This is a genomic window from Blautia sp. TF10-30, assembly GCF_003481245.1.
Classification (GTDB): domain Bacteria; phylum Bacillota; class Clostridia; order Lachnospirales; family Lachnospiraceae; genus Fusicatenibacter; species Fusicatenibacter saccharivorans.
Window position 1 is genome coordinate 1 of sequence record NZ_QUKM01000020.1, and the last position, 47,914, is coordinate 47,914.

Annotated in this window: 41 protein-coding genes and 1 pseudogene; 38 read left to right on the forward strand and 4 right to left on the reverse strand. The window is 46.3% G+C overall.

Going from position 1 to position 47,914, the window contains the following annotated elements:
• Window positions 1–109 precede the first annotated feature (109 nt).
• On the reverse strand, window positions 110–1,471 hold the full coding sequence (locus DXD02_RS14055; RefSeq protein WP_117805277.1) for an MATE family efflux transporter: 1,362 nt from the start codon (window positions 1,469–1,471) through the stop codon (window positions 110–112).
• A 299-nt stretch (window positions 1,472–1,770) separates the two neighbouring features.
• On the opposite strand from DXD02_RS14055, the gene DXD02_RS14060 reads away from it, so the two are divergent.
• The 9 genes from DXD02_RS14060 (at window position 1,771) to pulA (ending at window position 18,773) form a co-directional block, all read left to right on the forward strand.
• Entirely contained in the window at window positions 1,771–3,345 is a 1,575-nt protein-coding gene (locus tag DXD02_RS14060) for a carboxylesterase/lipase family protein (protein ID WP_117805276.1), read from the forward strand.
• A 148-nt stretch (window positions 3,346–3,493) separates the two neighbouring features.
• Window positions 3,494–5,065 carry an AAA family ATPase gene (locus tag DXD02_RS14065; protein ID WP_117805275.1) on the forward strand — a complete coding sequence of 524 codons (1,572 nt, stop codon included), beginning with the start codon at window positions 3,494–3,496 and terminating at the stop codon, window positions 5,063–5,065.
• Window positions 5,066–5,285: 220 nt separating this feature from the next.
• Window positions 5,286–6,809, forward strand: coding sequence for a response regulator (locus DXD02_RS15965; protein WP_117805274.1), 1,524 nt, complete (start codon window positions 5,286–5,288; stop codon window positions 6,807–6,809).
• A 1-nt stretch (window position 6,810) separates the two neighbouring features.
• Entirely contained in the window at window positions 6,811–8,541 is a 1,731-nt protein-coding gene (locus DXD02_RS14075) for a sensor histidine kinase (RefSeq protein ID WP_158568333.1), read from the forward strand.
• Complete coding sequence (locus DXD02_RS14080) at window positions 8,538–10,271, forward strand: extracellular solute-binding protein (protein ID WP_117805272.1); 1,734 nt, start codon at window positions 8,538–8,540, stop codon at window positions 10,269–10,271. Before DXD02_RS14075 ends, DXD02_RS14080 begins: the two co-directional genes overlap by 4 nt.
• 277 nt (window positions 10,272–10,548) lie before the next feature.
• Entirely contained in the window at window positions 10,549–11,862 is a 1,314-nt protein-coding gene (locus tag DXD02_RS14085; RefSeq protein ID WP_117805271.1) for an extracellular solute-binding protein, read from the forward strand.
• Between the two features lie 101 nt (window positions 11,863–11,963).
• Complete coding sequence (locus DXD02_RS14090; protein WP_117805270.1) at window positions 11,964–13,337, forward strand: carbohydrate ABC transporter permease; 1,374 nt, start codon at window positions 11,964–11,966, stop codon at window positions 13,335–13,337.
• Window positions 13,337–14,215: a sugar ABC transporter permease gene (locus tag DXD02_RS14095; protein ID WP_227094136.1), complete on the forward strand. Its 879-nt coding sequence runs from the start codon at window positions 13,337–13,339 to the stop codon at window positions 14,213–14,215. Before DXD02_RS14090 ends, DXD02_RS14095 begins: the two co-directional genes overlap by 1 nt.
• Window positions 14,216–14,807: 592 nt before the next feature.
• Window positions 14,808–18,773, forward strand: a complete 3,966-nt coding sequence (gene pulA, locus DXD02_RS15495; RefSeq protein WP_117805268.1) for a type I pullulanase — start codon at window positions 14,808–14,810, stop codon at window positions 18,771–18,773.
• A gap of 221 nt (window positions 18,774–18,994) precedes the next feature.
• On the opposite strand, the gene DXD02_RS14110 is transcribed toward pulA, so the two are convergent.
• Window positions 18,995–19,375, reverse strand: coding sequence for a 4Fe-4S binding protein (locus tag DXD02_RS14110; protein ID WP_117805267.1), 381 nt, complete (start codon window positions 19,373–19,375; stop codon window positions 18,995–18,997).
• A gap of 314 nt (window positions 19,376–19,689) precedes the next feature.
• Here DXD02_RS14110 and DXD02_RS14120 point away from each other — a divergent pair, with 314 nt between their 5' ends.
• From DXD02_RS14120 to DXD02_RS14145, 6 genes are all read left to right on the forward strand, one after another.
• Complete coding sequence (locus tag DXD02_RS14120) at window positions 19,690–20,529, forward strand: C39 family peptidase (RefSeq protein WP_117805266.1); 840 nt, start codon at window positions 19,690–19,692, stop codon at window positions 20,527–20,529.
• 68 nt (window positions 20,530–20,597) lie between these two features.
• Entirely contained in the window at window positions 20,598–20,855 is a 258-nt protein-coding gene (gene spoIIID / locus DXD02_RS14125) for a sporulation transcriptional regulator SpoIIID (protein WP_055220903.1), read from the forward strand.
• A gap of 87 nt (window positions 20,856–20,942) precedes the next feature.
• Window positions 20,943–21,689: a copper homeostasis protein CutC gene (locus DXD02_RS14130; protein WP_117805265.1), complete on the forward strand. Its 747-nt coding sequence runs from the start codon at window positions 20,943–20,945 to the stop codon at window positions 21,687–21,689.
• A 38-nt stretch (window positions 21,690–21,727) separates the two neighbouring features.
• Complete coding sequence (locus DXD02_RS14135) at window positions 21,728–22,987, forward strand: M20/M25/M40 family metallo-hydrolase (RefSeq protein WP_117805264.1); 1,260 nt, start codon at window positions 21,728–21,730, stop codon at window positions 22,985–22,987.
• A 15-nt stretch (window positions 22,988–23,002) separates the two neighbouring features.
• Window positions 23,003–23,932 carry a nucleotidyltransferase family protein gene (locus tag DXD02_RS14140; RefSeq protein ID WP_117805263.1) on the forward strand — a complete coding sequence of 310 codons (930 nt, stop codon included), beginning with the start codon at window positions 23,003–23,005 and terminating at the stop codon, window positions 23,930–23,932.
• A gap of 98 nt (window positions 23,933–24,030) precedes the next feature.
• The gene (locus tag DXD02_RS14145) at window positions 24,031–24,756 is read left to right on the forward strand and encodes a glycosyltransferase family 2 protein (protein WP_118667013.1); all 726 of its coding nucleotides are present in this window, start codon (window positions 24,031–24,033) and stop codon (window positions 24,754–24,756) included.
• Window positions 24,757–24,845: 89 nt separating this feature from the next.
• Here DXD02_RS14145 and DXD02_RS14150 read toward each other — a convergent pair whose 3' ends face one another.
• Window positions 24,846–25,973, reverse strand: a complete 1,128-nt coding sequence (locus DXD02_RS14150) for a hypothetical protein (RefSeq protein ID WP_118667014.1) — start codon at window positions 25,971–25,973, stop codon at window positions 24,846–24,848.
• A gap of 562 nt (window positions 25,974–26,535) precedes the next feature.
• Between DXD02_RS14150 and DXD02_RS14155 the strand changes: the two genes are divergently transcribed.
• The 22 genes and pseudogenes from DXD02_RS14155 to DXD02_RS14265 all read left to right on the forward strand — a co-directional run bounded on the left by DXD02_RS14155 (window position 26,536) and on the right by DXD02_RS14265 (window position 46,125).
• Window positions 26,536–27,510 carry a cell wall hydrolase gene (locus DXD02_RS14155; RefSeq protein ID WP_118667015.1) on the forward strand — a complete coding sequence of 325 codons (975 nt, stop codon included), beginning with the start codon at window positions 26,536–26,538 and terminating at the stop codon, window positions 27,508–27,510.
• Between the two features lie 819 nt (window positions 27,511–28,329).
• Window positions 28,330–28,797, forward strand: a complete 468-nt coding sequence (locus DXD02_RS14165) for an NfeD family protein (RefSeq protein ID WP_118667016.1) — start codon at window positions 28,330–28,332, stop codon at window positions 28,795–28,797.
• Window positions 28,794–29,762: an SPFH domain-containing protein gene (locus DXD02_RS14170; RefSeq protein WP_117510131.1), complete on the forward strand. Its 969-nt coding sequence runs from the start codon at window positions 28,794–28,796 to the stop codon at window positions 29,760–29,762. The genes DXD02_RS14165 and DXD02_RS14170 overlap by 4 nt, the downstream gene beginning before the upstream one ends.
• Before the next feature lie 355 nt (window positions 29,763–30,117).
• Window positions 30,118–31,107, forward strand: a complete 990-nt coding sequence (gene argF / locus DXD02_RS14175) for an ornithine carbamoyltransferase (protein ID WP_118667017.1) — start codon at window positions 30,118–30,120, stop codon at window positions 31,105–31,107.
• Window positions 31,108–31,274: 167 nt separating this feature from the next.
• Window positions 31,275–32,267: a biotin--[acetyl-CoA-carboxylase] ligase gene (locus DXD02_RS14180; RefSeq protein WP_118667018.1), complete on the forward strand. Its 993-nt coding sequence runs from the start codon at window positions 31,275–31,277 to the stop codon at window positions 32,265–32,267.
• Between the two features lie 32 nt (window positions 32,268–32,299).
• Window positions 32,300–32,683 (forward strand): DUF6145 family protein, encoded by a 384-nt coding sequence (locus DXD02_RS14185; RefSeq protein WP_117510128.1) that lies wholly within the window; start codon window positions 32,300–32,302, stop codon window positions 32,681–32,683.
• Window positions 32,673–33,671 (forward strand): tRNA dihydrouridine synthase DusB, encoded by a 999-nt coding sequence (dusB, locus tag DXD02_RS14190; protein WP_242991169.1) that lies wholly within the window; start codon window positions 32,673–32,675, stop codon window positions 33,669–33,671. The genes DXD02_RS14185 and dusB overlap by 11 nt, the downstream gene beginning before the upstream one ends.
• Before the next feature lie 119 nt (window positions 33,672–33,790).
• Complete coding sequence (locus DXD02_RS14195; protein ID WP_117805257.1) at window positions 33,791–35,185, forward strand: MATE family efflux transporter; 1,395 nt, start codon at window positions 33,791–33,793, stop codon at window positions 35,183–35,185.
• Between the two features lie 232 nt (window positions 35,186–35,417).
• Window positions 35,418–35,900 (forward strand): transcription elongation factor GreA, encoded by a 483-nt coding sequence (gene greA, locus DXD02_RS14200; RefSeq protein WP_022461080.1) that lies wholly within the window; start codon window positions 35,418–35,420, stop codon window positions 35,898–35,900.
• Between the two features lie 29 nt (window positions 35,901–35,929).
• The gene (gene lysS / locus DXD02_RS14205) at window positions 35,930–37,975 is read left to right on the forward strand and encodes a lysine--tRNA ligase (protein WP_118667019.1); all 2,046 of its coding nucleotides are present in this window, start codon (window positions 35,930–35,932) and stop codon (window positions 37,973–37,975) included.
• 226 nt (window positions 37,976–38,201) lie between these two features.
• On the forward strand, window positions 38,202–38,705 hold the full coding sequence (locus tag DXD02_RS14210) for a GNAT family N-acetyltransferase (RefSeq protein WP_022461045.1): 504 nt from the start codon (window positions 38,202–38,204) through the stop codon (window positions 38,703–38,705).
• Window positions 38,706–38,740: 35 nt separating this feature from the next.
• Window positions 38,741–39,469, forward strand: a complete 729-nt coding sequence (locus tag DXD02_RS14215) for a class I SAM-dependent methyltransferase (RefSeq protein ID WP_118667020.1) — start codon at window positions 38,741–38,743, stop codon at window positions 39,467–39,469.
• A gap of 99 nt (window positions 39,470–39,568) precedes the next feature.
• Window positions 39,569–40,171 carry a Type 1 glutamine amidotransferase-like domain-containing protein gene (locus DXD02_RS14220; RefSeq protein ID WP_118667021.1) on the forward strand — a complete coding sequence of 201 codons (603 nt, stop codon included), beginning with the start codon at window positions 39,569–39,571 and terminating at the stop codon, window positions 40,169–40,171.
• A 270-nt stretch (window positions 40,172–40,441) separates the two neighbouring features.
• Window positions 40,442–40,630, forward strand: coding sequence for a hypothetical protein (locus DXD02_RS14230; protein ID WP_055040005.1), 189 nt, complete (start codon window positions 40,442–40,444; stop codon window positions 40,628–40,630).
• A gap of 104 nt (window positions 40,631–40,734) precedes the next feature.
• On the forward strand, window positions 40,735–41,448 hold the full coding sequence (locus DXD02_RS14235; protein ID WP_055225704.1) for a lantibiotic protection ABC transporter ATP-binding protein: 714 nt from the start codon (window positions 40,735–40,737) through the stop codon (window positions 41,446–41,448).
• Window positions 41,441–42,172: a lantibiotic immunity ABC transporter MutE/EpiE family permease subunit gene (locus DXD02_RS14240; RefSeq protein ID WP_004853398.1), complete on the forward strand. Its 732-nt coding sequence runs from the start codon at window positions 41,441–41,443 to the stop codon at window positions 42,170–42,172. The genes DXD02_RS14235 and DXD02_RS14240 overlap by 8 nt, the downstream gene beginning before the upstream one ends.
• 1 nt (window position 42,173) lies before the next feature.
• The gene (locus DXD02_RS14245) at window positions 42,174–42,914 is read left to right on the forward strand and encodes a lantibiotic immunity ABC transporter MutG family permease subunit (protein WP_117510124.1); all 741 of its coding nucleotides are present in this window, start codon (window positions 42,174–42,176) and stop codon (window positions 42,912–42,914) included.
• A gap of 14 nt (window positions 42,915–42,928) precedes the next feature.
• Complete coding sequence (locus DXD02_RS14250) at window positions 42,929–43,591, forward strand: response regulator transcription factor (RefSeq protein WP_055195474.1); 663 nt, start codon at window positions 42,929–42,931, stop codon at window positions 43,589–43,591.
• Window positions 43,579–44,955: a sensor histidine kinase gene (locus DXD02_RS14255; protein ID WP_117510123.1), complete on the forward strand. Its 1,377-nt coding sequence runs from the start codon at window positions 43,579–43,581 to the stop codon at window positions 44,953–44,955. Before DXD02_RS14250 ends, DXD02_RS14255 begins: the two co-directional genes overlap by 13 nt.
• A 111-nt stretch (window positions 44,956–45,066) precedes the next feature.
• Window positions 45,067–45,162: pseudogene (locus tag DXD02_RS15875) on the forward strand (DUF6462 family protein); the annotation flags it as partial.
• A 308-nt stretch (window positions 45,163–45,470) separates the two neighbouring features.
• Window positions 45,471–45,686 carry a hypothetical protein gene (locus tag DXD02_RS14260; RefSeq protein ID WP_055221652.1) on the forward strand — a complete coding sequence of 72 codons (216 nt, stop codon included), beginning with the start codon at window positions 45,471–45,473 and terminating at the stop codon, window positions 45,684–45,686.
• 22 nt (window positions 45,687–45,708) lie between these two features.
• On the forward strand, window positions 45,709–46,125 hold the full coding sequence (locus DXD02_RS14265) for a hypothetical protein (RefSeq protein ID WP_055225697.1): 417 nt from the start codon (window positions 45,709–45,711) through the stop codon (window positions 46,123–46,125).
• A 51-nt stretch (window positions 46,126–46,176) separates the two neighbouring features.
• Here DXD02_RS14265 and DXD02_RS14270 read toward each other — a convergent pair whose 3' ends face one another.
• On the reverse strand, window positions 46,177–46,692 hold the full coding sequence (locus DXD02_RS14270) for a helix-turn-helix domain-containing protein (RefSeq protein WP_055182202.1): 516 nt from the start codon (window positions 46,690–46,692) through the stop codon (window positions 46,177–46,179).
• 192 nt (window positions 46,693–46,884) lie between these two features.
• Here DXD02_RS14270 and DXD02_RS14275 point away from each other — a divergent pair, with 192 nt between their 5' ends.
• On the forward strand, window positions 46,885–47,541 hold the full coding sequence (locus DXD02_RS14275; protein ID WP_199596441.1) for a hypothetical protein: 657 nt from the start codon (window positions 46,885–46,887) through the stop codon (window positions 47,539–47,541).
• The last annotated feature ends 373 nt before the right edge of the window (window positions 47,542–47,914 follow it).

Below are 47,914 nucleotides of genomic sequence, written 5' to 3' on the forward strand. Positions count from 1 at the left end.
CTAAGTGACAAGTTTTTATTATTTCACTTGTCTACCTAGAAGGGAGCATATCATACGTTCATTTTCTTAGTGCGACAGCCCCTTTTGCTTATGTCCGGAAAGGAATCCTTCAGTTTTTCCGCATTCCTTTATCCCATCGGAATTTCCGATAGCAGGCATAAATCAGAACACTGCATACCAGCCATCCCGCCGGATAACCAAGTGCAATCGGAATGATGGAATCAAATATATGAGACATCACAAACAGGTAAATCTGGCGGAACACGACGAAGCTTCCGAGCATTACGATCATTGGTGTTCTGGTGTCTCCTGCGCCACGCAGGACGTTAGAATAAACCTGGTTGACGCAGCAGAGAATGTAGAACGGGGAGAGGAGATACAGGAACAGGGTTCCGTAACGAATCACAGCTGCCTCCTGGTTAAACAGATAGACCATTTGCGGAGCGAAAATCAGCAGAGGAATCATCATCACAATGGTTACAAGCTCAGCAAGCAGGAATGCGGTTGTAGCACCCTTCTTTGCACGGTCAATGTAGCTGGCACCGACGTTCTGTCCGGTGAAGGTGGTCGAAGCAAGACCAACACTCATCATCGGCAGCATCATAAACTGGTCGATTTTCATGCAGGCACTCCAGCCTGCCATAACATCCGAGCCGAATACATTGATATAGGACTGCACGAAAACGTTGGAAACGGAAGTCACCATCTGCTGGATCGCTGCCGGCAGTCCGACGCAGACGATGCGGTACAGCAAAGACCAGTCCATGCAGAGCTTTTTCCAACAGATGCGGTATGGGCCGTCTGTTGTGGTCAGCACATACAGCGTCAGAACCGCCGAAAGGCACTGTGCAATAACGGTTGCAAGCGCCACACCCTCGATTCCCATGCCGAAGGAAACGACAAACAAAAGATCGAGCACGGTATTGACAACAGCGGAAAAAATCAGGAAATACAGCGGATGACGGGAATCGCCGACAGCGCGGAGAACGCCGGAGCCCATGTTGTAGAACATCAGACCGGCAACACCGCCAAAGTAAATTTTAAGATACGTTGCTGACTCGCGGATGACGTCGTTCGGCGTACTCATCATGCGGAGCATGTACGGTGTAATGAAGATGCCGAGAATAGTAAAGACAATAGAGAGAAAAAATGTCATCACCAGTGTCGTGCTGACGGTGCGGCTGACCTTTTCATCCGCCTTTGCGCCATAATACTGAGAGATAATGACACCGGCACCGGTGGAAAGTCCCATGAAAAAGCCGATCAGAGAATTGATGATCGGACCGACGGAGCCGACGGCGGCGAGTGCTTCCTTGCCGACAAAGTTGCCGACAACGATGCTGTCAACGGTGTTGTAAAGCTGCTGGAAGAGATTTCCGGCCATCAGCGGAAGCGAGAAGAGAAGAAGCTGTTTCCAGATGGAGCCCTGGGTCATATCGCGGGCTTTGCTCTTTTGTACTGTTTTCGTCATAGTAGTCCCCTTTTTTACGTTGATTTTACCTTCTTTTTTATTGTAGCACTTTGAAGTTGTGATGGAAATATCAGTTTTTGACGCGATTTTCGGACTTTATTGATATAAACAGCCGAAAATAAAAGTGAAAAGAATTGTTTCTGAAAAAATTGTCTGGTATAATAAGGAGCAGATGCGTAAATGCAAAAACAACAGATGCTTCAAAGACCGGTGCAAAAACGGAAAGATCAGGGGGATTTTGCGGTGGTTTTTTGGAAACTGCGCGTCACAGAACAGGATAGAAAGAAGGTAACTGAAATATGGGAGATTATTTTGTATGCAGTAAAACAGATCCGGTAGTAGAGACAAAGGCGGGAAAGGTACGCGGCTTCCGCCTGAATACGACATACGCGTTTCATGGAATCCATTACGCTGAGGCGGACCGTTTCCAGATGCCACAGCCGGTGAAACCATGGAAAGGAATCAAAAATGCACTGGCGTACGGCTATGTATGTCCGCTTTTAAAGCAGGATGAGCCGAACATGGAGGTGCTGGTACCGCATCGTTACTGGCCGCAGGACGAGCATTGCCAGAACCTGAATGTCTGGACACAGAGTCTTGATCCGGGTGCGAAAAAGCCGGTCATGGTATGGCTCCACGGCGGCGGCTTCAGCGCCGGTTCTGCGATTGAGCATGTGGCATATGAGGGGGATCACTTAAGCGAGTTCGGTGATGTCGTTGTTGTTTCCGTGAACCATCGGCTGAATATCCTCGGTTATCTCGATCTTTCGCCGTTTGGCGAAAAATACAAAAATTCTGCGAATGCAGGAAACGCAGATATGGTAGCTGCATTGCAGTGGGTACATGACAATATCGCGGCATTCGGCGGAGACCCGGAGAATGTTACGATTTTCGGTCAGTCCGGCGGCGGTATGAAGGTGGCAACGCTGATGAATACGCCGGCAGCAGACGGCCTGTTCCAGAAGGGTATCATCGAGAGCGGTGTTTATGAGGCAAAGGTTTATCAGAAAGAGGACGGAGACGGCACCGCGATTGTGAAGGCTCTGTTAAAAGAACTGAATCTGGACGAGTCCGAGGTGGAGAAGCTTGAGACGATCCCGTATTATGAGCTGTCAAATGCGTACAATAAAGTTGAGGCAGAGGTTGCTGCGAAAGGCTGCTATATCGGACAGGGACCGATGGAGAATGGCTGGTTCCGCGGAAATCCGATCAAGTGCGGATTTACGGATCACGCTAAAACGATTCCTGTGCTGGCAGGAACCAACATCGGTGAGTTTGATTTTGGACCGGTTGTGCCGGGAAAACATGAGATGAACCGTGAGGAACAGATTGCGTTCCTGACGAGAAAATATGGTGATGCAACGCCGGAGCTGATTTCTCTTTTTGAAAAAGCATATCCGGACAAAACAATTGTGGATCTGTGGTCTGTGGATACGTTCTTCCGTCCGGACACGATCGAATTCATTCGTCAGAAATCGGAGTTTACAGAAGCGCCGACTTATTCCTATCAGTTTACCTATGAATTCCCGATCGATGGCGGAAAAGCCGCATGGCATTGTGCCGAGATTCCGTTCGTATTCCATAACATCGACCGCATCGCCGTATGCAATGTCCCGGGCGAAACAGACCGTCTGCAGGAGCGTATGGCCACCGCCTGGATCAACTTTGCCCGCTACGGAAGTCCGGAAACCCCATCCCTCCCGAACTGGCCGGCATGCACCCCAGGGGATGAAGCAACCATGATTTTCGACAGAACCTGTGAAATCCGCCGCAACTTCGATCACGAGCTGGTGAAAAAATTGGTGGAAACCGAGTATAACCCGATGACACCGGTTGTGGAAGACGAGGAAGAGGACGCGTTCTTTATTCATTAATTAATTGACTCATAGCAATCCCAGAAAAAACAGCCAGAATGTTTTGCCTCAGTTAAAAACATTCTGGCATTTTTCAACTTATGCTAAATTGAACTTAAGGCAAGAATATCGTATGATAGAGGTAGAAAGAGAAAGGCGCAGGTGGAATATGGGAGTTTATCTGAATCCGGGAAATGAAAAATTTGCAAAAGCGGTTCAGTCCGAAATTTATGTGGATAAAACAGGGCTGATCGAGTATACCAATCAGGTGATTAATACTGTGCAGAGATATGTCTGTGTCAGCCGTCCGCGGCGCTTTGGAAAATCTATGACGGCGGATATGCTGACGGCTTATTATGGGAAGGAATGCGATTCCAGAGAACTTTTTTCTGGATTGAAAATTTCTCAAAATGCTGTATTTGGACAGCACTTAAATCAATATCCTACGATTTTTTTGAATATGCAGGAATTTCTGAGCCGGAGCAAGGAAATTGGCCAGGTGATTGACCGTGTTCGAAGAATGCTGCTGCGGGAACTGAAAAACAGTTATCCGGACGTGGACTACTTTGACGATACGGATCTGGTAGAATCGCTGCAGGATATTTATGCGGCAACAAAACAGTCGTTTGTCATTATCATTGATGAATGGGACTGTGTTTTCCGGGAATATCAGCAGGATAAAAAAGCACAGGAAGAGTATCTTGATTTCCTGCGGGATTTTCTGAAAGATAAGGTTTACGTAGCACTTGCCTATCTGACGGGTATTCTGCCGATCAAAAAATATGGAACCCATTCTGCACTGAATATGTTTGATGAATTTACAATGCTTGATCCAGGGCCGCTCGCAGAATATGTAGGATTTACGGAGCAGGAAGTAGAAGAACTCTGCGGCCGGTATCAGATGGATCTGGCAGAAATTAAAAACTGGTATGACGGCTATTCGTTCCCGGGAGAAAGTTCGGTTTACAGCCCGCGTTCGGTTGTCAATGCCATGCGATTCCGGAAAATCGGCAATTACTGGAATCAGACAGAAACATTTGAAGCACTACAGTGGTATATTGATCTGAATTTTGACGGCCTGCGGGATGACGTACTGCAGATGATGGCAGGGAAAAAGATTCCGGTGAACACGGGCAGTTTTACGAATGATATGACAACTTTCCGGACAGAGGATGATGTGCTGACACTGCTGATTCATCTTGGATATCTTGGTTATGAGGAACAGAATAAATATGTTTTTATTCCGAATGCCGAGGTACAGTCAGAATATGCCAGTGCGGTAACCGTTTCCCAATGGGGAGATATTTCAAAGGCACTGAAAAATTCCGCAGATCTTCTGCAGGCTGTGTGGGAAAAACAGGAAACACAGGTAGCAGAGGGAATTCGGCTGGCACATTTTGAAACGTCACAGCTTCAGTACAATGATGAAAATGCGTTGAGCTATACGATTTCACTGGCGCTGTATGCAGCACGGAATTTTTACACGGTTTACCGTGAACTGCCTGGGGGAAAAGGGTTTGCGGATCTTGTTTTCGTACCAAGAAAAAGATACCAGGACAAACCGGCGCTGGTTGTAGAACTGAAATGGGACAAAACAGCAGAGGGTGCGCTTGCGCAGATTAAGGACAAAGAATATTGCAGAAGTCTGGAAGAATATCAGGGAAACTTGCTTCTGGTAGGAATTAATTATAATAAAAAGACAAAAGAACATGTTTGCAGAATTGAGGAATATCAGAAGTAAAAGGGAGAGGACGAAGGCCTGATTCGGGACAGGATGAGTGGTGTCCTGAAATCATGTAATAGAAAAACCAGAGTCGGATGAGAATGTTTTCACCGGCTCTGGTTTTGCGTTTCCGGTAACGGTTTTGAGCGGTAAATGCTATGCAATTCTGCCGCGGGAATGGTATAATAAAACCAGTATGCGCCGCTTTAGGCAGGCTGCTTAGAAAGAGGATCGATGCATGTACACATATCTGATTGTAGATGATGAAATGATAGAGCGAAAGGGCATTCGGATGCTGCTTTCGCGGATGAATATCCGGGAGAATATTCTGGAGGCCTCCAATGGAGAGGAAGCGCTGGAGGTGTTTGAAAAAGAGAAAATTGACGTACTGCTGACCGACATCAATATGCCGTTCATGGATGGAATTGAGCTTCTTTCCCGGATTCATGAGGCGTATCCGGGGACGGAAACGGTGATTTTCAGCGGGTATGATGAGTTTTCCTACGCAAAAAAGGCAATTTCCTACGGTGTTTCCGCCTATATTTTAAAACCGGTCAACCCGGAAGAATTTGAAAAGGTGGTTGGTGAAATCACGGAAAAGCTTGCAAAGAGTGAGCGTGAGGAAAAACGGAAGGACGAAAGTATGGAGTTTCTGCGGGAGCATCTGCTGTATCTGATGGTCAATGGTCAGAGCCGCAGCGCAATGCAGGAGAAAACACAGACGCTTCTCGATATGAGCTTTGTCCGGGATTTTTGCCGTATGGTACTGCTGGAGTGTGCCAACAACTATTTTGAACAGGTAAACAGCGAACAGATTGAAAAGATGCAGAGCGATTTGCAGATGCCGTTTCACTATCTGAACCTGAACCCACAGCAGTCCATCCTGTTTTTTAGCGAGGAGCCGGATGGCGGCTGGGAAGCGTTCGGACGGAAGCTGTACCATTATATTCGTGAAATGTGGGACCAGGAATGCTTTCTGGCCGTGTCGGGCGAGATCACGCCGGACGGTGAGCTTTACGATGCATTTGCACAGACGGAGCAGCTCATGGAGCGGCGCTTTTATCACACGGGAAACCATGTTTTTCTTCCTTTTCAGGAGGAGCAGTCCGAGGTGCTGGTGCAGATTGATGCTGAAATCCTGATCCGCCAGATCCAGCAGGACATTCGCATGAAGGATCTGGAGAGCCTGCGTGAACACTTTGACCAGTTCTGCGAAAAGTATGAGCACCAGACGATTTTTTCTCAGATTTACATCAAATTTATGTTTTCCAACTTATTGAAAGAGATTTACGACAATCTCGAGAGAAAAGATGAGCGGGAGCTGGACCGTGAGATCGACGCCCTGTATCACAGCAGCAACATGACCGGTGTGATTCAAGCGGTCCGTATGGGTATTGACCGGCTCGAAACGGTCTTCCGCGCAGACGGCGGTGTTGCGAAACGCAGAGAAGTCGAGCAGATTAAACAGTATATCTGTGAGAACTATTCTGACAGTGGCATGGGTGTTGACCAGCTTGCGCGCGAGGTTGGCATGACACCGAATTATCTGAGCAGCATTTTCAAGAAAAATACAGGAGAAAACCTGAGCCGCTACTTAAAAGGTTTCCGCATGGAGCGTGCGCGGGAGATGCTTGAAAATACGAATGAGAAAATCGGTATAATCTGCGAAAAATGCGGTTTTGTGAATGTGTCCTATTTCTGTCAGAGCTTCCGCGAATATTTTGGAATCAGCCCGCAGAAATACCGGGATCAGGGGGAGTAAGATGACATCATTTGCCGGCAGAATAAAAAAAGCATTTTCAGATATGAAGGTACACCGGAAACTTATCGTGGCTTACGTTCTCACAGGACTTTTCCCAATGTGCCTGATGTTCACACTGTTTTACACCCAGATGCGCCGTGTACTTGTCGAGCGTGAGATCAAAAATCTGCAGACCACCTTTGATCAGGCAGTGGACGATGTGAATACGGAGCTTGCGCTGCACCAGAGTATGTCGGACTATCTGGCATTCGACCAGACGATTGTTCAGATTATAAAGGCAGAAGACAAAAACAGCTTCGAAGCATACGAGCGCATGGTGAAAGAGTTTGATCCGATGATGGATTCCTTAAGTTATTTTTACCCGGAAATCCGACAATCTACGGTCTATGTGCGTGATTTCGTCATTCCGCACGGCACGTATCTGCGTCCGGCGCAGGAAATTGAAAATGATGAATGGACAGCACCGGCGGACAATGACGTTCACTGGTATGCCGATATGGATCAGGGAACGGTGACGATGGTGCGGTCTATGCCGCTGATTGATGACGGAAAAGGCGGTTTTTTATACATTTCCATGGACTACAGTAAGATTTTTGGCTCCATGGAGCTTGCAGTCAATGAGGATTACGGTGTTTTCGTCTACAATGAGGACAAAGAAGTGCTGTATGAAAATCAGAAGATGACCAGGAATGCGAAATACCAGATGGAATTTTCAGACTTTCAGAAGATACAAAAAAAAGAGAAGCAGAATACAGCGAACTACATTCTCCTGGAAAAGGAGATTGAGCAGAATGGATGGCATGCCGCGTGCTATCTGCCGAAAAAAGGCATCATCAGTCCGATGCAGCCGATTCTTCTGATAGTTCTTCTGATGTGGGCGGGCTGCGTCCTTTTCTCTGCGGTCGTGATTATGAGATTCTCCGGAAATATGGCGCACCGCCTTGAAAAGCTGAAAAAGACGATGGCCGAGGTAGAGGAAGGAAACCTGGAAGTGGAAATGGTTTCTACGGAAAGAGATGAAATCGGTGATCTGACGCGTGGCTTTAATCAGATGCTGTCGCGTATCCGTCAGCTGATTCAGGAAGTCTATGAGAGCCGCATCCGCCAGAAGCAGTATGAAATGACGGCGCTCCGTGCGCAGATTAACCCGCATTTTCTGTATAATTCGTTGTCGCTGATCAACTGGAAAGCATTGGAAATCGGTTCGGATGATATCAGCAAGGCTACGCTGGCGCTTTCGCGGTACTACCGGACTTCTCTGAACAAAGGCAAAAATACGATGTCCATCCGCGAGGAGATCGACAATGTGCGTTCGTATCTGCAGATTCAGGAAATGTTTCACGACTACAGTTTTACGGTCAAAATGGATGTGGCGGAGGATATTCTGGATTACCGTACATTGAACCTGATTCTGCAGCCGCTTGCCGAAAATGCGATTGCACATGGAATTGACCGGCGGCGCGGCAGTGAGCCAGGCGTGATCACAATCAGCGGACGGCGTGACGGAGACTGTGTGGTGCTTTCCGTGGCGGATAATGGCGTTGGCATGGAACAGGAAAAAGCACAGACCATTCTGACGGAGAAGAGCAGCGGCTACGGTGTGCGGAATGTCAATTCCAGGATTCAGCTCGAATACGGAGAAGCGTATGGTCTTTCGATTGAGAGTGAGCCGGGAAAGGGAACGAAAGTGACGGTACGGATTCCGGGTGTGGAAAGGGAGGTACAGGCATGATGCAAAAAAAAATTGCGGCAGGCCTCGCTGTATTGCTGGCAGCGGGAACGATTCTGGGTGGCTGCGGAGAAAGTGGCGCAGCAGGGAATGATTCTGTTTCCGATGCTGCCGGAAATGAGGCTGCGGCTCTTACGGAAGCGAAAACAACGCCGTACGGACGTTACCCGGAAACCATCACGTACACGCTGGCAAAAATGACGGGTGTGAATAATTCCAATCTCCCGGAGGGAGAAACCTATGAGGACAATGCCTATACACGCCTGATCCGCGAAATCATTAATGTACAGAACGAGGATGTTTATGAAAACTACGGTGATACCTATAACGTTGGCATTTCTACCATGATTGCAACAGGAAACATTGCCGATATCATGGTTGTGGATCAGAAAACGATGAATGCCATGCAGAAAAACGATCAGCTTGCCGATCTTACAGAGGTTTATGCAAATTGTGCCAGCGACCGTATCAAGGATATTTATGCAAGCTACGGTGAGGAGATTCTGCAGGGCTGTACCTTTGACGGAAAGCTGATGGCATTCCCGGAAACCAACATTTCGGACGGTCCGAATCTTCTCTGGGTGCGGAAGGACTGGATGGAAAAACTGGGACTTTCCGTACCGGAAACGATCGATGATGTGAAACATATTGCGTTGACGTTTGCAGAGGAGAATCCGGCAAACCAGGAGATGAGTAACATCGGCCTTGCAGTCAGCACAACTCTGTACGGCGGCACGGGCATTTCTTCGGAATACGGCATGAATCTTATTTTTGCCTCATTTGGTGCATATCCGGGAAGATGGCTGACGGATGCGGAAGGAATGCCGGTTTATGGTTCCGTTCAGCCCAATGTAAAAGACGCACTTGGCATGCTGGCCGACTGGTACCAGGAGGGCGTCCTTGACCGGGACTTTTTGATCCGCACACAGGATGACATTGCCGATCTCATTGCCCAGGGACGCTGCGGCATTTTCTTCGCACCGTGGTGGGCACCGAACAATCCGCTCTGGCGCTGTCATGAGACGGATCCGGAGGCCGACTGGCAGCCGTTTCTGATTCGGACCGGGAAGGATGGAAGTGTGCGGTACTGCAACGAAAAGCTGACCGGAAATTATGTGGTAGTGCGAAAAGGGTATGAATATCCGGAGATTGTGCCGAAGATTCTGTCGGTGATGTTTGATTATATGCGTTATTCCTACGATGATCCAAGGGGAGAATTTCAGCAATATTATACGGGAAATATCGATCCGACGGCACGCCCCTTAGCAATCAATCTCGACTATAATCAGGCACTGACGATCTGTTACGAAAATCTGCAGGCGGCACTGAACGGGGAAAAATCGGAGGATGAGCTGGAGATTCTGGAAAGATCGTTCGAAAAGGTATGCCGCGCCTATCTGGAGAACCCGAAAACAGCGAGTGCGGAGGAGTGGAGCGCGTATTTATCCCGTATCAAAGCCTGCTCGCTTTTGAGCGACGAAAAGATTCAAAGAGTGAATACGATTTATCCGACCCGGACGAAGACCACAGAAGCATATCGTTACACCTTAAAAGAACTGGAGTCGGAGACCTTTTTAAAAATTATCCGGGGTGAGTCTGAGCTTTCTGCTTTTAACGAATTTGTAAAAGAGTGGCAGGAGGAAGGCGGAAATGAGATCATTCAGGAGATGATTCAGGAAAGGAAAAGCCTGAATTCACAGGAAGAACAGAAGACAGAAGAAAAAGCAGAATAAAAAACAGAAGAAGAGGCAGGACGCACCGGGAAAACGGTGCGCTGTCTCTTTTTGGGTTGCGGAAAAGAATCCTGCGGCTTGCGGAAATGAGTTTTCGGATATGCACTGGTGTAGAAATGTAACGTAGAAATCCAACATAGATCATAGATTCTTGATATTTCAGGAAAATCCGCCGAATGCTATAATAAAATCAACAAGAACGAGAGATACCAAGCAGCAAATGCGATATGACAGCAGACGTTCCAGAAAGAAAAATCATACAAGGAGGATTTTCAATATGAAAAAGAAAGTAGTATCTATTATGATGACCGCAGCACTTGCAGTTGGCATGCTGGCAGGATGCGGAAACAGCGACAGCGGTTCTTCGAATGCCGCTTCCGGAAACGATTCCAAGAGCACATCTGAGGCAGGAAGCACAAGCACATCTGCTTCCGGCGCAGCAGAGGAAGAGGAAATTACCACAACTCTTACCGTATGGTCTCCGTCAGAGGATCAGGCAAGCGACAGCGGTGAGTGGCTGCAGACCATGTGCAATCAGTTTGCAGAGGAGCATCCATCCTGGCACATCACCTTCGATTACGGCGTATGCGCAGAGAGCGATGCAAAAGATACCGTAACACAGGACGTGGAAGGTGCAGCAGATGTTTACATGTTTGCAAACGACAACCTGACATCCCTGATCGCTGCAAACGGAATTTCCAAACTCGGCGGACAGACAGCAGAGGATGTAAAAAAGAACAACTCTCAGGCAATTGTGGATTCTGTATCCGTTGACGGCGATATCTACGGTGTACCATTCACCACAAACACCTGGTTTATGTATTATGATAAATCCGCATTCACAGAGGATGAAGTGAAAAACCTGGATACCATGATTGCAAAAGACAAGATTTCCTTCCCGATTACAAACTCCTGGTACATTGCTTCCTTCTACGTAGCAAACGGCTGTACGCTGTTCGGTGAGGACGGAACAGACGAGGCAGCAGGCGTTGACTTCGAAGGCGACAAAGCAAAAGCAGTAACCGATTACCTGGTTGACCTGGTAAACAATCCGAACTTCGTATCTGATGCAGACGGATCCGGTCTTTCCGGTCTGCGTGACGGTTCTGTAAAAGCAATGTTCTCCGGTTCCTGGGATGCATCCGCAGTTAAAGAGGCACTCGGTGATAATTACGGTGTTGTACAGCTTCCGACCATCACCATCAACGGCGAGGAGAAACAGATGAAATCCTTCTCCGGCTCTAAAGCAATCGGTGTGAATCCGAACTGTGAATATCCGCAGGTTGCAGTTGCTCTTGCAAGATATCTCGGAAGCGCAGATGCTCAGAAAGCACACTATGAAATGAGAAACGTAGTTCCGTGTAACGAAGAGCTGCTTTCCCAGATCACAGACGATGCACTGGTAACTGCTCAGAACGATACCTTCAACAATACTTCTATCATCCAGCCGTTCGTTAAGAATATGAGCAACTACTGGACTCCGGCAGAGAATTTTGGTAAATCTCTGGTCAACGGTGAAGTTACCCATGATAACGCTGCAGAAATGACAGAGAAACTGAACACAAGCATGAATACTTCTGCAGTCGAGTAAGCAAGACAGGCACTGAAGTGTTCGGAAATCAACAGGATTGAAACCACAGGCATTGTCAGACACCAGGATTGACAATGCCTGTCTTTCGGAAAGGATAGATTATGGCATCATTGAAAAAACGCGCCAAAGAGTTTGAGACTCCCTATCCGGTGACAAAAGCCATCACAAAGGGCGATGCGGTCACGAAACTTTCCATGTTTGTCATGGGACTGGGAAATCTGGCTCACAAACAGATCGTAAAGGGTATTTTATTTCTGGCAGTAGAAATTGCGTATCTCCTGTTTATGATCGAAGGCGGTATCAACAATCTCTATCATCTCATCACCCTGGGCGGCCGTGCGCAGGAAGAGGTGTGGAACGAGGCCAAGGGTATTTATGAATATACCGGCGGCGATATGACAATTCTGTTCCTGCTCTACGGAGTAGCAACGATTTTTATTACGGTTCTCTTCTTTATGATCTGGCGTGTCAATATGAAGAGTGCTTATGAGGTAGAGTGTCGCGCAAAGGAAGGGAAACATATCAACACCATCAAAGAGGATCTGGAAGCACTCGTTGACAAAAGACTGCACTGGACCCTGCTGACACTTCCGATTCTCGGTATTGTGATTTTCACAATCCTTCCACTGGTCTTTATGATCTGTATGGCTTTCACCAGCTACAGTAAAGTCGGCGACCATCTGACGATTTTTCACTGGGTTGGACTGAAAAATTTCAGTACGGTTCTTGGCATGGGCAACTCGATCGGCAAGACATTCTGGTCTGTTCTTGGATGGACACTGATCTGGGCTGTGCTCGCTACCTTCCTGAACTATATTTTTGGTATGATTCTTGCGATTGTCATCAACCGTAAAACGACCCGCATCAAGGGATTCTGGAGATTCTGCTTTATGCTCTCCGCTGCAATTCCGCAGTTCGTTTCTCTTCTTCTGATGCGTACGATGTTAAAGGACAACGGCCTGGTCAACAATCTTTTGATTCAGGCCGGGCTGATCAGCAGTCCGCTTCCGTTCCTGACAAATGCGACCTGGGCGAGAGCGACGGTTGTTATTATCAACCTCTGGGTTGGTATTCCGTTTACCATGATGCAGGTTACCGGTATCTTACAGAACATTCCGGGTGAGCTTTACGAGGCAGCCCGTGTGGACGGCGCAGGCCCTGTGACGATTTTCTTTAAAATTACGCTGCCGTACATGCTGTTTGTCACGACTCCGTATCTGATTACGACGTTTACGGGTAATATCAACAACTTCAACGTTATCTATCTGCTGACTGCAGGAGCACCGGTTCCGGTCGGAGCAACCGCCGGAAAGACGGACCTTCTGGTTACCTGGCTGTACAAGCTGACGGTTGACTTACAGTACTTTAACGTTGGTGCGGTTGTCGGTATTCTTACCTTTGTCATTCTGGCTGTGGTTTCACTGATCACGTACCGGAATACTGGTTCTTACAAGAACGAGGAGGGATTCCAATAATGAATAACAAAGAGAAAAAAACACACTCCATGAAAGCGCGTGGAATGATTTCCGATGTGATTGTACATGTGGTTCTGGCACTGCTTGCGATTGTGTGGGTGATTCCGGTTCTGTGGATTGCACTCTTAAGCTTCAGTACACAGAAGGGATCTTATGTTACCAGCTTTTTCCCAAAGGGATATACGCTTCATAACTATGTGCGTCTGTTTACAGATACGCAGGTGTTAGACTTTCCGCAGATGTTTAAGAACACATTTATCATTGCGGTGTTCAGTTGTCTGATTTCTACAATATTTGTGCTTTCGGTTTCTTACTGCATGTCGAGAATGCGGTTTAAAATCCGTAAGACTTACATGAACATCGCGATGATCTTAGGTCTGTTCCCGGCATTTATGTCGATGGTTGCTGTCTACTATATTTTAAAGGCAGTTGGCCTTTCGGAGGGATCGATGATCCGTGTGGCATTGATTCTGGTGTACTCGGGCGGTTCCGGAGCGGGATTCCTGCTTGCAAAGGGATTTTTTGATACGGTTCCGAAGGCACTGGATGAGGCGGCTTATCTGGATGGAGCAACGAGATTCCAGGTATTTACGAAGGTGACAATTCCACTGAGTAAGCCGATTATTGTGTACACGACTTTGAGTGCATTTCTGGGACCGTGGCTGGACTTTATTTTCGCAAAGGTTATCTGCAGGGCGAATGCGAAGTATTATACGGTTGCACTGGGTCTGTGGAAGATGCTGGAGAAGGAGTATATCGACAGCTGGTATACTTGCTTTGCGGCGGGAGCGGTTTGCATTTCGGTGCCGATTGCGATTTTGTTTGTTGTAATGCAGAGATATTATACAGATGGGCTTTCAGGAGCCGTCAAAGGATGATTTGTGGAGCAGCCGATGAGGGGTCGGCTGCTCTATTTGTGTGTGGGGGGGAGGGACGGATCTGGCTCCGGCGCCGTGGCACCTGCCGCACAGACGGGCGCGGTGGCATCGGCGGGCGGATGATGACGTGTGGGAGGCGGTGGATTGAGGAACCGAGGCTATTCGACAGGAAATCTGATGATTTCCCGTCTCAGAGCCTCTTGACTTCCGGCCTGGATGGCCGTCCGTCATCCTCAATCCACCGCCTCCCACGTGTGCATCATCCGCATGCCGCCGATGCCAATGCGCCTGTCTGCGCGGCAGGTGCCACGACGCCGGAGCCAGATCCTGGGGTTGGAGGACGGGAGGAGTGGTCTGGATCTGCCCGGAGGGCAGATCGGCGTGAGATTGTTGTGTGTGGAAGGGGAGAGTGTGTTGGAGGACGGGGAGAGGGGCTGGATTCGCCTGGAGGGCGAATCGGCGTGAGTTTGTTGACTGGTGCAAAGTTTGGAGATAGAATGAAAAAAAATATTTTCGGAGTTTTTTGTGCTTGATTTTATGAAAACAGAAAAGTTTCGGGAAGATATTGTGTGAAATTTGGAGGTTTTTGGGTATGGATAGGATTCGACTGAATGCTTCGGAGTGGATGGATTTCCGGAGTGGAGAAAAGAAGTGTTTTTTGCTGACAAACGGACTGGGAGGTTATTGTTCGCTGACGGTGATGGGGAATGCGGCGAGGAATGATCAGGCGCTGTTAATGGGAGCATTGAAGGCGCCTACGGTGCGGGAGCATCTGATTTCGAATGTCTGGGAGACGTTGGAGGTGGATGGAGAGGAAACGGAGCTGTTTTCACAGGAGTTTGTGAATCGGACGCAGAATGTGGAGGGGTTTCGGTTTCTGGAAGGATTTGAGATGGGGAGTCTGCCGGTATGGTTTTACCGGGTGAAGGGGATTGAAATTGAGAAGACGATTGGGATGGTTCAGGGGGAGAATACGGTTCTTGTCCGGTATCGGGTGAGAAGTGGGAAGAAGGGGAGTTTTTCGGTTCGGCCGGTGATGCGGTTTGCGGCGAAGGGAGAGCAGCTGCAGGAGGGGCAGAATTTTGCGGTGGACCGGAAGTGCATTGCGAGTAATGGTGTGATTCTTTCTTATGGAACGAATGGGGAGCTTCAGATGGAGAAGGAGAGGATCTGGAGGGATTTGTTTTTTGAGCAGGATGCGCGGGATGGAAGAGATGGCATCGGAAGTGCTGTCGTGAATCACCGGATTCGGTTTGAGATGACGGGAGACGGCAGGGAGCAGGTCTTTTTTGTTGTGTATAGTCTCGCGGATGATGTGGATAAGTGGGATGAGGAAAGGATTGCGCTGTGGATAGAAGGGGAAGAGAAGCGGCAGGAGGCGATTGCGGAAAAGTCCGGGATTTCTGATCCGGTGGGAAAGCGGCTGGCGGTGAGTGCGAGTCAGTATATTACGGAACGGGCATCGACAGGTGGGAAGAGTATTATGGCTGGTTTTCCTTATTTTGCGGACTGGGGGCGGGATACGATGATTTCGCTGCCGGGGTGCACGCTGGCAATTGGGGAGTATGAGGAGTGTAAGAGCATTCTTCGGACTTTTATGGCATATACAAAAGAAGGACTGATGCCGAACCTGTTTCCGGAGGGGGATGCGCTTCCGATGTATAATACGGTGGATGCGGCCCTTTTGTTTTTGGATGTGGTGTATGAGTATTACCTTGAAACAGGAGATCTGGAGTTTGTGTGCGAGGCGTTTCCGGTGATGGAGGATATTGTGTTCTGGTATCAGAAGGGAACGGATTTCCATATTAAAATGGACAGTGACGGGCTGATTATGGCCGGGGGCGGTCTGGAACAGGTGACGTGGATGGATGTGCGGATTGACAAGGAGCTGCCGACACCGCGTCACGGGAAGCCGGTGGAGATTAATGCGTACTGGTATAATGGTCTGAGGATTCTGGAAGAGCTGGCGCCGTTTGTCGGAAAGGATGGATCGGTGTATGGGAAGCTTGCGGGGCAGGTGAAGAAGAGTTTTCTCGAAAAGTTCTGGATGGAAGAGGAAGGATATCTGAAGGATGTGCTGAACGGCACGTATGAAGAGAAGCAGTTCCGATGCAATCAGGTCTTTGTGCTGGCGCTTCCGTTTCAGATGGTGAGTCAGAAGCAGGGGCAGCGGATCTTACAGGCGGTCAAAGAAAAGCTGTATACGACAGCAGGACTGCGGTCATTGGAGATGGAGGATCCGGCGTTTCATCCATGGATCGGCGGAAGCCAGCCGGAGCGTGACAGGGCATATCATCAGGGGACAGTCTGGGGATTTCCGCTTGGGGCGTATTTCCGTGCGGTGCTGAACTATTTCCCGAAGGAGGGAAAACAGGAAGTGCGCCGCGGACTGGACCGTCTTGCGAGCTGGATGCAGGAAGGATGTCTGTTTCATCTGGCGGAGATTTATGATGGTGCGGCGCCGGTGATGTCGAAGGGCTGCTATGCGCAGGCGTGGAGTGTCGGAGAGATTCTGCGGGTTTACAAAGAAATGGAGGGAAAGAAGATGAATGCGGTGGTGAAAAGAACGCCGGCGGAGTGGAAAAGCTTTTTTGAATCGGAAGAATTTGTGGAAAACTTTACGTACGAAGGAGATGACCTCGGTGTCTCGGTGAGAAAGAGCAGGGAATGTGATGAAAACTGGCAGATGCCGAAAAAGGATGAGCAGTTTGTGACAGAGTGGAAGCTCTGGGCGCCGACAGTAATGGAGGTTTCACTGGAACTGTTTTCCTGCGGCAGCAGCCGTGAGCGCGGGGACCGAAAAATAGCCTCGATTGCGATGACGCGCGGCGAAAAGGGTGTCTGGAGCTGTGCAATGCAGGGAGCCTGGTATGGAACGTATTATACGTATCATATCCTGCACTCGGATGGTGTCTTTGATACGACAGATCCGTACGGCGTGGCTTCCGGTATTGATTCGGAGCGGAGCATGGTGGTGAATCTTGCAGAGACGGACCCGGCAGGCTGGGAGCAGGATGAAAGACCGGAAATCCGGCCGGAGGATCGTTGTGTGTATGAGCTTCATGTGAAAGATTTTTCGAGTGATCCGCATTCCGGTATTTCGGATAAACACCGTGGAAAGTTTCTGGCGTTTACGGAAGAAGGCACGACGCTGAACGGCGACGGGATTCATGCGACGGGGTTCGATTACCTGAAATCGCTTGGCATTTCTCATGTGCATCTGCTTCCTGTTTTCGATTTTGGCAGTGTGCCGGAAGATGATGCGGAAGCGTTCAACTGGGGATATGACCCGGTGCAGTACAATGTGCCGGAGGGATCCTATGCAACCGATCCGTTCCACGGGGAGGTACGTATCCGGGAAATGAAGGAAATGGTTCAGGCGCTGCATAAGGCCGGCATCGGTGTGATTATGGATGTGGTATACAATCATACGTACAATCTCGATTCGCCGCTTCAGAAAACAGTTCCTTATTATTATTACCGTGAATGGGAGGATGGCACGATTTCCAATGGCTCCGACTGTGGAAACGAGACGGCAAGTGAAAGGGAGATGTTCCGCCGCTTTATGGTTCACTCGGTTTGTTACTGGGCGAAGGAATATCATATCGACGGTTTCCGCTTCGATCTGATGGCACTGCATGACACGGAGACCATGAATGCGATCCGCACAGCTCTGAACCGGATGCCGCGCGGCGAGGAGATTCTGGTTTACGGTGAACCGTGGAAAGCAGCGGCAAGCGCAATGCAGGAGGGATATTTTCCGTCGGATAAACAGAATATCGGAAGGCTGATGGATGGCATTTCCATGTTCTGCGACGATACGAGAGATTCGATCAAGGGAAGCGTTTTTATTGCCGCAGAGGGAGGCTATGTCAATGGAAAAGAGCGTCTTTCCGCAGGAATACTTTCTGCGACAGATGGCTGGATGGACGGAAAAGGAGCCTACGAGCCGCGCAATGCGAGCCAGCTGATTCCGTATGTGTCGGCACATGATAATTATACACTGTGGGATAAATTAAAACTGTCCGATCCGAAGCGGAAGGAGGATGCGGAGCCGGATTTTGACAAGATGGATGAGCGGACGCTTTCGATGAACCGTCTGGCGGCGGGCATTGTGATGACCTGCAAGGGAATGCCGTTTTTCCAGGCGGGTGAGGAATTTGCGCGCACGAAGCATGGCGAAGGAAACAGCTTCAAATCGTCGTGGCAGCTCAACAAAATTGACTGGACACGCGCCTTAGAGCAGGAAGAGCTGGTGGACTATTACCGTGGTCTTCTCGCTCTGCGCCGAAAATTTCAGGCATACGGAACGTGCGAGCCGGACTGTAAAAAGACATTTTTCCGTGAAAACCAGATCGCAGGTTACGAACTGGAATACCCGAATGGCCGCGCAGTCTGCGTCTTCTACAATCCATGGGAAAAAGAAGCTTTGCAGAAACTCCCGGAAGGAAACTGGAAACTGCTCTGCGATGGAAAACGCTGTGCAGAGGATGGAGCAGAGATGAAAGAAAGCATGATGCTTCCGGCAAAATCGATGGTTCTGCTGGCGCGGGAGTAAAATTGTAAATTTTGTCCCTTTTTGTCGGAATGCTGTCTGCGGAAACGGGCATCGATCATTCTGCCAAGCGGCGAGCGGGAATCAATTGTTTTTCGTTTAACAGAAAAATGCACTGTGGAATTGTCCGACGACGTTCCACAGTGCATTTTTATGTTTATGTGAGCAATGAGTCAGGATCTGTGCTTACATGAGATCCTGGCGGTATCTAAGAGTTCGGATCATTATTCGTCCACAACTTCCAGTACATCCATCGGGCAGGCTTTCGCGCAGATACCGCAGGCGATACATTTGGAAGCCGGATTTCCCTCGGTTTTTACGATCAGGCCAAATGGACAGGCCTTCGCACAGGCTCCGCATCCCGTACATTTTTTCTTGTTGATCATGTAAACGCCCTTCGGGTTCTGGGTGATGGCGCCTTCCGGACAGGCCTCGGCACATTTACCGCACTGCGGACAGGCGATCGGGCGAACAGACTTTTTCTCTACGATCTGCAGACATGCCTTGTCCGGATCAAATACCTTATAAAATGCCTCAGAACATGCTCCCACACAGGCAAGACAAGCCATACAGGTGCTGCCTTTTTTTACTTTCAGTTTTTTCATTTTGTTTTATCCTCCGCTTAAAGATGTTGTTTTTCCTATTTTACCATTTTTGAACTTTTTTCTCAATGATATTTCCGGAATTTGCCATCTTTTTCCTGCTTGCGGTTTTGCTTCCGTTTCGCATGGCTTTGCACAGATACAAAAAATCTTAAGAAAGCAGACGGAAAAAAAGCAGTTTTTCTTCGGAAAATATACAAAAAGAAAAATCGGAAATTTGTTATGATGAAAAGGAAGAATGTACTCTCAATCATCTCACAAAATCAGGCACAGAAAGATTTTGGGAGTACACCATAAGATCGGGAGGGGGATTTTTCATGATCCGTGAAAACAATACACTGGAATGGCAAGAGATAGCAGAACAAAAAAGAATGACACAAAGAAGGATAATACAAAGAAGAGAAAGAGCACGGAGACGAAAAAGAAAGGTATGGCGGATCCGCGGGCTGCTATTGCTGTTCGGCTGTCTTCTGTTTTTGGGCGGTGTGCGGCGCTTCCGGCAGAATCCGATCCAACGGTATGCGAAAGCAAACGGCATTTCAATGGATCAGTACCCGGAGGAGCTGTTGTCGCTTTACGAGAGAAACAATGAGACGGAGACGTTCGTCGAAGAATATCCGTTGAAAAAAGAGGAGGAGCCGGAGATTGACCTGAGCGACCTGTCATCCGCATCGGAGGTTCCGCTTCTCTTGCAGTGGGATCAGAGATGGGGCTATCACCGATATGCCGGTGAAGTGATGGGATTAAGCGGCTGCGGACCGACAGCACTTTCCATGGTTGCCATTTTCATGACTGGCGATATCACAAAAAATCCGCGCTGGGTCGCCGATTTTGCCTCACAGAACGGCTATGCCGTAGACGGCAGCGGAACCGCCTGGTCTCTGATGCTGGAAGGAGCCCGGCAGATCGGCCTTTCCAGCAAAGAAATCCCTGTGGAACGGGAACGGGTGGAAAACAACCTGCAGGCCGGAAACCCCATCATTGCCCTGATGGGACCCGGGGAGTTTACCAGCAACGGTCATTTTATCGTTCTTACCGGATTGCAGAATGGCAGACTGAAAATCAACGACCCAAACAGCAGAAAAAATTCCGAAAAAACCTGGGATATCGATCAGGTGCTGGAACAGACAAAAGCGGTATGGGTATATTACAAATAATAAAATAGAAGACATACCCATCAAAGCCTCCGAATACACTGTAAAAACAGCGTCTTCGGAGGCTTTTTGTGAGGGACTATATCGAAGAGCGTGCTGTGGAGACAGCAATTTACATGATTGAGACGAAAGCGACCGTACGGCAGACGGCGAAAAAATTCGGAGTGAGCAAAAGTACCGTGCATAAGGATCTGACATCACGTCTGGTACAGGTGAATCCGGGTCTGGCGGCAGAGGCGAGGAAAATTCTGGATGTGAACAAGTCTGAACGCCACATTCGCGGCGGCATGGCAACGAGAGAAAAATATCTGCATCAGAAGCAGAAGTGAACGAAAGTGAACCAAAGAAGCTCTTTCCTAATCGCCCTAAATAGGGTATGATAGAGAAAGAAAACTTACGAAAACAGAGGGAATTTTATGAACGATTATATCCTGGAAGTCTGTGTGGACTCGGCGGAGTCGGCGCTTGCGGCGGCAAAAGGCGGGGCAAGCCGGCTGGAGCTGTGTCAGAATCTGGTGATCGGCGGAACAACGCCGGGTTCGAAGCTGTTTGAGGTGATCCGCAGACAGACAACCATTCCGATTCATGCACTGATCCGCCCGCGGTTCGGGGATTTCTGCTACACCCCATATGAATTAGAAGAAATTTGCGAGGAAGTTGCGATGTATCGCGAACTCGGTGCAGAGGGCGTTGTGATCGGCGTGCTGAAAGAGGATGGAACAATGAATATGACAGCGATGGAACAGCTGATGGAGGCGGCAAACGGCATGTCTGTGACGCTGCACCGCGCGTTCGATGTCTGCCGCGATCCGAAAGAAGCGCTTGAGCAGGCGGTATCGCTCGGTATGAACACCATTCTCACCTCCGGTCAGCAGAACAGTGCGGTAAAAGGAGCAGAGCTTCTCGCCGAACTGCAGCGCCAGGCGGCGGGACGCATCCGTATTCAGGCGGGCGGCGGTATTTGCGCGGATGCGATCCGCGAGCTGTATCTGAAAACCGGCGTGACCGCCTACCACATGTCCGGAAAAATCGAACTGGCGAGCCCGATGCAGTATCGGAAAGAAAATGTGAACATGGGACTTCCATCCTTAAGCGAATACACCCTCTACCGCACCGATGTTAAAGCCGTGCGCAGCGCGAGAGCGGTACTGGAAGAACTTTAAGAAAATAAAAAAAGAAAAGAAAAGGACATAACATTATTATGAAAGCAAATACCATCAGCGGCCAGCGGCAGTATGCGTTCGTCAGCCAGTTTAACTACATCCGCGAAGCCGGAACGAAAGGCGAAGAAAAAGCAGCCTGCCGGATCGAAAAAGAACTTTCTGAAATCGCAGAAAAATGGGGGCAGGGCGAATTGCAGATCCGCCGCGAGCCGTTCGAGATTGAGACATGGCAGGTTGACGAAGCTGTCTTTACGGTCACAGAGCCATATGAGAAAACATACACCGTCCGCGGCTGCTTCGCGGCAGCCAATACCGCTCCGGAAGGCATGGAGGCACCATTCCTCTACGTAGAAAACGGCGACCCGGTCAGCCTTTCCCATGCAGAAGGGAAAATCGTCCTGATCAACGGCGGTGCCAATGCAGAAAACTATGAAAAACTGGAAAAAGCAGGAGCCGTCGGATTTCTGATCCTGACCGGAACGCCGCTGGACAAAGACGAGGACCGCCTGCCGGACTACCGCACCCTGCGCGGCGTAAAAAATCCGAAACTGCCGTGCGCCGTCATTCATTATCTTGATGCGATGGAACTGGTAGAACGGGGAGCGAGCCGTGCACGCCTCGTTTTACAGCAGAAAAAAATCAGGAGAACGTCGAAAAATATCATCCTGCGCATCCCGGGAACCGAGCAGCCAGAGGAAATCCTGACGCTGACGGCTCATTACGATTCCGTTCCGCAGGGACCTGGTGCATACGACAACATGGCGGGCGCAGCGATCATCATGGAGCTGGCACACTACTTCGCCGAAAACCGCCCGAAACGGACACTGGAATGCATCTGGTTCGGCGCGGAGGAGCTGGGTCTCTGCGGAAGCCGGGCGTATGTGAAAGCGCATGAAGCCGAGCTGACGCAGCACCGCTTCAACATGAACGTCGACCTCGCCGGACAGGCCATCGGCGGAACCGTGCTTGGCGTGGCAGCAACGAAAGAGGCATGCGACGCGATCATGGAGCACTTAAAACAGGCGGACAAAGGCGTATCGCTCATCAACAACATCTGGAGCAGCGATTCCAACACCTTCGCATGGAAGGGCATCCCGGCGATGACGCTGAACCGCGATGGTTTCGGCATGCACACCTGCCACGATACGATCGACTGGATCTCCGCCTGGTCACTGAACCGGAGCGCCGGTGTCCTGGGCGAAATCGCCGAGTATCTGGCGGATGCAGAACCATTTCCATTTGAAAGAGAAATCCCGGCAGACTTTGCGGAGAGATTAAAAGCTTATTTTGGAGAATAAAAAGGAGAGAACATCATGAGCAAAAAACCAGTATTAGTCATCATGGCAGCAGGAATGGGAAGCCGTTACGGCGGATTAAAACAGATTGATCCGGTTGACCCGTACGGAAATATGATTATCGACTTTTCCATTTATGATGCAAAACAGGCAGGCTTTGAGAAAGTCATCTTTATCATCAAAAAAGCCATCGACGAGGCATTCCGCGAGGGCATCGGCAAGCGAATTGAGAAATACATGGATGTAGAGTATGCTTACCAGGAACTCGACGTTCTCCCGAAAGGCTACGAAGTGCCGGAAGGCCGCGTCAAACCGTGGGGAACCGGTCATGCGATTCTCTGTGCGGCAGAAGCCATCGACGGCGCACCGTTCGCCGTCATCAATTCCGATGATTATTATGGAAGAACGGCATTCGAGGAGATCTACCGCCAGCTGACAACCGAGCAGGACGGCGCGACCTATCAGTACGCGATGGTTGCCTACGACCTGTACAAAACCCTGACCGACAATGGCCACGTAGCCCGCGGTATCTGCACCGCAGACGACCAGAACCACCTTGTCGGCATTCATGAGCGCACAAGAATCGAAAACCACGGCGGACAGGCCGAATACACCGAGGATGACGGCGCAACCTGGACCGGACTGCCGCAGGGAACGATCGTTTCCATGAACCTCTGGGGCTTCACACCGAGTATCCTGATTGAGCTGAAACGCCGCTTCCTGCCGTTCCTCGAGGATGTATACAAAACTAACCCGTTAAAAGGCGAATACTTCCTGCCGTTCATTGTCGATGAACTGCTGCAGGAGAAAAAAGCGGAAGTCACCGTACTCCGCTCCTATGATAACTGGTACGGCGTAACGTACAAAGAAGACAAAGAAAATGTCATGGCAGCACTGCAGAAATTAAAAGACGAGGGCCGTTATCCGCAGAAACTGTGGGAAGAATAACAAACGAACGGTACTGGGAAATTTTCTCCATGAGAGCATCTTTCGCAATGAAAAGAAATCCTGTATAATGGATGGAAGGAAATGCAAGGAGAATACCAATGGATACCTTATATATTGTAATACCAGCCTATAATGAGTCGGAAAATATCAAAAGAACGATCGAGGAATGGTGTCCCGTCGTGGAGAAGCATAACGGCGGCGGTGCGTCCCGTCTTGTGATCATCAACGACGGAAGCCGCGACGATACGTATGAAATTGCTTCAGCAGAGTGCGAAACCCGCCCGTTGCTCACCGTGCTGACGAAGCCAAACGGCGGCCACGGTTCCACCGTTCTGTACGGCTACCGCTATGCACTTGAAAACGGTGCGGACTATATCTTCCAGACCGATTCCGACGGTCAGACCGATCCGGCGGAGTTCGAAAAGTTCTGGCAGATCCGCGAGGGCTACGACGCCATTTTCGGAAACCGCACAAGCCGCGGCGACGGCTTTTCCCGCGCTGTCGTGGAAAAAGTGCTGTGCGCGGTGCTCTGGACCTATTTCCACGTATCCGTGCCGGATGCAAATGCCCCGTTCCGTCTGATGAAAACAGACTACGTGGCCGAGTATCTGCCGCTGATGCCGGAAAACTACAATCTGCCGAACGCACTGCTGACTGCCTTCGGAGCGTATTTTCACCGGAAAATCCGTTTCATTCCGATCAGCTTCAAGCCGCGTCAGGGCGGAACAAATTCCATCAACATCCGTAAAATCGTAAAAATCGGCCGTCAGGCGCTGCACGATTTCTGTGAGATTCAGAAAGCGGCTGCGAAAAAAAGAGGATAAAAAATAATATAAGAGAAGGAACGTATCCCATGTTTCATGAGATACGTTCCTTCTTTTTGTATGCTTATTTTTTATTATGGACCTTATTTTTAATAGAAGCGATGCGATCTTTTCTGATTCATGGAATCCTTTAGTGCCAGAAGTGATTCGATCAGGATCAGAAGCAGGATCACAGCGATCATGACTGCGAGGATCTGATTTGTTCGCTGATGGAACCAGGAGCCGATTCCTGTGTGTGCAGTCTGTGTATTCTCGGCCTGTGCGGCATTTTCAAGAGCTGCAGTTTCCGAAGTAATAATCTGTGCATCCGGGTCTGTTGTTCTGACAGATGGTACAATTTGCGTTGCAGCTGGAAGCTGGCTGGAAGAAGTAACAGCGGATGCGGTAACTTCCGGGTGGATGGTGGAAAGATCAACTTCTTCGTCTTCTGTAACAACTGCGCTGGCAATCGGTTCTGCTGCGATCGGTTCGGATGCAGGAACCTGTTCCGGTGTGGTTTTGGATGCAGGAGCTGCGGTTTCCGGAAGAATATTTTCCTGTGCCGGCTGTTCCGAAGCAGATGGCTGTACCACGATCGGGGTTTCTGCCGGTGCGGATGGCTGTTCCGGAACGGATGGTTCTGGAGCGGCCGGTTCTTCCGGAACTTCCGGTGCAGATGGCTCTTCCGGAAGAGATGGCTCCGGGTCAGTTGCCGGTGTTTCCGGGATTGCGGTACAGTAAACAAGAGAAGTCATTGCCGCCGAAGAATCCGTAATCACAACGGAACCGCCATTGGAAACGGCCTGTCCATTAACATAGAAGGAAATCTGATCCATATCCAGTGTGTAGCCAGGTTCCGTAACCATCGATACGGAGAACGTTCCGTTTACTTCCTCGACCGGTTCGCTGTTCTGATACAGGACATAGGAACCATCATCGGAAAGATATGACATGGTGACCGGCGCATCCATTGTGGAATCCTGAAATGTCAGGGTAGCATCGGTAAAAGCAAGAGCCGCCTGATCGGTGTTCAGATAGAACTCCAGGTCCTGTGCATCGTAATGGGTGAAGTGAATGGTAATTTCACCGGCGTCTGTATTTTCTGCACTTGGAACTGTCTCGGCTGCTGCCGAATACGGAGCGGAAAAAAATAATCCGGCCGCCAGGAGGCCTGCCATTCCGAATCTCAGAATCAAATTTCCTGTGTGTTTTTTCGTTGTCTGTGTGCTGTGTAACATATGACATCCTCCTTTCACCTGATCGGTTTCTAATGTCGGTCTGTTTTATTTTCCTGCGGTAAGTTTCACGTATAAATTGAAAGAAAAATAATTGATAAAATATAAATTTTCTTTCTTTTTAAAGATTATACCATATGTAGAAAGAAATATCATGTAAAAATAAAAAGTTAAAAGAAAATTTGAAAATGCGTCAAAAGTGGAAAAGGTTTGTAATGCATGTCGAAAAATAGAAAAAGAACTGTCACAATTTCTTAAAAAATATTTGCGGAAAAAGAGGGCAGAAAGGGCAGAATGTGAAACAAAAGCAAAATAAAAAGAAGGAAACAAGACACGGAAAAGTATTCCAGGCAGGCCGCATGCAGAAGAAAAAGTGGGAATAAAAACCAATCCAATTCGTCAAAAAAGCGGAAAAGTGGTGAAAAATTGTGGGTTCTATGAAAAAAACGATGGGAAAAGACAGGAATGTTGTCGAAATATTCTAGTTGACAAAAAGATGTAACACTGGTAGAATCGGTTTGTAACAAGATGTAACAAAAACGTAATAATTGTTCAGGAGGTAAGTATGACATTCAAAAAAAGTTATGTGCCGGGCATCCTGGGGAGCGTGCTCACACTGACTGTCATCATGGCTGCACCCGTAAAAGCAGAGACAAAGGAAGAAACCATTTTAAATAAAACAGACTGGAGCACAATGGCTGCAGCAAACGTAGAAGGATATGTCAACATCCGCAGCGAGGCAAACGCAGATTCCGAGATCGTCGGAGTTCTGATGCCGGGCTATGCGGTTACTGTAACAGAAAAAGGAGACGAGTGGAGCAAGATCTCTTCCAATGGTGTAGAAGGCTACATAAAGAATGAATATCTGGTATTTGGGGAAGAGGCAAAAGCACATTACCGCAATATGTGCGGTATCACCGGAGTTGTTCAGGCGGACAGCCTTCGTGTCCGTGAGGCAGCATCCACAGATTCCGCGCAGATCGGAACACTGACACAGAATGGTGAGGTCAGCGTATTCGGCGAAGAGGCAGACTGGTATCAGATCCAGTACAGCGGAAGCAGCGCATACGTTCATGGAGACTATGTGACACTTTCAGAGGAGTTAAAAGGTGCCGTTTCCATGGAGGAATACCAGGCATCACAGGCCTGTGCGGCAAGCAGCGCAGCAGTAGCCTCCACAGCAGGCAGTGCATCGGTAATTTCCGCAGACAGCAATGATGTGGCAATGCTTGCAGCACTGATCGAGTGCGAGGCAGGCGGCGAGAGCTACACAGGAATGGTGGCAGTCGGAGCGGTTGTAGTAAACCGTGTCAACAGCGGTTCCTTCCCGAACAGTGTTTCCGGCGTTATTTATCAGGGTGGACAGTTTACACCGGTTGCGACCGGAACCTTCCAGAGCGTGCTTTCCCGCGGAGCAAGAAGTGACTGTTATGCAGCTGCACAGGCTGCACTTGCAGGTGAGAGTCCGGTTGGCGGATGCCTGTATTTCAACAGCGGCTACGGCAGCGGAATTCAGATCGGATATCAGCATTTTTATTAAAAACAGGCGTGGAACCTTTGCAAGGGGATAGGCGGAGGGAGCATGCATTTCCATAGATTGTGATCGGTTCAAAGTCATGAAAAATGAGATGGAATCGACGGTATAGAAAAAAGAGTAAGTGAACAAGGGGAGACGTTCACTTACTCTTTTTTTACTCTGAAACAAATACTACCGGATAGTCAAAAAGTGCAGACCATCCTTATGGAGTTTTACAGGAAATGTTGTTGGATTTCCAGTTACGGGACATCGTTATTTTCAAAAATTTTCAACAGCTTGGTTTTCTGGTTATTGGCGCGGAAGTCTGCTAATGTCTGACGCAGTGTTGTATGGCGGACGCGGTAGGTATTGGAGAGAAAACAGAAAAAAGTGATTCCCCAAAATACCGGCCAGAGCAACACACATTTATGGCGACCTGATGCTGTTTCACCTGGTGATTGGTGCAATGTATCTGGCGAAGGAAGAGATGACATATGAAGGAAAAAATGTTTCTGCGGTCAGAAAGCTGCTGAAACAATATGGGTCAGATCCGTTTGTTCGAAAAACTCTGACGATATGGAATTGCCTGCATTACGTAGTTCAAATCAAATCGGTATTCTGGAAACTATTAAGCTTCACCCTCGTATTATTTTTACGTCTTCACGCATATGGTTTTCTGTCAGCAATCCTCGTTTTCATGTCCGGGCTTGGAATTGACAGTCTGTAGACGATTCCTGACAAATCTTTCTTTTTTCTGAATGTTTTTAACTTTGCTTGTTATTTTTTCATCATTATAGTATGATGAATACAACAGCCAATTTTTTCAGAAAGGGGGAAAAACGCATGGGTATTACAGCTTACCTGCCGGTTTACTGGCTGATCGCACTCGTCATTTTTTTAGTGATTGAGGCAGCAACACTTGGCCTTGCGACGATCTGGTTTGCAGGTGGGGCGCTTGTTGCTTTGATCGCTGCCATGTGCGGAGCCGGGATTGTAATTCAGATTGTACTGTTTCTTGTTGTATCGCTGGTACTTCTGTTTTTTACACGTCCGCTCGCCGTTCGCTTTCTGAATAAGGATACACTGAAGACGAACGTGGACCGTGTGGTTGGCATGGAAGGAGTCGTGACGGAAGAAATCTCCAATCTTGCGGGAACCGGAAAGGTTTCGCTTGGAGGGAACATGTGGACTGCGCGTACAGAGAACGAAGGAGGTGCGATTCCCGTGGATGCAGTCGTTACGGTGCTCCGTGTGGAAGGCGTCAAGCTGATTGTAAAGGTCAAAGAAAAAGAAGGAGGAAATGAAACATGAGTGGTGGAGGAGTTGCAGGAATTTTATTGATTTTGCTTCTTGTGGTTGCATTGTTTATCGCAGCATCGTGTGTGAAAATTGTACCGCAGGCTAGTGCTTACGTGGTAGAGAGCCTTGGAAAATACAAGGACACCTGGGCAACCGGTCTTCATTTTAAGGTTCCGTTTATCGAGCGTGTAGCGATTCGCGTAAACCTGAAAGAGCAGGTGGTGGATTTCCCGCCGCAGCCGGTTATCACAAAAGATAATGTTACGATGCAGATTGATACCGTTGTATTCTTCCAGATTACCGATCCGAAGCTGTTTGCATACGGTGTTGTCAATCCGCTGATGGCAATTGAAAACCTGACGGCAACAACGCTTCGAAATATCATTGGAGATCTGGAGCTCGATGAAACGCTGACATCCCGTGAGATCATCAACACGAAGATGCAGGCTGCGCTTGATATCGCGACCGATCCGTGGGGAATTAAAGTAAACCGTGTCGAGCTGAAAAACATTATGCCTCCGGCAGCCATCCAGGAAGCAATGGAGAAACAGATGAAGGCAGAGCGTGAACGCCGTGAAGCAATCCTGATTGCAGAAGGAGAGAAAAAATCGACCATCCTTGTTGCCGAAGGTAAAAAACAGTCGGCCATCCTCGATGCAGAGGCTGAAAAACAGGCGGCGATTCTTCGTGCAGAGGCAGAAAAAGAGAAACGGATCCGTGAGGCAGAAGGCCAGGCAGAGGCAATCCTCAAAGTACAGCAGGCAAATGCCGATGGTATCCGTGCGATCAAAGAAGCAGGTGCGGACGATGCCGTTCTTACCTTAAAGAGCCTTGAGGCACTTGGCGTTCTGGCAAATGGAAAGGCAACAAAGATTGTTGTTCCGTCCGATCTGCAGGGACTGGCAAGTCTGGCTACCACATTCAAAGGTATTGTGGAGGAGCAGAAAGTGCCGGCAGGAAAAGAAGTGCAGAAGTAAAATAGAGATAAATCGATAAGAAAAAGAGAATTCTCCCACAGAAAGCGTGATGCCGGATGTGGGAGATTTTTCATGGACAGCGAACAAAAGTCCGCAGTTACAAGAGCCCCCGGTGACAGCCGTGATAACGGGAAAAATGGAAAGAGAGTGTTTTTAAAGTGCATAAAAATGCATATTATATGAATAATATAAAGAAAATACGCAAAAATATACATTTTCCTCTTGACAGATGAACAGGCCTGTTTCATAATAGAGAATATTCAAGGAAACCAAGGGGCAAAAAACCTTTTGACCCAACATCACAGTATAGGAAATAATAAAATACACCATATGCAGATATAAGGAGGAACAAGCCATGGATTTAAAAGGACGCGATTTTCTGACATTGAAGGATTTTACACCGGAAGAGATTGCCTATCTGCTGGACCTGTCCGCAGAGCTGAAGGAGAAGAAAAAGAAAGGCATTCCGGTGGATACCCTGCGTGGTAAAAACGTTGCACTGATTTTTGAGAAAACCAGCACCAGAACCCGCTGTTCCTTCGAGGTAGCTGCACATGATCTCGGTATGGGAACAACGTATCTGGATCCGACCGGTTCCCAGATCGGCAAAAAAGAGAGCATTAAAGATACAGCCCGCGTTCTTGCCGGTATGTATGAGGGAATTGAATACCGTGGATTTGGTCAGGAGATTGTAGAAGAACTGGCAAAATATTCCAAAGTCCCGGTATGGAACGGACTGACGAACGAGTACCACCCGACCCAGATGCTCGCCGATATGCTGACAATCCAGGAAGAGTTCGGCCACTTAAAAGGCATCAAACTCGTTTACATGGGCGACGCCCGCTACAATATGGGAAATTCCCTGATGATTGCATCTGCCAAGATGGGAATGGATTTTGTGGCCTGTGCACCGAAGAAATACTTCCCGAACGCAGAGCTTGTGGCTCAGTGTGAGGAGTATGCAAAGGAGAGCGGTGCAACCATCACCCTCACCGAGGACGTAAAAGAAGGAACAAAAGATGCCGATGTTATCTATACCGATGTCTGGGTATCTATGGGTGAGCCGGACAGCGTATGGGAGGAGAGAATCCACGATCTGACTCCGTACTGTGTCACAAAAGAAGCAATGGCAAATGCAAAAGATACCGCCGTATTCCTGCACTGCCTGCCGTCCTTCCACGATCTGAAAACAAAGATCGGAAAAGAGATCCACGAACGCTACGGCCTGAATGAGATGGAAGTAACCGATGAAGTATTTGAATCTGCGCAGTCGAGAGTATTCGAAGAAGCAGAGAACCGTATGCATACGATCAAAGCAGTTATGGCAGCGACCCTCGGAGCATAAAGTTTTGGGTGGAAAAACCGGAATAGACTGTGTATAATAGAATAACGAAGAAACACGCACAGCAGCGCTGCGGAAAACTCTTCCGCAGCGCTGCTGTTGATTTTTCGAAATGCATAAAGCGTGCTTCTTATAGTCAGAAAGCAACACAGGGAGTGTGATAATACGATATGCTGGAAAATAAGAGAGCCGAGACGCTGCGTCTTCTGCGGGAATCCGGAAAAAATGTTTCCGGACAGGAGCTGTGTGAACATTTTGGGATTTCCCGCACCGCAGTATGGAAGATGATGAATCAGTTGAAGGAAGAGGGATACGAGATTGAAGCCGTTCAGAATAAGGGATACCGTCTGTTAAATGAGCCGGATCTCGTAACGAAGGATGAGCTGGAAAGCCGCACGCATACGAAATATGTCGGACAGACGGTTTATTACAGCCGTGAGGTGGATTCGACAAACACGTGGGCGAAGCGGTTGGCGGAAGAGGGTGCGCCGAACGGCACACTGACAACGGCCGAGACGCAGACTGCCGGAAAAGGCCGCCGTGGCAGAGTCTGGAAATCGCCGGAGGGAACTTCCGTTTCGATGTCGATTCTGCTGTACCCGGATCTTGAGCCGGCCAAAGCACCGATGCTGACGATTGTAATGGGACTTGCCGTAGTGCAGGGTGTGCAAAGAGCGCTCGGTGTCGATACGAAAATCAAATGGCCGAACGACGCAGTGCTGAATGGGAAAAAGCTCTGTGGTATCCTGACAGAGATGAGCGCACAGATTGATTATATCAATTATGTTGTCATCGGAACCGGAATCAATGTCAATCAGATGGAATTCCCGGAAGAAATCGCGGAGATTGCGACCTCACTGGCGATAGAAATGGGTCATTCCGTCAACCGGGCGAAAGTGGTCGCAGCAGTGCTGGAGGCATTTGAGGAGGACTATGAAAAATTCCTGGAAGCAGGGGATCTCTCCGGGCTGAAGGAAGCATATGAGGCTGTGCTTGCAAACAAAGACCAGCCGGTGCGTGTACTCGATCCGAAGGAACCGTTCGAGGGCGTTGCACTTGGCATCACGCCGACCGGTGAGCTGCGCGTGCAAAAAAAGGACGGAACGATCACTGAGGTGCATTCCGGCGAGGTTTCGGTGCGAGGCTTATACAGCTACGTATAGAGAGAACGGAAAAGGAAGAGAAAGGAAAAATTATGTATTCAGATAATGAAAAAGTAGTGCTTTGCGGAGCAAGTGCATACGAACAGAAATATTATTTTAACCAGGATTTTGCATCCCTGCCACAGTCTGTGCAGGATGAGCTTCATGTTATGTGTGTTATGTTTACGGTGGAAATCGGCGGTATTTTTACCATGTGGTTTGACAGCGACGGAAGTCTGCAGTTTGAGACAGAGGCTGTAGACGCGGATGCGATGTATGACGAGATCGGCGGCGCTCTTCGGATTAAGCAGTATCAGGAAGAAAAAAAGGAGCTGCTGGAATCACTGGAGCTGTATTACCGTGTCTTCTTCCTCGGTGAGGAGGTGCCGGAGGAGGCGCTGATGGAAGAGGACGGAGAGAAGCCGAATGGAAAATAAGAAACGTACACTGCAAAAGATGCCGCCGCTGAAAATCGGAAACGTGGAGATGCCAAACCCACTCGTGCTTGCACCGATGGCGGGGGTGACGGATCTGCCGTTTCGTGTTCTGTGCAAGGAGCAGGGCGCGGGCCTGATCTGTATGGAAATGGTGAGCGCGAAGGCAATTTTATATAAGAATAAAAATACCGAGGATCTGATGACGATCGATCCGGGTGAGCATCCGGTGTCCCTGCAGCTTTTCGGCAGTGATCCGGAGATTTTGGGGCAGATTGCCGCTCAGATCGAAGAAAGGCCGTTTGATATTCTGGATTTTAACATGGGCTGTCCGGTGCCAAAGGTTGTCAATAACGGCGAAGGCTCGGCCCTTATGAAGGATCCGCATCTGGTGAGGGAAATCGTGACAAGCATGGTAAAGGCAGTGAAAAAGCCTGTAACCGTAAAGATTCGAAAGGGCTTTAACGAAGAATCGGCGAATGCTGTGGAAATTGCGAAGATCCTCGAGGACTGCGGAGTGGCCGCAATTGCGGTTCATGGAAGAACGAGAGCGCAGTTTTATTCCGGAAAAGCAGACTGGGATATTATCCGCCGGGTAAAAGAGGCAGTATCGATTCCGGTTATCGGAAACGGCGATGTGACAGATGCGGCAAGTGCCGAGGCACTGGTGGAGCAGACCGGCTGTGACGGAATCATGATCGGACGCGGCGCGGAAGGAAATCCGTGGATTTTTAAACAGATTCTTCATTATATGGAAACAGGCGAAACGCTTGCAAGGCCGACCCAGCATGAGGTAAAAGAAATGATGCTCCGCCATGCACGGATGCAGGTGGAATACAAAGGCGGCGCGATCGGCATCCGCGAGATGCGCAAGCATGTTGCATGGTATACGGCAGGCTTTCCGCATTCGGCAAAGCTGCGCGCGGCGATCAATCAGGTGGAGAGCCTGCAGGCGCTGGAACAGATGCTGAATGAGTGGGAACGAGGATAAAAACAAGTCAAAAAGGTACCTATGATATGCCAATATTGATATATCATGGGTGCTTTTTTTATGCTATACTGATAAACAGAGGTATTGGGACAAAAAATACAAAAGAGGGAGTGTAGTGTATGACTATGAAGGAACTTTTCGCACCGTCCGACATGACGGTGGGAAAGCCGTGGGAAAAGATTGTAGCTTTTACAATCCCTATGCTGATCGGCAACATTGCCCAGCAGCTCTACAACACGGTTGACAGTATTGTAATCGGAAAATATGTCGGGGACAATGCGCTTGCGGCAGTTGGAAGCGCCAGCCCGATCTTAAACCTGCTTCTGGTTCTGTTCGTTGGAATTTCCGTCGGCGCCGGCGTCATGGTGTCGCAGTATTTTGGGGCAAAACAAAGAAAAGAGCTTTCAATGACGATCGGAAACTGCGTCACGCTGACAGCAATTTCTTCCATCATTATTATGATTCTGGGAGCCGTCCTCTCAAGACCGCTGCTGGAAATGCTGAAAACACCGGATTCTATCATCGACTGGTGTACCTCGTATCTGGTGATCCTGATGGTGGGCTGTGCCGGCAGTGCGTACTATAACATTCTATGTGGTATCCTTCGCGGACTCGGCGATTCGATTTCGGCGCTGATTTATCTGCTGGTGGCAACGGTCATCAACATTGTATTAGATATTGTATTCGTTTCCCAGTTCCACATGGGCGTTGCCGGAGTTGCATACGCGACCGTGATTGCGCAGGCAATTTCTGCAGTACTCTGCATGTGGCGTCTGATGCGTATGACCGACATTTTTGATTTCAGGCCCAAATACCTGAAAATGAAAAAACAGTATTCGATGGAAATTATCCGCCTTGGTCTGCCGTCCGGTATTACCCAGGCGATCTTCTCCATGGCGATGGTTATCGTACAGTCGCTGACCAACAGCTTCGGTGAAATGGTTATCGCCGCGAATGTTATCATCATGCGTGTCGATGGCTTTGCAATGATGCCGAACTTTTCGTTTGGTACCGCGATGACAACGTATGCCGGTCAGAATGTCGGCGCACGCCGTATGGACCGCGTAGAGCAGGGCGCAAAACAGGGAACACTGATTGCTGTCGGAACCTCAACGACCATTACCCTTTTAATTGTTATTTTCGGCCATCATCTGATGGGAATCTTTACGAATACCACAGAGCTCGTAACATTAAGTGCCAATATGATGAAGATCCTTGCGGTCGGCTATATTGCCATGGCAATAACACAGTCGCTTTCCGGCGTCATGCGTGGAGCAGGCGATACGATGACCCCGATGTGGATTTCGATGGTTGTTACCGTTGTAATCCGTGTGCCGCTGGCATACGGTCTGGCCTTTCTGACCAGAACGCCGGAGCTGCCAAACGGACGATATCAGGTACTCTGGATTTCCATGCTGGTAAGCTGGTGCATGGGTGCGCTTCTGACGCTGATTTTCTATAAAAAAGGAAATTGGAAAAAGAAAGCACTGACAGGAAGCTCATCCGAAAAATAAAGGAAAAATAAGAGAAAGATGCAGGAAGGATTTGTGAAAAAGAAAATCTTTCCTGCGTTTCTTTTTTTCTTGACATTCCGTGGGCAATCCTTTATACTACTTTAATTGTTAGGATAGGCGGAGTCTATCCTTATTTCAACCGGGAATACTGAAAATACAGCGCATTTCCGGAGAGTTTACAGAATAAAATCAGATATGACTGGATACAGAAACGATAGAAAGGGTGTATAAAATGGAACAGAAAAAAACGATTCTTACCTATGCCGGCCTGAAAAAACTGGAGGACGAGCTTCATGACCTCAAAGTAAACAAACGTAGAGAAATTGCCGGTAAAATCAAAGAAGCAAGAGAGCAGGGAGACCTTTCCGAGAACGCCGAGTACGATGCAGCAAAAGATGAGCAGCGTGACATCGAGGCAAGAATTGAAGAGATCGAAAAAATCCTGAAAAACGCAGAGGTTGTTGTTGAGGACGAAGTAGATTCCGATAAGATCAATATCGGATGTAAAGTAGACGTACTGGATCTGGAGTATGACGAAGAAATCGAGTTCCAGATCGTTGGTTCCACCGAGGCAAACAGCCTGGAAGGAAAAATTTCCAATGAGTCTCCGGTAGGAAAAGCTCTGATCGGCGCGCACAAGGATGATATTGTCGATGTAGAAACACCGGCCGGAATTATGCAGTACAAAGTACTTTCTATCCAGAGAAATATCTAATAAAATACAAAGAAAAGGGAGTGAAGAGATTGGCACAGCAGACACAGGAACAGGATATTAACCACTTACTGAAGGTTCGCCGCGAGAAACTCGCAGAGCTGCAGCAGAACGGAAGAGACCCGTTCCAGATTACAAAGTTCGATCAGACACATCATTCGCTTGAGGTGAAAGGTCTTTACGAGGCACATGAGACTGAGCTGTTAAAAGACCGCCAGGAGCCGAACGTAGAGGGAATGGATGAGGAGCAGGCGAAAGAAGCTCTTAAAAAGGATTACGAAGAGAGAAGAAATATCATGGACGCAAGCCCGATCCATGTGGCAATTGCAGGACGTATGATGTTTAAGAGAGTCATGGGCAAGGCATCTTTCTGCAATATCCAGGATTTACAGGGAAACATCCAGGTATACGTTGCAAGAGATGCGATCGGAACAGAGTCTTACGCTGATTTTAAAAAATCTGATATCGGTGATATCTTCGGAGTGGAAGGATTTGCTTTCAGAACAAGAACAGGTGAGATTTCTATCCATGCAGAGAAAGTGACACTCCTCTCCAAGAGCTTACAGATCCTCCCGGAGAAGTTCCACGGTCTGACAGATGTAGATACCCGTTACCGTCAGAGATATGTAGACCTGATCATGAACACAGAGTCTAAAGATACCTTTATCAAGCGTTCCAAGATTCTCAGTGCGATCCGCAAGTACTTAAGCGGAGAAGGATTCATGGAAGTTGAGACTCCAATGCTTGTACAGAACGCAGGTGGAGCAGCAGCAAGACCGTTCGAGACACATTTCAATGCCTTGAACGAAGATCTGAAGCTTCGTATTTCCCTGGAGCTGTACCTGAAGAGACTGATCGTCGGAGGACTCGAGAAGGTATATGAGATCGGACGTGTATTCCGTAATGAGGGTCTTGATACAAGACATAACCCGGAGTTCACTCTGATGGAGCTTTACCAGGCATTTACAGATTACCACGGCATGATGGATCTGACAGAGAACCTGTATCGTTTTGTCGCACAGGAAGTGCTCGGAACGACACAGATCGTATACAAAGGAATCCCGATGGATCTCGGTAAGCCGTTCGAGCGTATCACGATGGTTGACGCAGTGAAGAAATACGCAGGCGTTGACTGGAATGAAGTTGAGACTCTGGAGCAGGCAAGAGAACTTGCAAAAGAGCATCATATTGAGTTTGAAGAGAGACATAAAAAAGGTGATATCCTGAATCTCTTCTTTGAGGAGTTTGTAGAGGAGCATCTGCTTCAGCCGACGTTCGTTATGGACCACCCGGTTGAGATCTCGCCGCTGACGAAGAAAAAGCCAGAAAATCCGGAATATGTAGAGCGTTTCGAGTTCTTCATGAATGGATGGGAGATGGCAAATGCTTACTCTGAGCTGAACGACCCGATCGACCAGAGAGAACGTTTTAAAGCCCAGGAAGAACTGCTTGCCCAGGGCGATGATGAAGCCAATACAACAGATGAAGACTTCATGAACGCATTGGAGATCGGTATGCCGCCGACCGGTGGTATTGGATTCGGCATTGACCGTATGTGTATGCTTCTGACAGGAGCGGAGGCAATCAGAGACGTGCTGCTCTTCCCGACAATGAAATCACAGGGCGCTGCTAAGAACGAAGCAAACAACGCAGCTCAGTCTGGTGCAGCAGCTCCGGCAGAGACAAAAGTAGCTGAGAAGGTTGATTTCTCCAATGTGAAGATTGAACCAATCTTTGAAGAAATGGTTGATTTCGATACATTTGCAAAATCTGATTTCCGTGCAGTTAAGATTCTTGAGTGTGAAGCAGTTCCGAAATCCAAGAAGCTTCTGAAGTTTGTACTGGATGACGGAGAACGCAAGGATCGCGTGATTTTAAGTGGTATTCACGAGTATTACGAGCCGGAAGAACTGGTTGGTAAGACAGCAATCGCTATCGTTAACCTGCCACCGAGAAAGATGATGGGAATTGATTCCGAGGGTATGCTGATTTCAGCAGTACACGAGGAAGATGGTCACGAGGGACTGAACCTTCTGATGGTAAATGACAGAATCCCAGCAGGTGCTAAGCTCTATTAAGATGATGTAAAGATGTACCGTTTTACCAAATAGACGGGACGTACTTCATTTGATAAAAAACTAAAAAAACAGCGATTTACATCAAACTTACATCAATTGATGCAGAAATCGGTGCAAGCAAGGGAAAATCGCATAATTAGTGCAATGGGTGGGCAATTCCAATCGGAGTTGCCCATTTTCTAAAATGAATGGAAATGCAAATCGATATTTAGCGAGGTAAAGATATATGCTTCATTTAGAAAAAGTAAATGGTAATAATGTCTGGGATATCCTGAAACTGACGGTATCGAAATCGCAGAAGAACTTCGTTGCCACCAATGAGATCAGCATCATTGAAGCGTATACTGCAATTACGGGAAACGGTCATGCATTCCCGTTTGGTATATATGATGAGGATAAGCCTGTAGGCTTCCTGATGATTGGTTTTGATGTTGATGATTATTGGACGGATGCACCTGAAATTGCAAAGGGAAACTATAATCTGTGGCGTCTTATGATCGATAAGGCATATCAAAACAGAGGGTACGGAAAAGAAGCGGTCAGCCTTGCATTAGAGTTCATAAAATCTATGCCTTGTGGAGAAGCGGAATACTGTTGGCTATCATATGAACCCGATAATGCAGTTGCCCGTCAGATGTATCGCTCTTTCGGTTTCGAAGAAACCGGTGAAATGGACGGCGAAGAACTGATCGCTGTTCTGAGACTGCAATTAACAACTTCAAGTTTTTGAAACTGAGAAATAGGAAATTGTGGAGGTAATTATCAATGAGAAATATTTACGATAATAGTGAATTTTTTGCCGCATATGCGGAAATGGGAAGAAGCAAAGATGGTCTGAAAGCTGCTGGAGAGTGGCATCAGTTGCAACCGTTATTCCCTAAATTACAGGGAAAAAAAGTTTTGGATTTAGGATGTGGTTACGGTTGGCATTGCAAATATGCCGCACAAATGGGAGCTACTGAAATTCTTGGTATTGATAGTAGTCAAAAAATGATTGCAAAAGCAGTAGCTGATAACTCTGATGACAAAATCAAGTATAAAGTTTGCGGTATTGAAGAATACATTTATCCTGAAAATACTTATGACCTAGTTGTTTCTAACCTGGTACTGCACTATATCGAAAATTTAGCTAATGTTTATCAAAAGGTGTATTGCACATTAAAAGTAGGTGGGTATTTCCTATTCAATATTGAACATCCGACTTTCACCGCAGGTGTTAATGAGGATTGGATTTATGATGAAAATGGGAAACCTAAATATTGGCCAATCGACAATTACTATTACCCAGGCGAAAGAGAAACCAATTTTCTTGGTCAACGAGTAATTAAACAGCACCACACATTAACGCAGATATTGAATCCACTTATAAAATGTGGTTTTCAAATTGAGGCTATTGAGGAAGCAATGCCTCCGGCAGATATGATGGGTATGCCGGGAATGTGTAATGAAATGCGTAGACCTATGATGTTGTTGGTTAAGGTTAAAAAGGTTTAATAAACAACTTCTAGTTTGTAGATGCAAATACATAGTAATTATGGTGTAGGGGACAAGGAATTGTTCCTTGCAAATCGCAATTTATAAAGGAGAATATTGATGAACCTATTTTTATGTTCGCACTTTTCAAGTGTAGGAAGTCTGATAAAGGAAGAAATTGAAAATAAAAAAGTCGCATTTATTCCAACAGCTTCGCTGCGTGAAGGCTACACCGGTTATGTCGGCTCGGCTCGAAAATTATTCAAAAAGTTGGGAGCAATCGTAACTGAAATTGATATTTCAACGGAGGCTTATTCAACGATACAGTCTGTTTTTGAAGATGCGGATGTGATATATTTTACCGGCGGAAATTCTTTTTTCCTTATAGACCAGCTCCGTAAAATGGGAACGGATGAGCTGTTGAAGAAAGAATTGGCAAAGGGAAAACTGATGATTGGTGAATCGGCAGGTGCGATTATATGCGCTCCAAGCATCCAATATATCGAGCAAATGGATGAAAAGCCGGAGGACTACTCACAAGAAGATGATGCAGGGCTTGATTTGATTGATTTCTATGTTCTTCCGCATTATCTTACAGCACCATTTAAGAAAGTTACCGAGAAAATAATGACTGAGTTTTCGGATTTGAATCTATGCCCAATTAACAACCGTCAGGGAATTGTAATTGATGGTGAAGGTTCAAAGGTTATTTGTAAAGACTAATTTGAAAATTCAAGTTTGTCGGACTTACTCTACAATAATCAAAGACCGCTTACATCGTGTAGGCGGTCTCTTTTCTTATTCAGAAATATTTGATTTTGAGCTTTCTTTTCTTGGCTGACATTACCTTGCAGAGAACATCGTCAACCCCGTCGGTATATCTGCCTTGTGCTATCAGGCTGTTCTTTAAACGGATAAGTGATTGTATTACTCTGCCATATTCGTCATCATTAAGATAGATGAAGCACTTGAATTGATGGGCAGGTAGACTATATGTATGGAGAAGCACTTTATAAGCCTGAAATGAAAGAAGGAAATCCTATAAGGTTATATAGTTTGGATGAAATCACGGAGATATTCGGTAAATTAGGACTTCGTATTTGTAACAGCTTTGCTGATTTCAGTGGAAAGCCGAGTTCTGATAATGATATTCAATTGATGGTTTATTCCATACGAGAATAAAAATAGAGTAGACGAATTATTTAGCAATCTTCATCAAATCTTTATTTTTTTCTGTTAGGTTATATTTCAGTAAGAAATGAAATATGGAAGGAAGGATAGTAAAGATGGAAATGATGTTGCAGACACAAAATTTGTGTAAATATTTTAGAAAGCAGAAAGCGGTAAATAATGTTTCACTTAATATAGAAAAGAAACAGATTTATGGACTGCTTGGACCGAATGGTGCGGGAAAATCTACCACATTGAAAATGTTGACCGGTATGATGAAACCCACTGCAGGAAAGATTTACTTTGATGGAAAACTTTGGGATAGGAAAGATTTATCAAAAATAGGAGCGCTAATTGAGAATCCGCCTATTTATGAAAATCTTTCCGCCAGAGAGAATTTGAAGGTAAGACAATTATTGCTTGGTACAGATGAAAACAGAATTGATGAGGTCTTGCAGATTGTATCACTTACAAACACCGGAAAGAAGAAAGCAGGACAGTTTTCTTTGGGAATGAAGCAAAGACTAGGCATTGCAATGGCATTGCTTGGAGAACCGGAACTTTTGATATTGGATGAACCTACGAATGGATTAGATCCAATAGGCATCGAGGAATTACGAGAGCTGATCCGGTCTTTTCCGGAACAGGGAATCACTGTAATTCTCTCCAGTCATATTCTCTCAGAGGTACAGTTACTTGCAGATAAAGTCGGGATTATTTCAGGTGGAATCTTAGGATACGAAGGAGCATTAAAGCAGGGAGATAATCTTGAAGATTTGTTTATGAATGTGGTAAGAAAAAACCAGAAAGCAGGTGAAATCCATGGTTAATATTATAAAAGCAGAACATCAAAAAGCCAAAAGAACCATGCGAAAAAAGTTTATCTGGGGATTTCCTCTTCTTACATTTGTCATGGCATTTATATTTACTCTTGGGATGACAAATGCTTATGCAGAAAGTGTTTGGAACTGGTGGTATACACTTTTGCTGCCGGGGATGATTGCTCTATTTTGTTATCTTTCTGTGGCGCAGGAGAAAAAGATAAAATACTATCATTTAATGACTATTCCCACAGACAGAAGAAAATTGTTGCTGGGGAAAATTATTTATATTGGGTACATGATTTTGTTTTCTAATGTGATTGTGTTTGCAGGAGCAACGCTTGGAGGCTTTCTTCTAACGACACATGTTCCAGTTGGAGGAGCGTTGATTGCAGTATTGTTTCTGACGGTTTCTGAGTTATGGGAGATTCCGGTAGCTTTATTTTTAAGTGAACGATTTGGAATGATTGTAAACCTGTTCGTCTGCCTGTTTATTACCGTCAGCGGTGTGGTAATATCACAAACCAGAATCTGGTATGTACTTGTTTCTGCAATCCCTATGCGAATGATGTGCCCGTTGCTTCATGTTTTACCAAATGGACTTGCCGCAGAAGCAGGGAATCCTCTTTTGGATACGGGAGTCATTGTTCCGGGAATGTGTCTCTCAATCATCTGGTTTGTTTTTGTAACGGTTCTGTTTTTGAAATGGTTTGAGAGAAGAGAGGTGAAATAAGATGATTGGAAGATCTCTTAATGCAGACTTGCGAAAGATGAAAGGAACATCTGTGATTCTGGCACACTTACTGATTCCGATTATAACCAGCGTTATATTTTTAATATATTACTTTTTTTCACCATGGAATGAAAATATGAAAGTGATTGCATTTTATCAGGCAATAGGAGCAGGACTTCCGGTACTTATTGGAATTTTTACAGCAAGTGTGATGGAACAGGAACAAAATGCAGGTGATTTTCAAAATCTCTTGTCTTTACCGGATAAACCTGCAGCATTTTTATCGAAACTGTTGATGCTACTGGTTTTGTGTCTGTGCTCTATCCTATTGACAGCAATCATATTCGGAATTGGATTTGGAAGAATCGCATCAAGCGATATCGAAATCATGAAAGGATGTATATTTGCAGCATTGCTGCTGTGGGGAAGCAGTGTTCCACTTTATCTGTGGCAGCTGATTCTGGCTTTTCAGTTTGGAAAAGGGGTATCCATTGGAGCAGGGATTATATCAGGACTAATTAGTGCATTGATGCTTACCGGACTTGGAGATTATGTGTGGAAATATGTATTTGTCTGCTGGACGGGTAGAGTACCATATACTTATCTGCAATCTATATTGGGAGAAACTAGTGTAGGTGAATGGTTGTCATTCATACCAGGTTGCTTAATATTTACAGGGATTAGTATGGTATACTATTTTTGGTGGGTAAACCACTGGGAAGGAAACAGAATATCGGAATAGAATCGAGGGAAACTATGGCAAAAATACTGGCAGTTGATGATGAACCGGCAATTTTGGAAATGATAGAAAGCATTTTGAATAAGGATGGACATCTGGTTACCAAAGTAAGTAATCCACTAAAAATTAATATGGAAGAATTACATCGTTATGACCTGATTTTACTGGACATTATGATGCCTGGAATTGATGGCTTCGAATTATGCAAAAGAATTAGGATACTTGTGGATTGTCCGATTTTGTTTCTTACGGCAAAAACGGAGGAAAACAGTCTGGTAAACGGACTTTCTTTAGGAGCAGATGATTATATTTCAAAGCCATTTGGAGTGATGGAACTTCGGGCAAGGATCAATGCACATCTTAGAAGAGAGCACAGGGAACATTCTGTCCGGATGGTTTTAGGGAGAGTCTGCATTCAGATGTCTCAAAAGAAACTGTTGATGGATGATAAAGAACTTCCGTTTACGAAAGCAGAGTACGAAATCTGTGAATTTCTGGCTAAAAACAGAGGACAGGTTTTCTCGAAGGAACAGATATTGGAAGCGGTCTTTGGCTTTGACAATGAGAGTAATGACAGTACCATTATCACGCATATCAAAAATATAAGAGCAAAATTTGCGGATTATGATTATATGCCGATAAAAACAGTCTGGGGGATTGGATATAAATGGGAAGAGTAAAGAGAAGCAATGCACTCAGCAGGATTTTTATGAGATATGTACTGGTCATGCTTGGATCATTAGTTGGTTTGGTGATTGTTGCTTATCTGCTGCTGTACCTTTTGATTAGTGTGGGCTGTATTTATCCGGCAAATTATGCAGAGCAAAAGATTAATGAAGCATATGATACGATTCTACGTGCAGATAAAGTGACTGCTGAGATGATTCCCGCACTTTGTGATTATGTAATCTTTTCAGAGAATGGAGAGAAAATAGGTGGAGATCTGTCAGAACAATACGAACAGATAGCATGGAATGTTGCAAAGTACGGAAACGCATCCGGGAAATATTTTTATAAAGTAATTGTAAGGGAAAATGAATATGTTGTATTGCAATATCGCCTGACACCTCAATATCATTCAGCTTTTTTGAGGGAGCATTTTATAGGACCACAGAATGTGATGATTATTATGTCAGTGATTGGAGCGGTAGCGATTATCATCATTCCGTCCATACGTTTTGGAAAAAGAATCAAAAAGCAGATGCAGCCTGTATTAGACGCAATCAGACAAATAAAGGATCAAAATCTGGAATATGAGACATCCTGTTCCGGTATCAAAGAGTTTGATGACTGTTTATCGGCAATCGATGATATGCGAGATGCATTGCGAGAATCTTTAGAAAAGCAGTGGAAAACAGAGCAGGAAAAGAAACAACAGATGTCTGCTTTGGCGCATGATATTAAAACACCTCTTACGATTGTACGGGGAAATGCAGAACTACTTTCAGAGACTGAACTGACCACAGAACAGAAGAATAATATCACTTATGTTTTGAACGGCACAACACAGATACAAAGTTATGTAAAACAGTTGATAGATGTCACAAAATCATGGAATTGCAGTGATGTTACCTATACAACGGTGAGGTTAGAAGATTTTTTCGCAGATATAAAGGAACAGGCACTCGGACTGGTAGAAATCTATCACCAGAAAATAGATTGGAAGGCGGGACAAAGTGATAAAAAGGTAACGATTGCTTATGATCCAATGTTCCGAGCCGTAATGAATGTGATTCAGAATGCAGTGGAGCATACAAAAGAAAATGGAATCATTTATATTGACGCAAAGGAGCAGGATGGCCGGCTGACATTCATTGTGGAGGATAGCGGATCAGGATTTACAAAAGAAGCATTATTGCATGGCACAGAGCAGTTTTTTATGGATGACACAAGTAGAAATGGCGAAGCCCATTATGGAATGGGACTATTTTTTGCAAAAACTGTGGCTGAAAAATATGGTGGAGGTATTAAACTTTCAAATTCTGAAAATACAGGTGGGGCGAGGGTAGAAATATTTTTCCTGAGTAGTCAAGAAACAAGCTAAATGAAAAGTCTAATCCCCCAGCATAGCTGGGGATTAGACTTTTCATTTATACGGATATTCGCAAACTACAAGATAAAGCCAAAACTTCATATACTCTAACAGTTAGCGAAAGATGCCAGAGCAGTATACCATGTCAAACGAATTGTGTTAGTTAATCTGGATCTTATTGATGAATATCTGGAAGCATTCCGTGATGAAGAATTTTGATGAAAGAACAGGAGGAACAACTATTCCTCGAAAATTGAGAATTACATATGTTCAATTCTTTGTATTAGGTATATATTTTGAAAAGTTATCCGGTTATACTGACAATATCAAAAGGCAGAACTGTTAGAATGAGGTGAGCAGATGGATACAGCACAGAGAATAAGGATAATTCGGATGATTGAAAAAATAGAGAAGAACCCAGAATTCAGTAGTAAAATCGGTGTGAGAAATACATCTGAGTTTATATTAAGTAAACAATCAAAAAAATGAATGATTCAAATCATAACAGGAGTCAGAAGGAGTAGAATATGTTATCGTTATTATTTGCTATATGCATGATCTGGTTTATTGGAAAATTTTTTATATTTGGTGTAAAAGCATCCTGGGGAATCTTAAAGCTGCTCTGTACAGTTGTATTTTTCCCGGTGATTTTGATAGGAATGGTTGTTGGCGGACTGATTTATATTGCACTTCCATTGTTGATCATCGGCGGAATCATTGCACTTATATCATCTAACTCATAAAAATACGAGGAGGGAAGAAATTATGGGATATGATATAGAAAAAGAGAAACGAGAAGCGATTGAAGCAGGACAACGTGCGTTAAGTAGTCTTCGGACAGCAAAAGAGAACCTGAACAGTGCAAAGAATTGGGGCTTGGTGGATATGTTTGGCGGTGGATTCTTTTCTACGATGTTGAAACACTCCAAGATGGATCAGGCAAGACAAAATATGGAACAGGCGAAATATGATCTTCGTAATTTCAGTAGGGAATTAAATGATGTGAACGTGGCTTGTAATTTAAACATCAATACTGGAGACTTCTTATCCTTTGCAGATTATTTTTTTGATGGATTTGTTGTGGATTGGATGGTGCAGGATCGAATCAATAATGCTAGACATCAGGTGGAAGAAGCTATCCGCAGAACGGAATACATCATAAACCAGTTACAGCATATGTAAAGGAAAGAGGCAGTGAACCATAAATAGGTTCGCTGCCTTGTTTTTTCATACTTATTTCTGTTTCTTTTTTTCTTCTCTGAGCAATTCGATGTTTAGTCCCTGCTCTCCGGCTGTTTTATCAACCCAGAGATTCAGAGAATCTATTGCCAGAGAAATTTCATCCAGTTTGTTACTGATAAAAGCAAAATCCTTGATCTCATCATCGCTGATCTTACCGTCACGGGCAATCTGGATCAGACGTGTGGTAAGAGGATTAATCTCATTCAGACTGGCAATGGTTTCCAGAATTATATTAGATAAGTCGGAAACTTCGACTTCCGGGACATAACGATGACCGATTTCGCATTTATGAGAGCAGTAATAATTGCAGAGATCTGGTCGCCCGTAAGCGTCTGCCATCTGGATAATATCGTAAGGTGTAGGTTCCTGCATTTCATATTCAAATTTTTCAATTTTAGAATCAGAAACAGCAGTCATTTTTTCGCTGGCTTCTAATCTGGTAAGACCGGCTTCTTCCCGGCAAATCTGATAAATTGTTTTATTTTCTCTTGTAGATTGTTTCCCCATGAGAATAACCTCCCCGTATATCGCCGAACATGAGAATTATCAGGTGTTAAGTCCACATGCTGTGCGTGTATTTTCTTTATAGATTTTATTATACTTGAAGCATCAGTAAACAACAAGTGCATTGTTGATACGGAATTATGAAAGGAAGAAAAAACATGAGGAAAACTAGAAGTGATTGTAGAGTAGGAACACTTGAAAAGAAGCATGGTCTTCCACCGGGGACTATTAGAAACAAAAATGGAAGAGATACCAGAAGTGACAAAAAAATTGGCACCATTCGCAAAGAAGCAAAGTAGGAACATAATCATGGAAAAGAAAATAAGAAAAAGATATCATTCAGAAGAAGCTGTAAAAAAAGCGTTAAAAATTGAATCATTTCGAAATTTAACAAAGGATAAAGTGATGGAGTTTACATCTATGATTCCATATATGGAAAAGGAAGTGGCGCTTGAAATAATAAAGCAGTTCCCAGTATATGTAGAGTTTGTGGAATCAGCAATAGAAAATTATACACAGTTATGCAAAACAATTTTAGAAACAAATAAAGAAGAATATGAACAAGCAGTTCATGCACATCAGTATGTTCTTGAGACCTTCGCAAATCAGCTGGAACAAGAAAACTTAACAGAGGAGGAAAGAAGGGACTTTTCTGAAAAAATGATGGAAGAAGCTGATAAAATAACGGAATTATATTTACAGCAGCAGAAATTTCATGAGCGAGTGTTCAAGACGATTGGGGGAGTTGTAACATTAGCTTTGGGAGTGACGGTAACAATGTTAGGTTTAAAAGCAATTGGTAGCGATGAAGATTTACCTCAACTAGATGATGAGAATCAGAATGTTGCATAATAGCTTTATCTATAATTGAAAACAACAAGATGGAAAGGCTCAGGAAAAAGTATTCTGGGCCTTTTGTCTTAGAAGGATAGCAGTATAAAAGAGCAGGGATTTTTATACCCCACCTATTGATATACACTGTAACCATCAAAGAAGATTAAATCATAAAATTCAAAGAAATGGAGGAGTTGGCAATGAAAGGTTTTAACACTGGTGATGGTTACATGGGATTGGTAGATGGTAAATATATCTTGTTTGCCAGTGAATCCGATTACTATGAATATATGAACGATTAAAGGAGGAGCTGCTATGAAAGGAAAAACCGATAGAAGGAGAGTATGAAACTTTTTCTGTAAAATAATGTTTGGAAGGTTCTTCTATGATA

What these genes read in the sequence shown, in the direction of transcription:
- DXD02_RS14055 (WP_117805277.1), bottom strand. Translation starts at nt 1,471, where the DNA reads ATGACGAAAACAGTACAAAAGAGCAAAGCCCGCGATATGACCCAGGGC.
- DXD02_RS14060 (WP_117805276.1), top strand. Translation starts at nt 1,771, where the DNA reads ATGGGAGATTATTTTGTATGCAGTAAAACAGATCCGGTAGTAGAGACA.
- DXD02_RS14065 (WP_117805275.1), top strand. Translation starts at nt 3,494, where the DNA reads ATGGGAGTTTATCTGAATCCGGGAAATGAAAAATTTGCAAAAGCGGTT.
- DXD02_RS15965 (WP_117805274.1), top strand. Translation starts at nt 5,286, where the DNA reads ATGTACACATATCTGATTGTAGATGATGAAATGATAGAGCGAAAGGGC.
- DXD02_RS14075 (WP_158568333.1), top strand. Translation starts at nt 6,811, where the DNA reads ATGACATCATTTGCCGGCAGAATAAAAAAAGCATTTTCAGATATGAAG.
- DXD02_RS14080 (WP_117805272.1), top strand. Translation starts at nt 8,538, where the DNA reads ATGATGCAAAAAAAAATTGCGGCAGGCCTCGCTGTATTGCTGGCAGCG.
- DXD02_RS14085 (WP_117805271.1), top strand. Translation starts at nt 10,549, where the DNA reads ATGAAAAAGAAAGTAGTATCTATTATGATGACCGCAGCACTTGCAGTT.
- DXD02_RS14090 (WP_117805270.1), top strand. Translation starts at nt 11,964, where the DNA reads ATGGCATCATTGAAAAAACGCGCCAAAGAGTTTGAGACTCCCTATCCG.
- DXD02_RS14095 (WP_227094136.1), top strand. Translation starts at nt 13,337, where the DNA reads ATGAATAACAAAGAGAAAAAAACACACTCCATGAAAGCGCGTGGAATG.
- pulA (WP_117805268.1), top strand. Translation starts at nt 14,808, where the DNA reads ATGGATAGGATTCGACTGAATGCTTCGGAGTGGATGGATTTCCGGAGT.
- DXD02_RS14110 (WP_117805267.1), bottom strand. Translation starts at nt 19,375, where the DNA reads ATGAAAAAACTGAAAGTAAAAAAAGGCAGCACCTGTATGGCTTGTCTT.
- DXD02_RS14120 (WP_117805266.1), top strand. Translation starts at nt 19,690, where the DNA reads ATGATCCGTGAAAACAATACACTGGAATGGCAAGAGATAGCAGAACAA.
- DXD02_RS14130 (WP_117805265.1), top strand. Translation starts at nt 20,943, where the DNA reads ATGAACGATTATATCCTGGAAGTCTGTGTGGACTCGGCGGAGTCGGCG.
- DXD02_RS14135 (WP_117805264.1), top strand. Translation starts at nt 21,728, where the DNA reads ATGAAAGCAAATACCATCAGCGGCCAGCGGCAGTATGCGTTCGTCAGC.
- DXD02_RS14140 (WP_117805263.1), top strand. Translation starts at nt 23,003, where the DNA reads ATGAGCAAAAAACCAGTATTAGTCATCATGGCAGCAGGAATGGGAAGC.
- DXD02_RS14145 (WP_118667013.1), top strand. Translation starts at nt 24,031, where the DNA reads ATGGATACCTTATATATTGTAATACCAGCCTATAATGAGTCGGAAAAT.
- DXD02_RS14150 (WP_118667014.1), bottom strand. Translation starts at nt 25,973, where the DNA reads ATGTTACACAGCACACAGACAACGAAAAAACACACAGGAAATTTGATT.
- DXD02_RS14155 (WP_118667015.1), top strand. Translation starts at nt 26,536, where the DNA reads ATGACATTCAAAAAAAGTTATGTGCCGGGCATCCTGGGGAGCGTGCTC.
- DXD02_RS14165 (WP_118667016.1), top strand. Translation starts at nt 28,330, where the DNA reads ATGGGTATTACAGCTTACCTGCCGGTTTACTGGCTGATCGCACTCGTC.
- DXD02_RS14170 (WP_117510131.1), top strand. Translation starts at nt 28,794, where the DNA reads ATGAGTGGTGGAGGAGTTGCAGGAATTTTATTGATTTTGCTTCTTGTG.
- argF (WP_118667017.1), top strand. Translation starts at nt 30,118, where the DNA reads ATGGATTTAAAAGGACGCGATTTTCTGACATTGAAGGATTTTACACCG.
- DXD02_RS14180 (WP_118667018.1), top strand. Translation starts at nt 31,275, where the DNA reads ATGCTGGAAAATAAGAGAGCCGAGACGCTGCGTCTTCTGCGGGAATCC.
- DXD02_RS14185 (WP_117510128.1), top strand. Translation starts at nt 32,300, where the DNA reads ATGTATTCAGATAATGAAAAAGTAGTGCTTTGCGGAGCAAGTGCATAC.
- dusB (WP_242991169.1), top strand. Translation starts at nt 32,673, where the DNA reads ATGGAAAATAAGAAACGTACACTGCAAAAGATGCCGCCGCTGAAAATC.
- DXD02_RS14195 (WP_117805257.1), top strand. Translation starts at nt 33,791, where the DNA reads ATGACTATGAAGGAACTTTTCGCACCGTCCGACATGACGGTGGGAAAG.
- greA (WP_022461080.1), top strand. Translation starts at nt 35,418, where the DNA reads ATGGAACAGAAAAAAACGATTCTTACCTATGCCGGCCTGAAAAAACTG.
- DXD02_RS14210 (WP_022461045.1), top strand. Translation starts at nt 38,202, where the DNA reads ATGCTTCATTTAGAAAAAGTAAATGGTAATAATGTCTGGGATATCCTG.
- DXD02_RS14215 (WP_118667020.1), top strand. Translation starts at nt 38,741, where the DNA reads ATGAGAAATATTTACGATAATAGTGAATTTTTTGCCGCATATGCGGAA.
- DXD02_RS14220 (WP_118667021.1), top strand. Translation starts at nt 39,569, where the DNA reads ATGAACCTATTTTTATGTTCGCACTTTTCAAGTGTAGGAAGTCTGATA.
- DXD02_RS14230 (WP_055040005.1), top strand. Translation starts at nt 40,442, where the DNA reads ATGTATGGAGAAGCACTTTATAAGCCTGAAATGAAAGAAGGAAATCCT.
- DXD02_RS14235 (WP_055225704.1), top strand. Translation starts at nt 40,735, where the DNA reads ATGGAAATGATGTTGCAGACACAAAATTTGTGTAAATATTTTAGAAAG.
- DXD02_RS14240 (WP_004853398.1), top strand. Translation starts at nt 41,441, where the DNA reads ATGGTTAATATTATAAAAGCAGAACATCAAAAAGCCAAAAGAACCATG.
- DXD02_RS14245 (WP_117510124.1), top strand. Translation starts at nt 42,174, where the DNA reads ATGATTGGAAGATCTCTTAATGCAGACTTGCGAAAGATGAAAGGAACA.
- DXD02_RS14250 (WP_055195474.1), top strand. Translation starts at nt 42,929, where the DNA reads ATGGCAAAAATACTGGCAGTTGATGATGAACCGGCAATTTTGGAAATG.
- DXD02_RS14255 (WP_117510123.1), top strand. Translation starts at nt 43,579, where the DNA reads ATGGGAAGAGTAAAGAGAAGCAATGCACTCAGCAGGATTTTTATGAGA.
- DXD02_RS14260 (WP_055221652.1), top strand. Translation starts at nt 45,471, where the DNA reads ATGTTATCGTTATTATTTGCTATATGCATGATCTGGTTTATTGGAAAA.
- DXD02_RS14265 (WP_055225697.1), top strand. Translation starts at nt 45,709, where the DNA reads ATGGGATATGATATAGAAAAAGAGAAACGAGAAGCGATTGAAGCAGGA.
- DXD02_RS14270 (WP_055182202.1), bottom strand. Translation starts at nt 46,692, where the DNA reads ATGGGGAAACAATCTACAAGAGAAAATAAAACAATTTATCAGATTTGC.